The organism is Streptomyces sp. NPDC048415 (assembly GCF_040651675.1).
Lineage (GTDB): Bacteria > Actinomycetota > Actinomycetes > Streptomycetales > Streptomycetaceae > Streptomyces.
Genome location: NZ_JBEZKJ010000003.1, coordinates 57053 through 114723, shown reverse-complemented (window position 1 = coordinate 114723; position 57671 = coordinate 57053). Strand labels below are relative to the sequence as shown.

Below are 57671 nucleotides of genomic sequence, written 5' to 3'. Positions count from 1 at the left end.
GCGCCAACTGCTCCTCGGCGAGCGCGCTCGCCGGCGCCCTGCAGAAGGTGATCGACGCCTACGGCCTCAAGGCGATCGACATGGACATCGAGAACACGGACGAGTTCGAGAACGAGGCCGTCCAGGCGAAGATCCTGACCGCGCTGAAGACCGTCAAGGCCAACAACCCCGGCCTGAAGACGATCGTCACCTTCGGCACCTCGACGACCGGCCCGACCTACTACGGCAACCGTCTCATCGAGCAGGCGCAGTCGCTCAACGCCAACATCGACGTCTTCACGATCATGCCGTTCGACTTCGGCGGCGGCTCCGACATGTACGGCAACACGGTCAACGCGGCCGACGGGCTGAAGACCAAGCTGAAGTCGACCTTCGGCTGGGACGACGCCACGGCCTACTCCCACATCGGCATCTCCGGCATGAACGGTCTGTCCGACCAGCAGGAGAACACCACCCCGGCGATCTGGACCCAGATCCGCGACTGGGCGAACTCCCACCACATCGCCCGGCTCGCCTTCTGGTCGGTCAACCGTGACCGGCCCTGCCCGGGCGGCGGCGTGGTGAGCAACTGCTCCGGCATCAGCCAGAACAACTGGCAGTTCACCTCCATCACAGCCGGCTTCACGGGCTGAGTACGGCGGCGGGACAGTGCGGTGGGTCGTCCGGGACGTCCGGGCGGCCCATCGCGTTACGCTCCCCGCGAGACCGGCGTCAGCAGAAAGGCCCGCGGTGACCACCACACGCTCCGAGGACGGCACCCCGCCGCGCGCCCGCCTGGCCGGCTGGCCCACCCCGCTCGAACCCGCTCCCCGGCTGGCCCGCGCCCTCGGCCTGGACGCCGACGACCTGTGGGTGAAGCGCGACGACCTCACCGGTCTGGGCGGTGGCGGCAACAAGATCCGCAAGCTGGAGTGGACGTGCGGCGCGGCGCTGGCCGAGGGCGCGACCGTTCTGGTGACCACCGGCGCGCCGCAGAGCAACCACGCGCGGCTGACCGCCGCGGCGGGCGCCCGGCTCGGGCTCCGCGTCGTCCTCGTGCTCGCGGGGACCCCCGGCTCGTCGGCCTCCGGCAACCTCGCGCTCGACGGGCTCTTCGGCGCCACCGTCGTCTGGGCGGACGACCGCGAGAAGCTCGGCTCCCGGGCTCAGGAGGTGGCCGAGGAGGTGCGGGCGCGGGGCGAGGTCCCGGCGCTGATCCCCTTCGGCGGGTCCAGCGCGCTCGGCGCCCGCGGCTATGTCGAGTGCGCGCGGGAACTCCTCGAACAGTCACCGGACCTGGGGACCGTCGTCGTCGCGCTCGGCTCGGGCGGCACGATGGCCGGGCTCGTCGCGCACCTCGGCGCCGCGCGCGTCCTGGGCGTGCACGTCGGCGCCGTCCCCGACCCGGCCCGCACCGTGGCCGACCTGACGTCCGAACTGTCCGGCACCGCGTGCGCGCCACAGTCGCTGCGGCTGCGTCTCGACCAGGTCGGCGACGGATATGGCACGCTCACTGAGCCGGTGATGAGCGCCCTGACCCTGGCCGCGCGCACCGAGGGCATCGTGCTCGACCCGGTCTACACCGGGCGCGCGATGGCGGGGCTGGTCGCGGCCGTCGAGGGCGGCGACATCACACGGGGGCAGCGCACCGTCTTTGTGCACACCGGCGGTCTGCCCGGACTCTTCGGCCATCCCGCGACGCTCGGGCGGGCGGAGGCCGAGCTCCTCAGGCCTCCGGCTACCCCTACGTAAGAGCCAACTCCCTGAGCTTGGGCGGCAGTTCGACCCTCGGGTCGGCGCGGCGGGCGCGCTGGACCGCCGACTTGAATGGTGTCGCTCCAGTCGCCGTCCAGGGCCCGCCGCGACGACGGACCGCCCCTGCCGTCAGGGGAACGGCGAACTCCAGAAGTCCCGCAGGAGACCGTGCCGAGGTCACGGCGGGCGCCGAACCCGCCGTGACCTGGCCTCTTATCGCTTCCTCAATTCTTGGTGGGAAGCGCGGTCACCTCTTCTTCACGGCCAGGCGCAGCGTCTGCACCTCGAAGGGCCGCAGCGCGAGAGGCACCGCGTCTGCGTCCGTGTCCGCCTCCGCCAGGGGGCGTTCCAGGAGGTCGGTCAGCTGAGCCCCGGCGAGCGGGAAGGCGGTACGCAGGGTGCCGGTGGCGCGGCCGCCCCGGGACTCGTAGAGGCGTACGACGACATCGCCGGAGGTGTCGTCGGCGAGCTTGACGGCCTCGATGGTCACGCCCTCGCCGTCGACGCAGACGACGGGTTCGGCCGGGCCGTGCGCGTCGGCCACCCTCAGGGGCAGGTTGAGGGCGTAGCCCTCCGCGACCGCGTCCTCGATGCTCGCCCCCGGCAGGAGGGAGTACGTGAAGCGGTGCCTGCCCTGGTCGGCCTCCGGGTCGGGCACGCGCGGGGCCCGTACCAGGGAGAGCCCGATGGTCGTCGTCGTACCTCCGTCCTCGCGGACCGTGCGGGAGACGTCGTGGCCGTACGTCGAGTCGTTGATGACCGCGACGCCGTAGCCCGGTTCGCCGATGTGCACCCAGCGGTGGCCGTACACCTCGAAGCGGGCCGCCTCCCAGCTGGTGTTGGTGTGGGTGGGGCGCTGGACGTGGCCGAACTGGATCTCGGCGGAGGAGTGCGGGGCCCTGACGTCCACCGGGAAGGCGGCCTTGAGGATCTTCTCTGCCTCGTGCCAGTCGATCTCCGTCTCGATGTCGATACGGGGGCTGCCGGCGCGGACGGTGATCGTTTGCGTGATGCGCGAGCCCTTTCCGAAGGCTCGCTCCACCCGGATCGCTCCGAGCAGCGGGTCCTGCTCGACGACCGTGACCGACTCGGCGTCGAGCAGGTCCGTGTAGCGGTTCTTGTAGTGCTTGTCGATGTCCCAGGCGTCCCAGTAGTTGGGCAGGTCGCTGTGCAGGCGGAGCAAGTTGCCCTTGTCGGCGAGGACTTCGCGGTCGGCTGTGAGGTCGCGGACGGAGGTGAGGGTGCCGTCTTCGGCCAACTCGACCCGCACAAGGCCGTTTTGGAGGACCCGGCCGGTGACCGTCACGGGGCGAGGGGGCTCGGCGACCGCGAGCGGAGCGCTTCCGCCCGCCGGCACTTCCACGTACACCGGGACACCCGCCGAGGTACGGACCACCTCGGCTCGGTCGTAGGGACTCGTGTTGAAAGCGCGGGATCCGCCGCTGCCCAGAGCGGACACCGCGGCTGCGGTGATCTCCTCCAGCTCCTCCGCCACCCGCGCGTACTCGGCCTCCGCCTCCCGGTGCACCCACGCGATCGACGAGCCCGGCAGGATGTCGTGGAACTGGTGGAGCAGGACCGTCTTCCACAGGCGGTCGAGCTTCTCGTACGGGTAGGTGTAGCCGCCCGGCGCGTTCAGGGCGGCCGTCGTGGCCCACAACTCGGCCTCACGGAGCCGGTGTTCGCTGCGGCGGTTGCCCTGCTTGGTGCGGGCCTGGGAGGTGTAGGTGGCGCGGTGCAGCTCGAGGTAGAGCTCGCCGACCCAGACAGGGGCGTCCGGATACTCCTCGCGGGCGGCGGCGAAGAAGGCGTCGGGGTGTTCGACGACGACCTTCGCCGAGCCTTCCAAGTCGGCGAGGCGGCGGGCCCGTTCCATGATCTCGCGGGTGGGACCGCCACCGCCGTCGCCCCAGCCGAAGGGTGCCAGTGAGCGCGTTCCCCGGCCCTTGTCGGCGTAGTTGCGCACGGCACGGGCCATCTCGACGCCGCTGAAGCGGGCGTTGTAGGTGTCGACGGGCGGGAAGTGGGTGAAGATGCGGGTGCCGTCGATGCCCTCCCACCAGAAGGTGTGGTGGGGCAGTTTGTTGGTCTGGTTCCAGGAGAGCTTCTGGGTCAGGAACCAATCGTTGCCGGCGAGCTTGGCGAGCTGCGGGTAGGCCGCGTTGTAGCCGAAGGAGTCCGGCAGCCATACGCCCTTGGTCTCGATGCCGAAGTGCTCGATGAAGAACCGCTTGCCGTGGACGAGCTGGCGGGCGAGCGCCTCACCGCCGGGCAGGTTGCCGTCGGCCTCGACCCACATGCCGCCGACCGGCGCCCACTGGCCCTTCTTCACCGACTGCTGGATACGCGCCCAGACCTGCGGGTAGTTGTCGCGCACCCACTCGTACTGCTGGGCCTGCGAGCAGGCGAAGATGAACTCCTCGTACTCGTCGGCGAGCGCGGTGACGTTGGAGAAGGTGCGGGAGGTCTTGCGCTTGGTCTCGCGGATCGGCCACAGCCAGGCGGAGTCGATGTGGGCGTGGCCGACGCCGGAGAGGGTGTGGGCGCTGGCGTGCGCGGGCTTGGACAGCACCGGCTTCAGCGCGGCTCGCACGTCCGCCGCCGAACCGGAGATGTCGTCCAGGTCCAGCTGGTCGAGCGCCCGGTCCAGCGCGTGCATGATCTCGTGGCGCCGGGGATCGTGCTCCGCCAGCTCCACCATCAGTTCGCGCAGCACCTCGATGTCCAGAGCGAGGTGCCACACCTCCTCGTCCAGGACGGCGATGTCGGCGCGGCGGAAGGTGTAGAGCGGCGTGTCACCGGCCGTCAGTACATCACCCAGCGGCGTCGGGCGCGCGAAGTCATGGGCGAGGATGTCCGGGTTGGAGGCCGCCTCGACCAGGTAGTCGATGTGCTCGCCGCCGGTCGCCGGGTTGCCGATCGGCACGTACTGATTGAGCGGATTGACCGCCTTCAGCGGCGTGCCGTCCGCGCGGTGGACGAGTGCCTCGGCCTGGTTGCCGGGCCAGTCGCCGGTGAAGCCGAGATCGATGACGGCCTCGACGCGCTTGCCCGCCCACTCGGCCGGGACCTGTCCGCGCATCCTGAACCAGGTGGTCCCCCACGGCGGACCCCACGGGGTGTCCATGGCGAACGGCTCGTACGAGGCGGCCGCGGCCTCCTCGAACGCGACCGGTTCACCGGGCGCCTGCCAGGCCTCGACGTCGAAGGGCACGGACGCGGCGTAAATCGCCGGCTTGATGCGCTGGCGGTGGACGCGCTCGACGCGCTCCTCGATGCGGCGGCGTTCGTCATGCATGGCCGTACGTCTCCTCGATCGGTCTCTACTTCAGGTAACCAAGGCCGGGGTGTACGGCCGTGTAGCCGTCGACCAGTCGGCGGGCCACGTCTACGGAGTCCACGAGCGGGTGCAGGGCGAAGGCCTTCACCGCGGTCGCGTGGGAGCCCGACTCGGCCGCGGACAGGACTTCCCGTTCCACCGCCTTGACCGCGCACACCAGTCCGGTGGCGTGGTCCGGCAGTGGATCGACGGCGACGGGATGCGCGCCGTTGGCGTCGACCAGACAGGGCACCTCGATGACGGCCTCCGCGTCGAGCACGCTCAGCGTGCCGCGGTTGCGGACGTTGAGGATCAGAGTGGTGCGCTCGTCGCGGGCGATGGCCCGCATCAGCGCGAGCGCGACCTTCTCGTAGCCGCCGGAGAGGTCGTCCGCGTCGCGTTCGCCCGCGCCGGCCGCGTCCCGGTTCTCCGCCATGTACGTGGCCTCGCGCTCGGCGCGGGTACGGTCCCAGGCGGTCAGGGCCTCGGCGTCCGGGCGCTTCATCTCCTCGTAGAACCGCGCCTGTTGGTCGCGCAGGAAGGCGCCGCGGGTCTTCTCGGCCTCCTGGTAGGCGCGGACGGCTTCCCGGTTGAAGTAGTAGTAGTGCAGGTACTCGTTCGGGACGGCGCCCAGGGACTGGAGCCACTCCGGGCCGAAGAGCTTGCCCTCCTCGAAGGAGCCGAGCAGCTCGGGGTCGGCGAGCAGGCGGGGGAGTTCGTCGCGGCCCGCGACGCGCAGGCCGCGCACCCAGCCGAGGTGGTTGAGGCCGACGTAGTCGATCCACGCCTCGCGCGGGTTCGCGCCGAGCACCTTGGCGATACGGCGGCCGAGGCCGACCGGTGAGTCACAGATGCCGATCACGCGGTCGCCGAGATGGCGGGACATGGCCTCGGTGACCAGACCCGCGGGGTTGGTGAAGTTGATGACCCAGGCGTCGGGGGCGAGGCGGGCCACGCGCTGGGCGATGTCGACGGCGACGGGGACCGTGCGCAGGCCGTAGGCGATACCGCCGGCGCCGACGGTCTCCTGGCCCAGCACGCCTTCCTCGAGTGCCACGCGCTCGTCGTTCGCGCGTCCCTGCAGGCCGCCGACGCGGATCGCGGAGAAGACGAAGTCGGCGCCGCGCAGCGCCTCGTCGAGGTCGGTGGTGACGGTCACCTCGGGCGCGTCGGGGACGCCCGCCGCCTGCTCGGCCAGCACGCGGGCCACGGCGGAGAGCCGTCCGGCGTCCAGGTCGTGCAGCACCACCCGGGTGACGCGGCCCTCGGCGCGGTCCCCGAGGAGCGCCCCGTACACAAGCGGTACGCGGAATCCGCCGCCGCCCAGAATGGTCAGCCTCACGCCGTCTCCACCTTTCCTGTCACGACCACCTGCACGCCCGCCTCGTCCAGCGCGGAACGCGTCACCGCGTCCACCGGCGCGTCGGTCACCACCACGTCCAGCTCCTCGGGACCGCAGACCCTCGCCATGCCCGTCCCCGGGAACTTGGCCCGGTCGGCGAGCAGGACCACCCGCTCCCCGGCCTTGATCATGGCGCGCTTGACCGGCACCTCGACCACCGTCGTGTCCATCACCTGCCCGCCGGGCCGGACGCCGCTGGTGCCGAGGAAGAGCCAGTCGGCGTGCAGCTGGCGCAGATTGTCCTCGGTGAGGAAGCCGACGAGGGAGCGGTACTCGCGGCGGACCATGCCGCCGAGCAGCACCAGCTCGATGTCCTCGTCGTCCACCAGCTCCTCGTAGACGACGAGATTGCTGGTGATCACGGTGATCCGGCGGCCGTGCAGCTGTCTGGCCAGCCGGTAGGCGGTGGTGCCGATGTCCAGCAGCACGGACTGGCCGTCCTGGATCATCGACGCGGCCTGCGCGGCTATGGCGTCCTTCTCGGGCACGCGGACCTCGGCGACCTCGGCGAAGGGCTGGTCGCCCTCGTCCACGACGGCGCCGCCGTGCACCCGCGTCAGCAGGCCCTCCTCCTCGAGTTTCAGCAGGTCACGGCGGACCGTGGCCGGGCTCACGCCCAGTTGTTCGGAGAGATCGGTCACGGCCGCGGGCCCGCCGGAGCGCAGGGCCCGCAGGATGAGTTGATGTCGTCGCTCTGCCAGCACGCCATGAACACTACTCGTCATTCTCAATCATTTCTATGCTCAGTTCTGCTCGACCCTTGCCAAATTCCTCCGAGGCGCGCACGATCCTGTGCACCGCTTGCAGACTTTTGACGAGAGGAAGAGCCCGTGGGCGACGAACGGCCCGATGTCCTGCTGACCGGGCTGCTCTTCTACGACCTCGTCCTGACCGGACTGGGCAAGCCGCCGACGCCGGGCCAGGAGATCTGTACCGAGGGCATGGGCGTGAGCCCCGGCGGCATCGCCAACCTGGCCGTCGCGGCCTCCCGCTACGGTCTGCGCACCTCCCTGGCCACGGTGTTCGGCGACGACGCCTACGGCTCGTACTGCCGCAGCGTCCTTGCCGGCCAGGAGGGCATCGACCTCTCGCTCTCCCGTACCGCGAACGGCTGGCACACCCCCGTCACCGTCTCGCTGGCGTACGGTCAGGACCGCGCCCTGGTCACCCACGGCCAAGAACCCCCTACTCGCAGGACGTTCTGATGGGCGACCCGCCCGCCGCACGAACCGCCCTCGTACACATCGAGGCCGAACCGCGCGCCTGGCTCGCCAAAGCCGCCGCGAACGGCACCCAGATCTACGCCGACGTCGGCTGGGACCCCACCCAGCAGTGGTCCACCGACCTCCTGGACCAGCTCTCCCTGTGCCACGCCTTCCTCCCCAACGAGACCGAGGCGATGGCGTACACGCGCACCGACAGCGCGCTCGCCGCGCTCGGGACGCTCTGCGAACTGGTGCCGGTCGCGGTCGTCACGCGCGGCGGCGACGGCGCGGTCGCCGTGGACCAGACGACCGGCGAGTACGCCGATGTGCCCGCCCTGGACATCGATGTCCTGGACGCGACGGGCGCCGGGGACGTCTTCGGCGCGAGCTTCGTCGCGGCCTCGCTCGGCGGCTGGCCGCTTCAGGAGCGGCTGCGCTTCGCGGTCCTGGCCGCCGGGCTCTCCGTACAGCGGCACGGCGGCGCCCTCGCTGCACCCGGCTGGTACGGCGTCCACCGGTGGTGGCACTCCCTCGAGGATCCCGAACTGCGCGGCGCGTACGGCTTCCTGGCCGACCGCCTTCCGGCGGACCCCGGCCCGCCCGTCCGCTACGCACCCGTCACCCCCCAATGATCCGCACCCCGAACTCAAAGATCCGAAAGGCGGTGGGAGCTGTGCGGCTCTCACGAAGAGGCCTGCTACGCGCGGGCCTGGCCGGTTCGGCCGCCACGGCGCTCGGCGGCCTGGCGACCGGCTGTGCCGTTCCGACCGGTTCCACCGGCCGGAACATGGTCCTGTGGTACTGGAGCGGCGGGCTGAGCCCGAAGGTCGCCCAGGACGCCAGGGCCCGCTACGACAACGCGGTGAACCTCCAGGCCATTCAGATCGGCGGCTACTACCGCTCGAAGCTGATGACCACGATGACCGGACGCGCCCACATCCCGGACATCGCCGGGCTCAAGGGCGAGGACATGGCCTCGTACCTGCCGAACTCCGACCAGTTCGTGGACCTGCGCACACTCGGCGCCGACAAGCTCAAGGACCAGTACTGCCCTGGAAGTGGGACGAGGGCATCGCCGAGGACGGCTCGATGGTGGGCTTCCCCATCGACTGCGGGCCGGTCGCGCACTACTACCAGCCGGCCGTCTTCGAGAAGGCCGGACTGCCGCACGAGCCGGGCGACGTCTCCAAGGAGCTGGACACCTGGGAGAAGTTCATCGCGGCCGGTGAGCAGCTCAAGAAGCGCCTCCCCGGCGCGTTCATCCTGACCGACGCCCTCAGCATCTACGGCATCTCGGTCAACCAGTCGACCAAGCGGTTCGTCGACAAGGACCGGCACTTCATCGGGGACCAGGAGCATGTGCGCACCGCCTGGGACCGCGCGGTCGAGGCCACCCGTCGCGGACTGGTCTCGAAGATCGTCAACGGGACGCCCGACAACATATCGGCCACCGAGCGGGGCCTGCTGCCCAGCCAGCTGAACGCCTCCTGGGCGGCCGGCGACATCAAGCTCAACACGCCGAAGACCAAGGGCAAGTGGCGGGTGGCGAGCTGTCCGGGCGGCCCTTCCAACATCGGCGGCTCGTTCCTGGCGATCACCAAGGCGTGCCGGGAGCCGGAGAAGGCCTTCGAGATGATCACCTGGATGCTCGACGCGGGCAACCAGGCCCAGGGCTTCGTCGACTCGGTGCTCTTCCCGTCGACCCCCGCGACGTGAGGGTGGGCGCACGGCTCGACGGCGAACTGCGGGTGGACTGCCGGGTGCGGCACACGGCGGGCGCCCTGCCTCCCGGTTGGTACGTCACCGGAGAGCTGGACGGCCAACTCCTCGTCCACGACACGGAGTTCGACCGCTTCAACGAGGAGGACGGCCGCGTCTCCGACTTCCTCGGCGAGGCACGGCTGGGCACCGTCGTACGCGATGTCCGCCCCTGGACGGCAGAGACGCCCGACCTGTACGACCTGACCGTACGACTGCACCGCGCCGACGGCTCGGTTGCCGACGCCTCGCACCACCGCGTCGGCTTCCGCGAGGTCGAGATCCGCGGCCGGGACCTGCTCCTCAACGGTGAGCGGATCTACATCCGGGGCGTCAACCGACACGACTTCCATCCGCTGACGGGACGGACCGTGTCGTACGCGGAGATGCGGGCGGACCTGGAGCTGCTGAAGCGGTTCGGGTTCAACGCCATTCGCACCGCGCACTACCCCAATGACCCCGGGCTGCTCGATCTCGCCGACGAGCTCGGCTTCTACGTCGTCGACGAGGCGAACATCGAGGCGCACGACCACGCTCACGAGATCGCCGACGATCCGCGTTACACGGCCGCCTTCGTGGACCGGGTCTCGCGGATGGTGCTACGGGACATGAATCATCCGTCGGTCGTCATCTGGTCTCTGGGCAACGAGTCCGACTACGGCGCGAACCACGACGCGGCGGCGGGATGGGTCCGCCGCCACGACCCGACCCGGCCCCTCCAGTACGAGGGCGCGGCCAAGCTCGACTGGGCCGATCAGACCGTCGCCTCCGACATCGCCTGCCCCATGTACGCGCCCATCGAGGACTGTGTCGCGCACGCCCTTTCCGGCACGCAGACCAAACCGCTCATCCAGTGCGAGTACTCACACGCCATGGGCAACAGCAACGGCACGCTCGCCGACCACTGGGCCGCCATCGAGTCAGCCCCGGGGCTGCAGGACGGTTTCATCTGGGAGTTCTGGGACCACGGCATTCTGCAACGCGTGAACGACGGAAGACCGGCCGGGCGCGGTGGCGCCGGGCTGTATGACAACGGTGTCGCGGCGCCGGGCCACCGCTGGGCGTACGGCGGGGACTTCGGCGAGACGATCCACGACGGCGCGTTCATCGCCGACGGGATCGTCTTCCCCGACCGCACGCCGAAGCCGGTGATGTACGAGCACCGGGAGATCGCGGCGCCGGTACGGCTGTCCTACGCGGCGGCGAGCTCGGGGTCGCCAACCGCCAGCACTTCCGCGGCCTGGAGTGGCTGGCCGCCGAGTGGGCGCTGTCCCTCGCGGACGGCGGCACTCTGACGGCTCCGGCCGAGCTGCCCGACGTACGACCGGGCCAGTCGGCCTCCCTGCCGCTCCCCTTCGACCTGCCCGAGGACGGCGGCGAGGCATGGCTGACGCTGCGCGTGACGACGGCCGACGACGAGGCGTGGGCGCCGCGCGGCACGGAGGTGTGCGTGCCGCAGGTCCAGCTGCGGTCCGCTTCCGTGGCTCCGATGACCGCGGACGGCCCGCCCGTAGAGGTCGACGAGGAGGGGCTCCTCGTCCACCCCCTGCTCACCGCCTCACCGGTGCTCTCACTGTGGCGCGCCCCGACCGACAACGACGAACTGGGCGGCATGGCGGAGCGCTGGCGGGCCTGGGGGCTCGACACGCTCGTACGCAAGGTCGTCGGGGTGCGGCGGGAGGACGGACGCGTCACTGTGCTGGCCGAGTACGACACCTGGGCGGGCGTCGTGCGCCACCAGCAGGTTGTCACGCGCGTCGCGGGCGGGGTGCGGGTCGAGGAGTCGGCCGAGCTGCCGGACGGGCTCGACGATGTGGCGCGGGTGGGATGTGCATTCGAGACCGTCCCCGGGCTGGATGTCCTGGAGTGGTACGGGCAGGGCCCCTGGGAGTCGTATCCGGACCGCGGCAGCGGCGCGCCCGTGGGGCACCACTCCGTCGCCGTCGACGAGTTGTTCACCCCGTATCTGCGCCCGCAGGAAAGTGGCGGACGCCACGCCGTACGGCACTTCACGCTGTCGGCGCCCGACGCGACGGGCCTCTCGGTCGCGCTGGACGAACCGCGCCAGGTGTCCGTGACCCGGTACCGGGCCGAGGACCTGGCCGCCGCCACCCACCATGACGAGCTGGTGCCGCGGCCCGGCTGTGTCGTGCACATCGACGCCGCGCACCGGGGCCTGGGCACCGCGTCCTGCGGCCCCGACACCTCACCCGAGTACCTCATCGCGCCGGGCACCCACCACTGGTACCGGACCCTGCGCGTGCTCTGACCTCACTCGCACCCCACCTCTTTGACGGAGCAGACGTGTGTACTTCGCATGCCCAGACGGAGGCCGAGCAGGCCGGTGCCGGCAGACGCACCTTCCTACGGGCCACGGCGCTGATCGGCGCGGCGGCCACCACCACGGTGGCGCTCCCCGGGACGGCCCGGGCGGCCACGCGTGAGGCGGTGAACACCGACACCCAGCAGCCGGGCGGCGACTTCTGGCCCGGCCGGTTCAGCCGTACACACGTGGGCGTGACCGGCTACGGCTACCGCGCGCTGATGGCGGGACTGCGCGCGGGCCGGGTCTGGCTCGACCACGGGCATCTGCTGGACGGACTCGGCGTCCGCCTGAAGCGGGACTGCGACCACGGTGGGGGCGTCACCATGGGCGGCCGGATACGCGTCCGCAAGGGCGAGAACCTCTCCCTGTCCGTCACCGTGACGACCGCCTCGCACCCCAACCCGCATGGGATTCTTGCCGAGTTGGCGCATGTCGACGTGATCCGCGGGGCGGTGACCGGCCCGGCGGCCGACCGCGACGACTGGCGGGCGCCCGACACCAAGGTCGTGCGCACTGTGGACGTGACGGGCCGGAAGGGGACGTACATCCTGCGCATCCCCCTGGCAGCCGGCGACGAGTCCTTCTACGTCCGGCTGCGCGGCAGCGACGGCAACCGCAGTGGCACCGGGTATCTCGGCGCCTCGGTCGACCCGCACGGGCCGATCCCCCACGTGCCCGGAAACGGTGACCCGTGGGTCGATACATGGTTCTATGCGAACCCGGTTTTCGTCGATGTGGAAGGTGCCCGATGAGACGTCAGTTCCTCGCTGCGGCCTGTCTGTTAGCAGCATTCGCGGGCGGCATGGGTACGTCGACCGCCGTCGCCGGTGAGCCGCGCTGGACCGAGACCGGCACGGCGTACGTCGACTCGCTGAGCGGCGGCGAGGGGCTGGCGAGCCGGGCGGACGGTTCGCTGCTGTATCGCGGACTCGGCACCATCCCGCTCGGTCCGCGCATCGAGGGCTGGAACCATGTGGGCGACCCGGACATCGCCCAGGGCTACGTGTTCGACGCCTATCAGGGCTCGGACTCGGCGACATCGAAGATGTTCGCCGTCACCACGCCGGCCGGTAAGCGCTACGAGTACGTCCACCGGCTCGACCCGGGCGAGAAGCTGAACAACTCCTTCGCCACCGTCTCACCCGACGGCCAGTGGCTGGTGTCGGGCGAGTGGGGCGACCAGAACCGGCTCCAGGTCTTCCCCGCGCCCCTGCTCAACCCGTCCACGCCGCCGAAGGGCGGGGCGCTGAACGAGGCCTGGCAGATCACGCTCGACACGCCGGTGCGCGATATCCAGAGCTGCGACTTCGTGACCGCGACCCGGCTGGCATGCGTCTCGGACGACGGCTCCCGCACCCTGTTTCCCGAGGACCGGCCGGTGCTCCAGGTGGACTTGGAGCATCAGTTGGACGGCCGGCCGGTCACGGGTCACGTCACGAGCCTCTTCGCCGTGCCGCAGCGCAGCCTGTGCACGGCCGGGACGTACGAGGCCGAGGGCGTGGACTACGACGTCGTACGCGGGACGCTGCGCGTGGAGGTCATCCAGCCCGGCGCGTGCGTCCTCGCGACGACGGTCTACTCGTATCAGCAGAGGTAATTCAGCAGAAGTGAATCAGCAGAGACAAAAGGGTCAGGCGTAGAACCGCGACAGGCTCTGCAGGACGGCGGCGGGCTTCCCGCCGCCGTCGATCTCTATCGTGCCGTCGACGGCGATCTGGACCCCGCCCGGCACGTCCTCGACCGAGGCGAGCTTCGCGACCAGCCGGATCCGCGAGCCGACCTTCACCGGCGAGGGGAAACGCACCTTGTTGAGGCCGTAGTTGACCTTCGTCGACACGCCGTCGACCTCCAGCAGCTCGGTGAAGAGCGGGACGAAGAGGGAGAGCGTGAGATAGCCGTGCGCGATGGGTGCGCCGAAGGGGCCCTGGGCCGCCTTCTCCGGGTCGACGTGGATCCACTGGTGGTCGCCGGTCGCGTCGGCGAAGGTGTTGATCCGCTCCTGGGTGACCTCGATCCACTCGCTGGTGCCGAGGTCACTGCCGGCGAGCTTCTTGAGTTCGTCGAGGCCGTTGACGGTGATGCTCATGGGGTTCCTTACTGGTTGCCGTAGCGCGTACGGACACGGGACTTGAGGAGCTTGCCGGAGGCGGTGCGCGGCAACTCGTCCGCGACCACGACCGACTTGGGGATCTTGTACTTGGCGAGGCGCCCGGCGAGCGACGCGAGGACGGCGTCGGGGTCGAGGTCGGCTCCCTCGCGGGCGACGACGACTGCGCGCGGCACCTCGCCCCACTTGTCGTCGGCGACGCCGATGACGGCGCATTCGACGATGTCGGGATGGGCGAGGAGGAGGTCCTCGATCTCGGCGGGGTAGATGTTCTCGCCGCCCGAGATGATCATGTCCTTGATGCGGTCGACGATGAAGACATAGCCGTCCTCGTCGATCTTCGCGGCGTCACCGCTGCGAAACCAGCCGTCGGCGAAGACGGCGGCCGTCTCGTCGGGCAGCCCCCAGTAGCCGGGCATGACATGCGGTCCGCGGACGACCACCTCGCCGGTCTCCCCGATGTCGACCGGCGTGAAGTCGGGCCGTACGACCCGTACATCGCTGAAGAAGTGCGGCACTCCCGCCGAACCCGCCTTGCCGACCGCGTGTTCCGCGTCGAGGAAGAGGGTGCCGGGCGCGGCCTCCGTCATGCCGTAGCCCTGCAGGAAGGTGAGCCCGCGCTCCTGGTAGGCGGCGATGAGCGGGGTCGGCACGGGTGAGCCGCCGCAGGTGAGGATGCGCAGCGAGGACAGGTCGGCGTCGGCCCAGCGGGGATGGCGGGCCACCTGGTCGAACATCGTCGGCACGCCGAACATGAAGGTGATCCGGTGCTGTTCGACGAGGTCGAAGGTGGCCGCCGGGTCGAAGGACTCGACCAGGACGCAGGTGCCGCCCTTGAGGAGCACCGGCAAAGTGAGCATGTTCAGACCCGCGGTGTGGAACAACGGGGCGCAGACCAGGGCGCGTTCGTCGGCGATCAGGTCGTGGTCGACGAGGACGTTGACCGCGTTCCAGGTCAGGTTGCCGTGGGTGAGCATCGCGCCCTTGGGGCGGCCCGTGGTGCCCGAGGTGTACATGATGATGCAGGTGTCGTCGGCGGTGACGGGCTGGTCGACCGGTTCGTCGGAGGCCCCGGCGATCAACTCCTCGTAGCGGGCGCCGACTTCGACGAACGTACGTACATCGGTACTGCCCGGCAGACCCGCGACGAGCCCCGCCAGCGTCGGTGCGTACACCAGCGCCCTGGCTCCCGAGTCGCCCAGTTGGTAGGCGATCTCGGGCCCGGCGAGGCGCGGGTTGAGCGGCACGAAGACCGCGCCCAGGGCGCCCGCCGCGAAGAGGGTTTCGAGGTAGGCCGGGTGGTTGGGGCCGAGATAGGCGATCCGGTCGCCGCGGCGCAGGCCCAGCGCGCGCAGGGCCTGCGCGAGGCGGGTCGTACGGGTGTACAGCTCGGCGTAGCTGACGCTGCTGTCGCCGTGGATCAGGGCGGTGCGGTGCGGGGTCTTGCGGGCCCGGCGTGCGGGCCATGAGCCCAGTCCCTCGTTGCGCATCTGAGGCCCCTTACGGCGTGAGCCCGAGCAGACGGGCGGCGTTCTCCTTGAGGATCTTCGGCTTGACCTCGTCCTTGATCGGCAGCTTCTCGAAGTCGGCGAGCCAGCGGTCCGGGGTGAGGACGGGATAGTCGGAGCCGAAGAGGACCTTGTCCTTCAGCAGCGTGTTGGCGTACTGCACGAGCTGCGGCGGGAAGTACTTCGGTGACCAGCCGGACAGGTCGATGTGGACGCCCGGCTTGTGGGTGGCGACCGCGAGCGCCTCGTCCTGCCAGGGGAAGGACGGATGCGCCAGGATGATCTTCAGATGCGGGAAGTCAGCGGCGACGTCGTCCACGTGCAGCGGGTTGGAGTACTTGAGCCGGATTCCGCCCCCGCCGGGCACACCTGCGCCGATCCCCGTCTGCCCGGTGTGGAAGAGGGCGATGGTGCCGGTCTCCTCGATCACCTCGTACAGGTCGTACGCCACCGACCGGTCGTTGGGGAAGAAGGCCTGGATGCTGGGGTGGAACTTGAAGCCCTTCACCCCGTACTCCTCGACCAGACGGCGGGCCTGCCTGACCCCGGCCTTGCCGCGGAAGGGGTCGATGGAGGCGAACGGGATCAGGACGTCCGGGTTGGCGGCGGCCGCCTCGGCGACCTCCTCGTTCGGGACGGGCGCGGTGCCGGTGGCGGATTCGGCGTCCACCGTGAAGATCACGGCGGCCATCTTCCGCTCGCGGTAGTAGGCGGCCGTCTCCTCCAGAGTCGGCTTCCGCTTGCCCTCGACCTTGAAGTAGGCGCTGGAGGCGTCGTGCAGATCGTCGTCGAGCGAGGAGTGGCCCTTGGAGGACACCTCTGCGTGGGTGTGGACGTCGATCGCGACGAGTTCGCTGATGTCCATCACGCCTCCGGGAGCTTCGGCGCGGGGATCCCGACGGTCTGCGGTTCGGCGCCGAGGGAGGTGGCCCAGACGTCGCAGAGCGCGTCCGGGGTCCAGCCGCCGTCCGCGTACGCCGCCTTGATCTCCTGCGGATGCGACCAGAGTGCCACCTTGTCGCCGCCGATGCCGATGGCCTGACCGGTGACCCCGCGGGCCGCGTCGGAGGCGAGGAACGGGACGAGGGCGGCGCAGTCCTCGGGGGTGCCGAAGCCCTCGCCCTTGCGGAGGAAGTCCGGGAGCGGCTCGCCGTCGCGCATGGCCTCGATGTAGGGGGCGAACGCCGGGATGGTCTCGGTCATGGCGGTCGCCGCGACCGGCACGATCGCGTTGACGGTGATGCCGGCGCGGCCCAGCTCCATCGACCAGGTACGGGCCATGGCGGCGATGCCCGCTTTCGCGGCGGCGTAGTTCGTCTGACCGAAGTTGCCGCGCTGTCCGGCCGGCGAGCCGACCAGGATCAGGCTGCCGCCCTCGCCCTGCTCGCGCATGCGTACGGCGGCGGCGCGGGCGCAGGTGAAGGTGCCCTTGAGGTGCGTGGTGATCACCGCGTCGAAATCGTCGTCGGTCATCTTCCACAGGACCTTGTCCCGCAGGATGCCCGCGTTGGTGACCAGGATGTCGAGCCGTCCGAACTCCTCCACGGCGCGATTGACCAGGCGATCCGCGGCCTCGCTTGTGCCGACGGGGACCACCTCGGCCACGGCGGCGCCGCCCGCCTCGGTGATCGCCTTGACGGCTTGCTCGGCGACGGCCTCGTCCACGTCGTTGACGACCACGCGGGCTCCGGCGGCGGCGAGAGCGTACGCGTAGGCCAGGCCGAGGCCACGGCCCGAGCCGGTGACTACGGCGACCTTGCCGGTGAGATCGATGCTGGGCACGACGGGGTCCCTTCGAGAAACGGATCACCTGCGGAGGGCAGGAACCAACGAGATCGAAGCTAAGGACAATCATTGTTGCCGTCAATAGTTGTTGCTGACCCGTCTGTGCGGCATGCTGTGCGGAACACGTACGTATCGCCCCCCGCCGGGGCCCGGCCCAGGGAGCCCGTCATCGCAGGCCAGCAGCGCGCCACAGATCATGCCGAGGGCCCTGCCCCCATCGACGCCCGGGAGCCTTGGATGCGCGCACTGCACGCGGACACCGGCTATCTGCTGTACCGCCTGGGGCTGCGCTCGGGGCAGCTGTTCAACGCCTTTCTCCAGGAATCGGGGCTACGGCTGCGCCACTACGCCCTGCTGCGCTTCCTGGCCACCACCGAGGGCGCGCTCCAGCGGGAGCTGAGCTCACGGCTCGGCTACGACCCGAGCGCGATCGTCGGACTCGTCGACGACCTCGAGAAGCTCGGTTTCGCCGAGCGCCGCCCTTCGCCGGACGATCGCCGCAGCCGGATCGTCGTGCTCACCCAGGACGGCCGGGCCTTCCTGCGCGACACCGACGAGGCGGGCCTGCGCGTCACCAACGATCTGCTCGGGCCCCTGGCCCCCGCCGAGCGGGACGCCCTGCACACGCTCCTGCAACGGGTCGCGGACACCGAACTGAACTCATGACCGCCCTGTCCGCGCCCGACCGCCTCCTCGCCGTGCTCGCCGCCTTCGACCACGAGCACACGGCGCTGTGCCTGACCGACATCAGCAGCCGCGCCGGACTCACCCTCACCACCGCGCACCGGCTGGTGGGCGCGCTCACCGAGTGGGGCGCCCTGGAGCGGGACGAGGGCGGCGTCTACCACGTGGGCCTGCGCCTCTGGGAGATCGCGGCACTCGCCCCGCGCGGCCTCGCGCTCCGGCAGATCGCCCTGCCGTACCTGGAAGACCTGTACGAAGCGACGCACGAGAACGTGCAGCTGGCCGTCCGCGACGGCTGCGAGGTCGTCTACATCGAGTGGATCTCCGGACGCACGGCGGTCGGCGTCCGCATCCAGGTGGGCGCCCGCTGGCCACTGCACGCGACGGGTGTGGGGCTCGCGCTCCTCGCGCACAGCGACGCGGCATTCCAAGGCGCCTACTGCGAGCGCCCGTTGGCCGCCTTCACGCCCTACACCCTCACCGATCCGGTCCGCCTGCGCCGCGTCCTCGCCGAAGTACGACGCGCGGGCGTGGCGGTGAGCAGTCGTCAGGTCACCGACGATGCCCTGTCGGTGGCCGCCCCGGTGCGCGGCGCGGACGGGACGGTCGTCGCGGCCGTGTCGGTGGTGGTACCCCAAGTCGACGCCCAGGTAGCGGTGTTGGTCCCGGCGGTGCGGCTGGCGGCGCGCGGGATATCCCGAGCGCTGGGGTGGCAGCCGCACACCCCGGTCCAGCCACGGTCTTAGAGCACCGGGCACACCCCTCCCATCGGTGAGGACTCCGTCGCACAGCAGGACCAGAACCCGGCCCACTCAACCGGGCAGCGCGGCGAGCAGCCGTCGGTCCCGGGGGCCCGAAGGGACTCCAGCGTGGTACACCCGGAAACCGAGGTCGCCGACCACCAGGAACTGGTCCCTGGCGGCCTCAGCGCGAGGGTGGCACCGCAGGACCCGGCCCACTCAACCAGGCAGCGCGGCGAGCAGCCGTCGGTCCCGGGGGACGCGGGACTCCATCGCGCTACACCCGGAAACCGAGATCGCCGACCACCAGGAACTGGTCCCTGGCGGCCTCAGCGCGAGGGTGGCACCGCAGAACCCGGCCCACTCAACCAGGCAGCGCGGCGAGCAGCCGTCGGCCCCGGGGGACGCGGGACTCCATCGCGCTACACCCGGAAACCGAAGTCGCCGACCACCAGGAACTGGTCCTGGCGGCCCCAGCGCGAGAGTGGCACCGCAGAACCCGGCCCGCTCAACCGGGCAGCGCGGCGAGCAGCCGTCGGTCCCGGGGGGACGCGCCGCGGTCGAGGCGGGCGTCCAGCAGGCGCCGGGCCGCGTCGCAACGGCCCGCCGCGACAAGGGCGTACAGCAGGGTCTCCTCGACGACCTCGCGCTGGGCCGCGCTGCCGCCGACCCTGCGGAGCACGGGCAGGAGGCGGTCGAGGCCGCGGGCGGCTTCGTGGAACCGTTCCTCGACGACGGCGGCGAAGGCCTCGCACAGCGGGACGATGACCTCGCGCTGTACGGGGTCGGCCCCGGCGGCGTGGTCACGCAGACGGCGCAGCGCCGCGAGGTCCCCGGCGGCGGCGAGGGCGACCGCCGCATGCAGGGCGGTGAACGCGGTCGCGGGTCGCTCCACGACGTCGCGCGCCACCGTGTCCAGGACGTCCGCTGCGGGCATCGGCCCCCGCCAGCTGTCGCTCAGCCGGGCCCGCCACAGCAGCGACCCCGAGTCGACCAGGGCCCGCACCCCGCTCACCCGCCCCGGCGCGAGCTGCGCGAACCACCGCCTGCGTACGGCGGCGGGGTCGTCCAGCGCCAGCTCGTGCAAGGCGATGTGCCACGAGAAGTGCGCCCGGTGCACGGCGCCCCGGCCCTGCCCGGACACCCAGGCGTCGAGCCAGTCACGGCCCGCCCGGTGCGCGCCGGACTCGTAGTGGACGTGGGCGAGCGCGTGCACGGCGTGCCCGGCGGCGGGTTCGGCGGCCAGGGCGCGGTGGGCCAGTTCGGCGGCCTCGTGGAAGCGGCCCTGTCCCTGGCGAAGGAAGGCTAGGAGCGAGGTGTGGAACCAGTGCCCGTCGTACGCGGGCGAGGTGCGCTCGACCAGGCGCAGCGCGTAGGCGTCGTCGAGGTCGTTGATGCCGGAGAAGGCGATGGTGGGCACGGCGGTGGCGAGCGCGAGCGCGTCGGCGGGATGCGCGGCGAGGTGCCCGAGCAGCGCGCCGGCACCCCCGTCCGCCGCATCGCCCTGGACGCGGCGGGTGACGACGTCCACGAAGGACCGCTCCCGCTCGTCGGCCCGTTCCCGCGCCGAGCGCTGCGCGTCCGCCAGCGCCCTCGGCACGTCGACGCCGGCGCCGCACTCATGACCGAGCAGGGCGAGCGCGGCGTGCCCGAGCGCGAAGCCGGGATCGAGAGCGACGGCGCGCCCGAAGGCGTCCTCGGCACCGGCCCTGACCTTGAGGACCCGGTCGAGTCCGGTGCGGTAGGCGGCGGCCGCTTCGGCGTGGGTGGACAGGGCGAGCCCGTGCGCGTCGACGGGACCGCGGCGCGCGGTACGTCGCCTCCGCGACAGGGGCGCGAGCAACTCCTGGGCCAGCGCCGCGGCTTGGACGCGGATCTCCGGGACGGCGGTGGTCTCCCACAGCTCGCCGCGGCGCGGGGCGCCGAGCGTGAACAGCGGGCGTTCGGCACGGCCTTCGGCGTCGAGGAGACGGCCTTCGCGGGTCGCGACGCCGAGGCCCAGGGGGCCGGGAACGGCCGCACCGGAGTCGAACAGCGAACGCCACAAGGGGTCTTCGGGTCGTGGGCCGGGCCCCGTGCAGTCGATCACCCAACCCGCTTGGATTTCAAGGCGATTGGAGAGGGTGACCAGCACCTGGCCGTCCTCCCGCACGGCGGCGTTCGTGACCGCGCCGGCGTGCACGCGCAGTCGCCGGGACGTGCGAGCGCGGGCCACCGACTCGGCCGTCAGGGGCGCCATCCGATGGCGGTGGGTGTTCCACAGGGCGCCCTCGCGCTCCAGGAACGCGGCCCGCTCCTCGGGAGTGAGGCTGCGCCACAGCCGCGCGGTGTGAGGCCGCAGGCTGTCGAGCGCGGGGCGCCAGTCACCGCGGGTGCGGACGGCGCGGCCGATGTGCCGGTAGACGGCCCTGCGCAGCGCGGAGAGCGACGGCGCGTCCAGCCCTTCGGGGGCGGCCATCGCCTCGGCGGGGCTGAGCGCGTGCGGTTGCGGCAGCAGGCCGTTGCGGGAGGCGGCGTGCACGGTGCGCCCGGGCCGGTCGAGGCTCAGGGCCAGGTCCACCGCCGTGAGGCCCGTGCCGACCAGCAGCACGTCGGCGGTGTCGGCGAGCGGTCCGTCGAGGGCGCCGGGCGCCCAAGGGGACGGTATGAAGCGCTCGGACGTACGCAGTCCGGGCGGGGCCCAGTCGCCGCGCGTGGCCGCGGGCCCGGTGGCGAGCACCGCGCTGTCGGCCCTCAGGCGTCCCCCGTCGGCGAGTTGGAACTCCACTCCGCCTTCGGGGGTGCCCGTACAGCTCTGCGCCCGGGTCCGCAGCCGGCCTACGGCGACAGTGCCGTGGGCGCGGATGATCGCCTGGGCCAGCGCGTCGGCCAGGTAGGCGCCGTACCGGTAGCGGGTGGCGAAGTCGGCACCTCTGACGTCGGCTTCGCCGTGCCGGCACAGCCAGCGGGTGAAGTGTCCGGGGTCGTCGGGGTAGCAGCTCATGCCGCTCGCGGGCACGTTCAGGCGGTGCCGGGGGTCGGGGGTGGCGTACGCGCTGCCGCGCCCGGCCTCCGGGGCGGGGTCGACCAGGACGAGGTCGAAGGGCACCCGGCGGCGCGCCGCCGTCTCACACAGCTGCACGGCCGTCAGCGTGCCGGCGGCGCCGGCTCCGACGATGGCCACGGTGTGCCGCTTGCGGGCTGGAATCACAGATACCTCCGGCGGGGTCAGCCGCGGGCTCGGTAAGCGGAACTCCTTCTTCACTACGGCGACCGGTGAGGTGGAAAACGGCTGCCGGTGCGGGGATCTCACCGGAAACTCAGGGCGCCGGTCGGCTGCTCATACTCTGCTCACCCTCACAGGGCACCGGACAACCGTGGTTCCGGCCGTCTCTCAGAGTGTCTTCACAGGAATCTCAGGTGGGGCTCCTCTGATTCAAAGATTCAACCCAGGGAAGCGGCGCAGGATCACCGAGCAGTGGTGGTGATCTATGAAAGGCGTGCCGTGGGCGTCCCTCAGATATCCAACCGGTCCGACCGGCCCGCGTGGTCCCGGCGCGGACTTCTCGCCCTGCTCGGTGCCGCCGTACCGGCCGTCGCCCTGACGGGGTGCGGCGCCTCGGCCGACGCATCGGAGGGAGCGGGCGCGACGGCGACGGCCGCCGGGAGCACAAAGGCCAAGGCCAAGACGCCGACCTTCACAGTGACGCCCGCCGACGGCACGAAGAAGGCCGACTTCACGAGCCCGGTCGAGGTCGCCGTGGCGAACGGCACCCTGTCGAGCGTCAAGGTCACCGGCAACGACAATTCCACCCTGGCCGGTTCCCTCAACGACGCCCGTACGAAATGGACTTCCGCCAAGAATCCGTATTCGGGCACCGCATACACGGTCACAGCGAAGGCATCGGGGGCCGACGAGCACACCTCGACCTTCGTCACCAAGTCCCCCGGCGAGACCTTCGTGGGCTATTTCACGCCCGAGGCGAATGCGACCTCCGGCGTCGGCATGCCTGTGTCGATCAACTTCACCAAGGCGGTGCGGGATCGGGCCGCCGTCGAGAAGGCGATCACGGTGACGGCGGAGCCCGCGGTCGAGGTGGCGGGCCACTGGTTCAGTGACACCCGGCTCGACTTCCGGCCCGAGGAGTACTGGGCCGCGGGCACGAAGATCACGCTGAGCCTGCGCCTCAAGGACGTCGAGGGTACGGACGGCGTCTACGGCACGCAGTCCAAGGACGTCACCTTCCACATCGGCCGCCTCCAGATCAGCACGGTCGACCTGGCGAAGAGGACGATGACCGTCGAACGGGAGGGTGCGACCCTGGCCACCTATCCGGTCAGCGGCGGCGACGCCGACCACACCACCTGGTCCGGGATCATGGTGATCAGCGAGCGGTTCAAGCAGACCCGGATGGAGTCCTCGACCGTCGGCCTCGGCGACGAGTACGACATCAAGGACGTCCCGCACGCCCAGCGCCTGACCACCTCCGGCACCTTCATCCACGGCAACTACTGGGCCTCGACGTCGGTCTTCGGCAGCAGCAACACCAGTCATGGCTGCGTCGGTCTGCACGACGCCAAGGGCGCGAGCGACAGCTCGGTGCCGGGTTACAAGTTCTACGAGAGCTCGATGCTCGGGGACGTGGTGATCGTCAAGAACTCGGGCGAGAAGACGGTGGACCCGGCCAATGGGCTCAACGGCTGGAACCTGTCCTGGGCGGACTGGAAGGCGGGGAGCGCCCTCTAGCGACACCTCCTGAGGGTCCTCGCGAGAGTCCCCTCTTCACATCGTGAACTCCCTTCCGCCCAAGGGAGTTTCTTTGGTTTACCTCTTGACGACCGGAGTGACAGAGAGCACATTGTCCGCGCAGCTGCTGTGAGAGCGCTCTCAAGAAACGATGGGAGCGCTCTCACGGCCACCCGCGCACCCCACTCCGTACCGAAGAGGCACCCATGAGTGAAACTTCCGGCACACCTGTCAGACGCGACTCCCTCAGGCGCGTACTCATCGCCGTGTTCAGCACGCTCAGCCTGGCCGCGGCCGCCGCCACAGCCGCCACCCTCCCCGCGAACGCCTCCGCCCCCACTCCCCCGTCCGGCTGGTCCCAGGTCTTCCTCGACGACTTCAACGGGGCCGCCGGATCCGGTGTCTCCACCAGCAACTGGCAGTACGACACCGGCACCAGCTATCCGGGCGGCGCCGCCAACTGGGGCACCGGCGAGGTCGAGACGATGACCTCCAGCACCAACAACGTCGCCCTCGACGGTAACGGCAACCTGCTGATCACCCCGCGCCGCGACTCCGCCGGCCACTGGACCTCGGGCCGCATCGAGACCAACCGCACCGACTTCCAGCCCCCGGCCGGCGGCAAACTGCGCGTCGAGGCGCGGATCCAGATGCCGAACGTGACCGGCGCCGCCGCCAAGGGCTACTGGCCCGCCTTCTGGACGCTCGGCGCCCCCTACCGCGGCAACTACCAGAACTGGCCGAGCGTCGGCGAGCTGGACATCATGGAGAACGTCCAGGGTCTCAACACCGACTGGGCCACCGTGCACTGCGGCACCAACCCGGGCGGGCCCTGCAACGAGACATCGGGCATCGGCGGCAACACGCCTTGCGCCGGCACGACCTGTCAGGCCGGTTTCCACACGTACGCGATGGAGTGGGACAAGTCGACGAGCCCCGAGGAGATCCGCTTCTACCTCGACGGCGTCAACTTCCACACGGTGAAGGCGAATCAGGTCGACGCGACGACCTGGGCGAACGCCACGAACCACGGCTACTTCGTCATCCTGAACGTGGCGATGGGCGGCGGCTTCCCGGACGCCTTCGGCGGCGGTCCGGACAGTGGCACGGAGCCGGGGCACCCGCTGGTCGTCGACTACGTACAGGTCCTTCAGTCGAATGGTGGGAGCGGTACCACTCCTCCCCCGTCGGGCAACCGTGACGCGTACAGCGCGATCCAGGCCGAGTCGTACGACAGCCAGGCGGGCGTCGGGACCGAGACCACCACCGACACGGGCGGCGGCCAGAACATCAGCGCCCTCGCGAACGGCGACTACGCGCTCTACAAGGGCGTCAACTTCGGTTCCACGGCGGCCAAGCAGTTCTACGGCCGGGTGGCGAGCGGCGCGGCGGGCGGTGTCAGCGGGCTGGTCGAGGTGCGCCTCGACAGCCGTACGAGCGCGCCGATCGGCAGCTTCTCGGTGGCGGGCACCGGTGGCTGGCAGTCCTGGCGGACGGTACCCGCGAACATCAGCTCCGTCACCGGCACCCACGACGTCTATCTGACCTTCACCAGCGGCCAGCCGGCGGACTTCGTGAACGTCAACTGGTTCAACTTCGGTCACTGACTGGGAAATTGACGGGTGATCGCACACGCCCCGGCCAGGTCCAGGGCGCCACGCCCCAAGGTCAGGCGGCTGGTGACGGCTGTCCTGACCGCCCTCCTCACGGTGCCGGCGCTCGGCCTGGCCGGGGGCGGTGCCCGCGAAGGCCGCCGCCGACCGCACCGAGAGCGTCACCTCGACCGGCGGCGGGGGCGGCGCCAGCAGTTTCCCGATCGCGTTCCAGAACAACGCCCGTGGCGCGTTCGGTGGCAACCCCATCCAGGTCGACCGGTTCGGCTTTCCGGTGACTGCGGCTGACGCAGACGTCCAGCGGCCACGACACCGCGCGAGGCGTCACGCTGACCCGCGCCTCGCCGGTGCAGATCCTGGGCAACGAGAACCCGCCGACCGGGCAGACGCTCGGCATCGGCGCGTGATCTCCAGGTAGTGAACGGAAGGGGGCGGGCCTGGAGGCCCGCCCCCTTTCAGCGCAGTTCCGCCCGGAACGCCACCGGAGTCGTGCCGGTGTGCTGGTGGAAGTACTTGGAGAAGTTGGCGGAGTCGGGGAAGCCCACGGCGGCGCCGACGCGGCCGATGGGCATCTCCGTGTGGGCGAGGAGGCGCTTGGCCTCCAGGATCACCCGCTTGTCGATGAAACCCTTGGGGGTCTCGCCGGTGGCCGCGCGCACCGCGCGGACCAGGGTGCGGCGGGAGTAGCCGAGCGCGTCGGCGTACGCGCTGACGCTGTGGTTGCTGGCGAAGCCCTTCTCGACCGCGTCCCGGAATCTGGTGAACGTGGTGTCGGTCGGCTGCCGAGCCGCCTCGGCGGAGCTCGCCGCGAGATGCGCGAGACGCAGCAGGAACGCGGTCAGGGAGTGCCGCAGCACCGAGGTGTGCAGGCTGAGCGGCAACGTGGCCGTGTCGACGTACTCGCGTTCCAGCTGGGTCAGTGAGTGTTCCAGGGCGGTCAGCTGGTCCGTGTCGGGGCGCAGCAGCGGGGGCAGGTCGTAGCGGTAGAGGCCGGTCGCCTCGACGGTGGCCCGGGGGAGGAAGCCGGGCTGCATGGTCAGGACGGTGCCGCCGTAGCGGTCGGTGCCCGAGAAGCGGTGCACCTGGCCGGGGCGGATCCACAGGATGTCACCGGCCAGGGCCTCGTACTCGGCGAAGTCGATCATGTGTCGGACGGGGCCCGCGTGAAAGAGCATCACGACGTGGAAGTCGATGCGGTGCACGCGCTCCAGGGGGGCGTCCGCGTGCCAGACGCGGCCGGTTCCCATCGGGCCGACCTGCATGCCGACACCGGAGAGGCTCAGGTCGACGGGAAAGGGAAAGGTTCTGATCCCGTCGCCTTCTTGGGCGGCTCGGGTGGTTCTGTCTGCCATGTCCCTCTCGCGGCGGCTCGGCCCTGCTGTCGATGTCCCACTTTCACCGAAGGCTGACACGCGGGCACCTTCCCCAGCAAAAGTCAGACTTTTAGTTTTGAAGGCGCGCCACCAGTGATGGCCCGTCTCGTGAGGACTTCTTGAAGATGAGCACGCACAGCCCCGACAGTTTTGAGTGGACCGACCTGGACCAGCGTGCCGTCGACACGGCCCGCCTGCTCGCGGCCGACGCCGTCCAGCAGGTCGGAAACGGTCACCCGGGCACCGCGATGAGCCTGGCCCCGGCGGCGTACACCCTCTTTCAGAAGGTGATGCGACACGACCCCGCCGACCCGGAGTGGACCGGCCGGGACCGCTTCGTCCTCTCCCCCGGCCACACCTCGCTGACCCTTTACACCCAGCTCTTCCTGTCTGGCTACGAGCTCGAACTGGACGATCTGAAGGCGTTCCGTACGCACGGGTCGAAGACGCCGGGGCACCCCGAGTACGGGCACACGGCGGGTGTGGAGACGACGACCGGGCCGCTCGGCCAGGGTGTCGCCAACGCGGTGGGCATGGCGATGGCCGCCCGCTACGAGCGCGGTCTGTTCGACCCCGAGGCCCCCGAGGGCGAGTCACCCTTCGACCACACCATCTGGGCGATCGTCTCGGACGGCGACCTGGAGGAGGGCATCTCCGCCGAGGCCTCCTCCCTCGCGGGCCACCAGAAGCTCGGCAACCTGGTCTTCGTCTATGACGACAACCACATCTCCATCGAGGGCGACACGGCGACGGCGTTCTCCGAGGACGTCCTGAAGCGGTACGAGGCGTACGGCTGGCACGTGCAGCGGATCGAGCCCGCCCTGGGCGGCGACATCGACGTCCACGCGCTGTACACGGCGTTGAAGACGGCGCAGGCCGAGACCGGGCGCCCCTCGATCATCGCGATGCGCACGATCATCGCCTGGCCCGCGCCGAACGCGCAGAACACCGAGGCCTCGCACGGCTCCGCGCTCGGCGCCGAGGAGATCGCCGCGACCGAGCGCCTTCTCGGATTCGACCCCGCGCGCTCCTTCGAGGTCTCGGACGAGGTGCTCGCCCACGCCCGCCAGGCACTCGACCGCGGCGCCGAGGCCCACGCCGCCTGGGACAAGCGGATCGCCGAGTGGCGCACCGCCGCCCCCGAGCGGGCGAAGCTCTTCGACCGGGTCGTCGCCGGTCAGCTGCCCGAGGGCTGGGAGGCCGCGCTGCCGGTCTTCGAGGAGGGCACGTCGGTCGCCACCCGTGCCGCCTCAGGCAAGGTCCTCCAGGCGCTCGGTGCCGTGCTCCCCGAACTGTGGGGCGGCTCCGCGGACCTCGCGGGCTCGAACAACACGACCATCGACAAGACCTCCTCCTTCCTGCCGAAGGGCAACCCGCTGCCCGAGGCCGACCCGTACGGCCGCACCGTCCACTTCGGCATCCGCGAGCACTCCATGGCCGCGGAGATGAACGGCATCGCGCTGCACGGCAACACCCGCATCTACGGCGGCACCTTCCTGGTGTTCTCCGACTACATGCGCAACGCCGTACGCCTGTCCGCCCTGATGCAGCTCCCGGTGACGTACGTGTGGACGCACGACTCCATCGGCCTCGGCGAGGACGGCCCGACGCACCAGCCGGTCGAACACCTGGCCTCGCTGCGGGCCATCCCGGGCCTGAACATCGTCCGCCCGGCCGACGCCAACGAGACCGCGATCGCCTGGGCCGAGATCCTCAAGCGGCACGCCACCAACCCGGCCCCGCACGGACTGGCGCTCACCCGACAGGGCGTACCGACGTACCCGGCCAACTCCGATGCCGCGCGCGGCGGTTACGTCCTGAGCGACTCCTCCACCGAGACCCCCGACGTGATCCTCATCGCCACCGGCTCCGAGGTCCAGCTCGCCGTCGCCGCGCGCGAGCGGCTGGAGGCCGGCGGTGTGGGTACGCGGGTGGTGTCGATGCCGTCCGTCGAGTGGTTCGAGGAGCAGTCCGCCGAGTACCGGGAGCGAGTGCTTCCGCCGTCCGTGAAGGCCCGCGTGGCGGTCGAGGCGGGCATCGGCCTGACCTGGTACCGGTACGTCGGTGACGCAGGACGCATTGTTTCGCTCGAGCACTTCGGCGCCTCCGCCGACGCCAAGACCCTGTTCGCCGAGTTCGGCTTCACCGCCGACAACGTCGCCGCCGCCGCGCGGGAATCTCTTACCGCAGTCCGCGGTTGATCCGTTCGCACAAAGGAAGATGATCACTGTGACCGAAACAACCGCGACCGCGGTACCCCTCAAGCGCCTCTCCGACGAAGGCGTCTCCATCTGGCTGGACGATCTCTCCCGCAAGCGGATCGCGTCCGGCAATCTCGCCGGACTCGTCGCGACCAAGCACGTGGTGGGCGTTACCACCAACCCCTCCATCTTCCAGGCCGCCATCGGCTCCGGAGCGGGCTACGAGGAGCAGCTGGCCGACCTCGCCGTGCGCGGTGTGACGGTCGACGAGGCCGTCCGGATGATGACGACGGCGGACGTGCGCGCCGCCGCCGACATCCTGCGCCCGGTGTACGACGCGACCGGTGGCCGTGACGGCCGGGTCTCCATCGAGGTCGACCCGCGCCTCGCCCACCGCTCCGAGGCGACCATCGCCGAGGCCAAGCAGCTCGCCTGGCTCGTCGACCGCCCGAACGTGATGATCAAGATCCCCGCGACGAAGGCCGGCCTTCCGGCGATCACCGAGGTCATCGGCCTCGGCATCAGCGTCAACGTCACGCTGATCTTCTCGCTGGAGCGCTACCGCGAGGTGATGGACGCCTATCTGGCCGGCCTGGAGAAGGCGCGGGCCGCGGGCATCGACCTCGCCGGCATCCACTCCGTCGCGTCCTTCTTCGTCTCCCGCGTCGACAGCGAGATCGACAAGCGGCTGGCGAAGGTCGGCACGGACGAGGCGCTCGCGCTCCAGGGCAAGGCGGCGCTCGCCAACGCCCGGCTCGCCTACGAGGCGTACGAGGACGTCTTCGGGGGCGCCCGCTGGACCGCCCTCGCCCCGGCAGGCGCCCACAAGCAGCGTCCCCTGTGGGCCTCGACGGGCGTCAAGAACCCCGCGTACAAGGACACGCTGTACGTCGACGAGCTGGTCGCGCCGGGCACGGTGAACACCATGCCGCAGGCGACCCTCGACGCCACCGCCGACCACGGCGACATCCACGGCGACTCGGTGACCGGCGGCTACGCTCAGGCCCGCGCCGAACTGGCGGCCGTGGAGGCGCTCGGGATCTCCTACGACGAGGTCGTGAAGCAGCTGGAGGACGAGGGCGTCTCGAAGTTCGAGGCGGCCTGGGAGGATCTGCTGGACGCGGTGGCGACCTCGCTGCGTGGCAAGGGAGCTGAGGGGGAATGAGTGAAGCGCTTCCCGACAGCGCCGCGCAGGATGCGGCCGCCGCGCCGGAAGGATCTGGTGACACGGCCGTGGAACCGGCCGGCGTGAGCGCCGTCGAACGCGCCATCACCGCGGCTCTCGACTGGCACAATCCCCTCCGCGACCCCCGCGACCGCCGCCTCCCCCGTATCGCGGGCCCCTCCGGTCTCGTCATCTTCGGCGTCACCGGCGACCTGGCCCGCAAGAAGCTGATGCCTGCCGTCTACGACCTCGCCAATCGGGGTCTGCTGCCGCCGGGCTTCTCGCTCCTCGGGTTCGCCCGCCGCGAGTGGGAGGACCAGGACTTCGCGCAGGTGGTGCACGACTCGGTGCGCGAGCACTCCCGTACGGAGTTCCGCGAGGAGGTCTGGCAGCAGCTCGCCGAGGGCATGCGGTTCATTCCGGGCGACTTCGACGACGACGATGCCTTCGAGCAACTGCGTGGGGCCGTCGAGGAGTTGGACTCCTCCCGGGGGACCAGTGGCAACTACGCCTTCTATCTCTCCGTACCCCCGAAGTTCTTCCCGAAGGTCGTCCAGCAGCTCAAGAAGCACGGGCTCGCGGATGGGCCGGAGGGTTCCTGGCGGCGCGCGGTCATCGAAAAGCCGTTCGGCCACGACCTGGCCAGCGCGCGCGAGCTGAACAAGATCGTGCACGAGGTGTTCGACCCGGACCAGGTCTTCCGCATCGACCACTACCTCGGCAAGGAGACCGTCCAGAACATCCTGGCCCTCCGCTTCGCCAACCAGATGTACGAACCCATCTGGAACCGGTCGTACGTCGACCACGTCCAGATCACCATGGCCGAGGACATCGGCATCGGCGGCCGGGCCGGCTACTACGACGGCATCGGCTCCGCCCGGGATGTGATCCAGAATCACCTCCTCCAGCTGATGGCCCTGACCGCCATGGAGGAGCCGGCCGCCTTCGACGCCGAGTCGCTGCTCACCGAGAAGCTCAAGGTCCTCAGGGCCGTAAGGCTGCCGGAGAACCTGGGCGAGCACACCGTGCGCGGACAGTACGCGGCAGGCTGGCAGGGCGGCGAGAAGGTGCGGGGCTACCTGCAGGAGGACGGCATCGACCCCGAGTCGACGACCGACACGTATGCCGCCGTCAAGCTGGGGGTCGACAACCGGCGTTGGGCGGGCGTCCCCTTCTATCTGCGCACGGGCAAGCGCCTGGGCCGACGGGTGACGGAGATCGCGGTGGTCTTCCAGCGCGCACCCCACTCCCCCTTCGACTCGACCGCCACCGAGGAGCTCGGCGCGAACGCGATCGTCGTCCGCGTCCAGCCCGACGAGGGCATGACGGTGCGCTTCGGATCCAAGGTGCCGGGTACGTCGATGGAGATCCGGGACGTCACCATGGACTTCGCGTACGGCGAGTCGTTCACCGAGTCCAGCCCGGAAGCGTACGAACGGCTGATCCTGGATGTCCTGCTCGGCGACGCCAATCTCTTCCCCCGCCACCTTGAGGTGGAAGAGTCCTGGAAGATCCTCGACCCGATCGAGGGGTACTGGGACACGCACGGCAAGCCCGCGCAGTACCCCTCGGGCAGTTGGGGCCCGAAGGAAGCCGACGAGATGCTCGCACGAGACGGACGGAGCTGGCGCAGGCCATGAAGATCGACCTGACCGACACCACGGCAAGCAAGATCAACAAGGCGCTCGTGCAGGGGCGCCGAGCCATCGGCACTCCCGCCGTGGGCATGGTCCTGACGATGGTCATCGTCACCGACGAGGAGAACGCCTACGACTCGATCAAGGCGGCCGAGGAGGCCTCCCTCGAGCACCCCTCGCGCACCCTGGTCGTCATCAAGCGGGTCGCCCGCACCCCGCGCGACCGCACCAACTCCCGCCTGGACGCGGAGGTGCGTGTCGGTTCGGACGCGGGCACCGGTGAGACGGTCGTGCTGCGGACGTACGGCGAGGTCTCCGACCACGCCGACTCCGTGGTCCTGCCGCTGCTGCTGCCCGACGCCCCGGTCGTGGTGTGGTGGCCGGTGGACGCGCCCGACGTCCCCGTCAAGGACCCGCTGGGCGCCCTCGCGCAGCGCCGGATCACCGACATGTACGCCGTCGAGGCGCCGCTCGTCGCGCTGGAGGCCCGCGCCGCCGCGTACGCGCCGGGCGACACCGACCTGGCCTGGACCCGGCTGACGCCGTGGCGCTCGATGCTCGCCGCCGCGCTCGACCAGGCCCGTACGAAGGTGATCTCGGGGGCCGTCGAGAGCGAGGCCGACAACCCCAGCGCCGAACTGCTGGCCCGCTGGCTGGAAGCCCGCCTCCAGGTCACGGTCGAGCGCGTCGTCACCGCGGGGCCCGTCGTGACCGCCGTACGGCTCGGCACCGAGAACGGCGAGATCGTCATCGACCGCCCCGAGGGCCCGCTGGCCACTCTGTCGCTGCCCGGACAGCCCTCCCGCACCCTCGCGCTGAAGGTGCGTTCCACCTCCGAGCTGATCGCCGAGGAGCTGCGCCGCCTCGACGCGGACGAGATGTACGCCATCGCTCTGCGGGGCGAGGGCACCAAGGAGATCCCCAGTCATGTCTGACTCCCCCCAGCTCACGCGGCGTCCGGAGTGGGTGGCCTTGGAGGACCACCGAGCGGGCGGGCTGCTGCACCCGCGGCTGCGTGAGCTGTTCGCCGCCGACCCCGCCCGTGCGGAGCGTTACGTCGTACGGGTCGGCGATCTGCTCATCGACTACTCCAAGCATCTGATCAACGACGAGACCCTCGCGCTGCTCCAGGAGCTGGCCACCGCCACCGACGTGTTCGGGCTGCGCGACGCCATGTTCCGCGGCGAGAAGATCAACGTCACCGAGGACCGCCCGGTGCTGCACACCGCACTGCGCGCCCCGCGCGACGCCGTGATCGAGGTGGACGGCGAGAACGTCGTGCCCGCCGTGCACGCGGTGCTGGACAAGATGGCCGACTTCGCCGAGCGGGTCCGCTCGGGTGAATGGACCGGCCACACCGGCAAGCGCATGCGCAACATCGTCAACATCGGCATCGGCGGCTCGGACCTCGGTCCGGCGATGGCGTACGAGGCGCTGCGGGCCTTCACGGACAGCGCGCTGACGGTCCGCTTCGTCTCGAACGTCGACGGGGCCGATCTGCACGAGGCCACGCGCGACCTCGACCCGGCCGAGACGCTGTTCATCATCGCGTCCAAGACCTTCACCACGATCGAGACGATCACCAACGCCACGTCGGCGCGCTCGTGGCTCCTGAAGGGGCTGGACGATGGGGGCGCCTCCCGCTCGAGCGAATTGGAGAGTGGGGGAGAGAAGGCGGTCGCGAAGCACTTCGTCGCCCTTTCGACGAACGCCGAGAAGGTGTCGGACTTCGGCATCGACACGGCCAACATGTTCGAGTTCTGGGACTGGGTCGGCGGGCGCTACTCGTTCGACTCGGCGATCGGGCTCTCCCTGATGATCGCCATCGGCGCGGACCGGTTCCGCGAGATGCTCGACGGGTTCAGGGTCGTCGACGAGCACTTCCGCACCGCCCCGGCCGAGGCCAACGCGCCTTTGCTCCTTGGGCTGCTGGGCATCTGGTACGGCAACTTCCACGACGCCCAGTCGCACGCCGTGCTGCCGTACTCGCACTACCTGTCCAAGTTCACCGCCTACTTGCAGCAGCTGGACATGGAGTCCAACGGCAAGTCGGTGGATCGCGACGGGCGCCCGGTGGAGTGGCAGACCGGCCCCGTCGTCTGGGGCACCCCGGGCACCAACGGGCAGCACGCCTACTACCAACTCGTCCATCAGGGCACGAAGTTGATCCCGGCCGACTTCATCGGCTTCGTCAACCCGGTCGACGAGCTCAGTGACGAACTCGCGGCTCAGCACGACCTGTTGATGGCGAACTTCTTCGCGCAGACGCAGGCCCTCGCCTTCGGCAAGACGCCGGACGAGGTGCGCGCCGAGGGGGTGGCCGAGGAGCTGGTGCCGCACAAGACGTTCAAGGGCGACCACCCGACGACCACGATCCTCGCGAGCGAGCTGACGCCCTCGGTCCTCGGCCAGCTGATCGCGCTGTACGAGCACAAGGTGTTCGTCCAGGGGGCGATCTGGAACATCGACTCCTTCGACCAGTGGGGCGTCGAACTCGGCAAGGTCCTCGCCAAGCGCGTGGAGCCCGCCCTCACCCAAGGCGCGGACGTGCCCGGTCTCGACTCCTCCACCGCCGCCCTCGTGGCCGCCTACCGCACTCTCAGGAAGAAGTGAAGCTGATATGACAGCAATGCAGTTGGGCCTCATCGGCCTCGGCAAGATGGGCGGCAACATGCGCGAGCGGATACGCCGCGCAGGGCACACCGTCATCGGCTACGACCGCAATCCCGACCTCGCCGACGTGCACAGCCTTCCCGAACTCGTGGCCAAGCTCGAGGCCCCGCGCGTGGTCTGGGTGATGGTGCCCGCGGGCGCCCCCACCCAGTCCGTCATCGACGAGCTCGGCGACCTCCTGGAGCCCGGCGACACCGTCGTCGACGGCGGCAACTCCCGCTGGAGTGACGACGAGAAGCACGCCGTGGAGCTGGGCATCAAGGGCATCGGCTTCGTCGACTGCGGCGTTTCCGGCGGCGTATGGGGACTGCAGAACGGCTACGCGCTCATGGTCGGCGGCGACGCCGAGCACATAGCCAAGGCGCAGCCGGTCTTCGACGCGCTCAAGCCCGAGGGCGACTTCGGCTTCGTGCACGCCGGCAAGGTCGGCGCGGGCCACTTCTCGAAGATGGTCCACAACGGCATCGAGTACGCCATGATGCAGGCCTACGCCGAGGGCTGGGAGCTCCTGGAGAAAGTCGACTCCGTCACGGACGTGCGCGAGGTCTTCCGCTCCTGGCAGGAGGGCACCGTCATCCGCTCCTGGCTGCTGGACCTCGCCGTGGGCGCGCTGGACGACGACGAGCACCTGGACAAGCTGCGCGGCTACGCGGAGGACTCCGGCGAGGGCCGCTGGACCGTCGAGGCGGCCATCGACAACGCGGTTCCGCTCCCCGCGATCACCGCGTCGCTCTTCGCGCGCTTCGCCTCGCGACAGGACGACTCGCCGCAGATGAAGATGATCGCCGCGCTGCGCAACCAGTTCGGCGGCCACGCCGTCGAGTCGGCGAAGTAGGGCGGCCGTGGGCGACCTCCTGCTGGTCCGCCACGGCGAAACCGAGTGGAGCGTGTCCGGACAGCACACCAGCTGGACGGACCTGCCGCTCACCCAGCGAGGCGAGGAACAGGCCAAGTCCCTCGCCCCGCTCCTCGCCGGACGCACCTTCGCTCGCGTACTCACCAGCCCCCTCGGCCGCGCGATACGCACCGCCGAACTCGCCGGTCTCTACGGCGCCGTGCCCGATCCCGAGCTGCACGAGTGGGACTACGGCGGCTACGAGGGCATCACCACCGTCGAGATCCACCGCACACGGCCCGACTGGTACCTGTGGGACGACGGTGTACCACCGGGGCCGGGCGGCCACCCGGGCGAGTCACCGGCCGAGGTAGGACTGCGTGCCGACCGGGTGCTCTCCCGTATCGAACCCGCGCTCGCCCAAGGCGATGTGGTCCTGGTGGCCCACGCCCATTTCCTGCGCGTCCTCACCGCCCGCCGGCTGGGTCTCCCCGCCGCCGACGGACGCCTGTTCCAGCTCGCGACCGGCACGGTGAGCCGGCTCTCCACCGAGCATGGCCGTCCCGTGATCGCCGAGTGGAATGCGGCCGGAACTTTGCCGCCGGTCCGCTAGTTTCCACGGTGCTGCCGACACCACAACATATGGAGTTCTCATGGCCCTGTGGGACCGCGTCAAGGAGTCCGCGTCAACGATGCAGACCCAACTCGTGGCGAAGAAGAACGACCTGAAGAGCGGAGCCTTCCGCGACGCGAGCATGGCGATGTGCGCCCTCGTCGCGGCGGCGGACGGATCCGTCGATCCTTCCGAGCGGCAGCGCGTCGCCCAGCTCATCGCCACGAACGAGGTGTTGCAGAACTTCGACGCCGACGACCTGCGCCGTCGCTTCGACGACAACCTGAACAAGCTGACCGCCGACTTCGCCTTCGGCAAGGTCAGCATTCTCCAGGAGATCGCCAAGGCGAAGAAGAAGCCCGCCGAGGCGCGCGCCGTCATCCAGATCGGCATCGTCATCGGCGGCGCCGACGGCGACTTCGACAAGACGGAGCAGGCGGTCGTGCGGGAGGCGTGCTTCGCGCTCGACCTGCCGCCGCACGAGTTCGACCTGTAACGGGGGGAGCTTCGCCGCCTCGTGCGGCCCCGGGCCCAAGCGGGGTGGGTCCGGGGCCGCACGGGATCCCCGCTCACACCCCGCGCGACGGCCGCTTGCGCCACTTCACGAACTCCTTCTCCGGGTCCCCCGTGTAGGACCAGGGCGTCCGGGTTGCCCGGCGCCCGATCATCCGGAACAGCGAGGCGGCGATGTCGGCCGTACCGGCGTAGCAGGCGGCGTGCGTCAGATAGTTGAGGTCGCGCACCTCCGCGGGGGCCACCGGGCCGTCCGGGCGTGCCGTGATCCAGCGCTGCCAGGTGCGCCGTACGTCGCTGGCGGCGGCGTCGTGGCTCCAGTGCTGGCCGAGTCCGACGACGGCGTCGCGCTGGCCCTTGGCCCCGTCGAGGATGTAGCGGTACTCCTCCACGCGGGCGAACTGCGCCAGGACGGGCAGCGCGCAGCCGGGCGGGGCCACTCCGGCCGCGTCCCGGGCGAAGTCGTACATGAGGCCGTGGGTGCCGTGCCAGCGTGACGAGTAGTAGTGCAGGATCTGGAGATGGCCCTCCATGCTGTACGGGTCGCGGGCGTGCAACTCGTCCCACCAGCGGCCCAGTTCCCGGCGGCGCACGCCGGTGGGGTAGAGCCGGGCGACCGAGATGAGGGAGATCCAGGGGGTGGGGTCCTCGGGGTGTGCCTCGGCGGCCTCGATGCAGGCCAGCACCGCCCGGTCGACGCGATCGCGGTCGATGGGCACGCCCCGGCCCGCGGCGATGGCCAGGTTGAAGGCCCGGGCCACGTCGGTCGCGGCCCTCAGCACCAAGGCGTCGCCGCTGCGCGGTTCGGCGGCCAGCCAGGACTCGACCGTCGAGTTGCCCGCGCAGGCCGGCGCGAGCAGCCGGATGCGGTGGCTGCGTACGGACCAGTCGGCGCCGGTGTCCCGCAGGAGTTCCCGCAGTCCCTGCCAGCGGCCGATGACGATGTCCTGGCGGGCGGAGGTGAGGGGTGCGTCCCCGCAGTCGGGGTCGAAGTCGGGGGTGAAGCGGTCGCCCGCCATCGGGTCCCTCTCAGAAGTCGGTGGGGAGACCCTCGTGGCGGCGTGAGCGCTCGGTGCTCGCCGCGGTGCCGTAGCCGTCGGGGACGTACTCGGTCTCGACGACCTGGGTGGCGTCCAGCTTGGCGGGCCGGTAGTAGTCGCTGCCACGCTTCCAGTACCAGAGCATGGGGATCAGGCCGACGGCGATGCCGCCGATGCCGATCGCGATCGACGCGCCGCTGAGATCGCCCAGCGACTCGACGAAGATCCAGAACATGAACAGGGCGCCGAGGAACGGCCAGAGCCCGCCGAAGAGGAAGTTGGCCGCGGACTTCAGCAGCATCTTGCGGTAGGCGACGACCACCGCGATGCCGGCCAGTCCGTAGTAGACGGCGATCTGCAGGCCGATCGCGGCAATGGCGTCGGAGAGGATGTCGCCGACCGAGCCGAGGGCGTTCGACGTCACGAACATCACCAGGGCCACCGCCCCGACCACGACGATCGCGACCCACGGGGTGTTCCACGTGCGGTGCACCCGGCCCAGCGCGGTCGGCATCGTACGGTCGCGGCCCATCGCGAACAGCGAGCGGGTGACCTGGATGAGCGTGGTCTCCAAGGTGGCGATGGTGGACAGCATCACGGCCACGATCAGCAGCTTGCCGCCCCAGCCGGGCCAGATCTCCTCGCCCAGCACGCCCAGGACATTGGCGCCGTTGTCCTGGATCTGCCGGTCGGTGAGGATGACGTTCACCGCGATGGTGAACACCTCGAAGAGCAGGAAGACGATACCGACGCCGATCAGGCCCGCGAGTCCCGTCGTACGACGGCTGTCCCGCGTCTCCTCGCTGAGGTTGCTGGTGACGTCCCAGCCCCAGTAGTAGAACGCGGCGATGAGCGCGCCGGACGCGAAGCCGCTCACCCCGTCGAAGTGGCTGAAGCCGAGCCAGGACCAGTCGAACGGGCGGGCGTTGCCGCTGTGCAGGAAGGCGCCGACGGCGAAGACGGCCAGGATGGCCAGCTCGACACCGGACATGATCAGCTGCGCCCGGACGGTGAGCCGGGCGCCGCCGAGCACGACGAGAAGCATGACCAGGAACCAGGCCGCGCCGACCGCGGTGGAGAGCGCGGTGCTGTCGGCCAGGCCCTCGTCGAAGAGGGCGAGCGTCATCGAGCCCGCGGGCAGCGAACCGGCGACCATGAAGATGGTCGCCGAAATCACCAGGGCCCAGCCGCTGAGGAAGCCGAGGAAGGGGTGGAGCGTGCGGCCGACCCAGGAGTAGCTGGCGCCCGCGTTGACGTCGATCCGGCCGAGGTAGCTGAAGGCCAGCGCGATGCCCAGCATGGGTATCGCGCAGTACAGCAGCGCCGCCGGGCTGGCCAGGCCGACCGCGCCGACGAGGACTGCGGTGGTGGCGGCCAGCGAGTACGCGGGGGCGCTGCCCGCGACCGCCATCACGACCGTGTCGAACGTACCGAGGGCGTTGGCCTGAAGCCCTCTGCCCCTGTTGTTGCTCATGCTCGCGCTGCTTTCCGTCCTGCACGACGCACGGGCGAACACGCCCGACGCCGCCATGGATAAGTGGGGGGTGTGAAGGTCGATGCCGTACAACCACCGTCATCGGGCAGAGGGTCGCTCCGCAGGTGCTGTGATGATAGCGGCGGTGCTTGATCCTTCAATGTCGACCGGTGGGTAATTTCGGCGCACTGAGGCCGCTCGCTGGGGACTTCCTCTGTGCCACTGGGCCGGTACGCCCGTGCCGCGGGGCCTTTCCCCGCGAGGTCCATTGACATGAACCTGCACGAACGGCCACCCTTCATGCTTGAACATGCACGAACAGACGCTATTTCAAGCACCTGCAAACACAACGCCGTTGGTTTGAGTGGAGATGCGTACCGTGCGAAGACTCCGACACCGTTCCTGGGCCATGGCGGGGCTCGCCACCGCGCTGGCCGTCACCGTGCTGAGCGCCCCGGCGCGGCCCGCGCTCGCGGCGACCCCGGCGAGCGCCGTTCTCGACGACACCCACCAGAGCGTCAGCTGGCAGAGTCCCGTCTACGCCAAGGGCACGTCGGGTGGTACCGAGAGCTGTCCGTCCGCCACAGACGACCCGGACAACAAGGTCTGCGACCGCTTCGACGTGAACGTCTCGGTGCCCACCGGGTATTGGGCCGACAACCCCGAGGGCGGCGTACCGGTCTCGATCGAGTGGCAGCACCCCACCGACGACTTCGACCTGTACGTCTACGACGACGCGGGCAAGCAGGTCGCCTCCAGCGCGGGCACCGCCGACCCCGAGGCCACGCTGATCCCGAACGCGTCGGGTACCTACCACGTGCTGGTCGTGCCGTACGACGTGCACGACAACGCGTACACCGGCAAGGCCTATCTGCCGCGGACCACCGACGCGGGCGACCTCACGTCCTTCGGCGGGAGCGACGGCAGCTACACCATCGCGGCCGGACAGCTCACGGCGAAGGCCGACTTCCTGGCGGGCGGCCAACTGCGCCTCCAGGCCGACCCGTCCGGTTCGCTCAACGACCCGGCGGGCACGGCCATCGTCCGTGAGCAACCCGCCCTCCAAAAGCACACCACGTCCTTCGACGCGGGCACGTACTACGGCATCCGCTCCCCCGACGCGGTCCTGCGGGTCTACAAGAAGCCGCTGCGCTTCGGCCTGTACAAGACCGACAATCGCACGCCCGTCTGGCAGGAGGACAAGCCGCTGCGCTGGTCCACCGGCGGAATGCGGCAGAGCCTGGCGCGCGGCGCGGACGAGCAGTTCTTCGGCGGCGGCGAGCAGAACGGCAGCTTCTCGCACCGCGATCGGACGATGTACGTGGCCAACAGCTTCGACTGGAACGAGGGCGGCTACAACAACTCCCAGCCCTTCTACCTCTCCAGCGCGGGCTACGGCGTCTTCCGCAACACCTTCGCGCCCGGTGTCTACGACTTCGGCTCACCGGTACGGACCGGGCAGCAGGAACGACGGCTGGACGCCTACTACTTCCTCGGTGACGCGAAGACGGTCATCGAAAAGTACACCGCACTGGTGGGCAAGCCCTTCATGCCGCCGGTGTACGGGCTCGAACCGGGCGACTCCGACTGCTACCTGCACAACGCCAACCGGGGCGAACGGCACACCCTCGACGCACTGAAGATCGCCGACGGCTATACCTCGCACGACATGCCGCTCGGCTGGATGCTCGTCAACGACGGCTACGGCTGCGGTTACGAGAACCTCCCCGAGACGGCCAAGGGCCTGCAGGACCACCACGCCCAGCTCGGGCTGTGGACCCAGGACGGCATCGACAAGCTCGCCGACCAGGTGAGGGCGGGCCAGCGGGTGGCCAAGCTGGACGTGGCCTGGGTGGGCAACGGCTACAAGTTCACGCTCGACGCGTGCGACAAGGCCAAGGCCGGGATCGAGGAGAACAGCGACGCCCGGGGCTTCGTCTGGCTCCCGGTCTCCTGGGCGGGCGCCCAGCGCTGTGGTGTCCTGTGGAGCGGCGACCAGAAGCTGTCGTGGGACTACATCCGCTGGCAGATTCCGACCTACGCCGGGGCGACCATGTCCGGCATCGCGTACAACACCGGTGACGTGGGCTCCATCTACCGCCATGACGCCAAGATGTACGCCCGAGATCTCCAGTGGAAGGCGTTCCTCCCGGCGATGATGACGATGGACGGCTGGGCCTCCGACATCAGCACCGGAAAGCCCGCCGACCAGCAGCCCTGGCTGGACGGTGAGCCGTACACCTCCATCAACCGCAAGTACCTCCAGCTGAAGGAGCGCCTGCTCCCCTACATGTACACCCTGTCCGCCGAGGCGACGAAGACGGGCGTGGGCGCGGTCCGTCCGCTGTGGCTGGAGTACCCGGACGACCCGAACACCCTCGGTGCGGACGCCACGTACGAGTTTCTCGCGGGCTCCGACTTCCTGGTCGCCCCGGTCTACCAGGACTCCGAGACCCGCGACGGCATCTATCTCCCCAAGGGCACCTGGACCGACTACTGGACGGGCCGCACCTATCAGGGCCCGACCACGGTCAACGGCTACCACGCCCCGCTCGACACCCTCCCCCTCTTCGTGAGGAGCGGCGCGATCGTCCCCATGTGGCCCAAGGGCACGATGAGTTGGCAGACCCGCGACCGGCACGAGCTGGACTGGGACCTGTACCCGAAGGGGAACACCGCCTACACGCTGTACGAGGACGACGGGGTGACCCGGCACTTCGCCGGGGGTGCGTCGGCGACCCAGCGGGTGACGGTGCGTGCGAGCGCGGGCACCACCGATGTCAACGTCGGTGCGAGCCGGGGCAGTTACCAGGACAAGCCGGACTCGCGCTCGTACCGCTTCACCGTGCACGGAGAGTCGGCGCCCCGCCAGGTGCTCCTGGACGGACGCCCGCTGGCCCGTACCTCCTGGTCGTACGACACGGACACCGGCGCGACGACGGTCGAGACGCCGCGCCTCACGCTGGACCGCGCGTTCTCCGTACGGCTCACTCGGTAGCCCCGCGCGTCAACGCCCCGGTCGCACCGCGTGCTGCGCGGCGAGGCGCACCGGGGCGTTCTGCGCGCCGTATCCCCGGTATCCGCCGTCGCGCTGAACGAGTTCGAAGAAGACGCGGCCGACGGTCTGCGTGTAGCAGTGCCGGAACTCGCCGTCCGGATCGCGGTCGTAGAGGATGCCGAGTTCGCGGTACGTCTCCAGCTCGCCGTCGGTGAACTCGAACCGTGCGGCCAGGTCGTCGTAGTAGTTCGCGGGCATCGGCAGCAGACGGCCGCCCGACTCGCGGAAGCGGCGGGCGGCACCGGCCACGTCGTCCGTGGCGAGGGCGATGTGCTGGGCGCGGGCGCCGTCGTCGGTGGGAGCCGGGCCCACGCTCAGGGCGATGCGGACGCTGCCGTCGGCGTTGGTGACGGCGCGGCTGCGGTGCAGACCGTACGGGTCGGCGACATCGACGCTCTGCTGCGCGCTCAGCCCGAGCACGCTGCGATGGAAGAGGGCGGCCTCGTCGAACTGGTGCCAGGGCTGAGTGAGCGCCAGGTGGTCAATGCGGGTCACCGAGCGCGCGTCCGGCCGGTGTTCTGTGGGCTGGAAGTCGCCCGTCCAGCTGGGCAGTTCGGGGCGGTCGGTGGCGCAGAAGAACAGTTCGGTGCCGTCGGGGGCGGCGACCGCGTCGAGGGGCGCGTCCTCGAGGGCGCGGCGGCGCGGCAGGACGGGGGCGAGCAGGGCCTCGGCGCGCCGGGCCGCGGCGGCGGGGTCCGGTGACTCCAGGCCGATGGCGGCGAGCGCGGTGCCGGCGCGCCGGGCGGCCGGTCCCGTGTTGACCAGGACACGGGCCTCGCCCTGCTGCCAGAGGTCCACCGGCTTGCTGCGGTGCCGGGCCGCGCGGGTGAAACCGAGGGCGCCGAGGAGCGCGGCGACGGGTGCCACGTCGGGGGTGACGAGTTCGGCGAAGGCGACGCCGGTCGGCACCACGGGGGCGGGCGGTGTGGCGAGCGCGGGCGCCTCCGGGGGAACCGGCCCGTTCGCCTTCGGGAGGACGGGGCCGGTCGCTTCCTGCAGGACGAGGAGGGAGCGCCGGGCGTCGACGGCGGTCGGTCCGGCCTCGGCCTGTCGGAAGACGTCGTTGAAGACCTCGAGGGAGAGAGGTCCCTCGTATCCGGCGCGCAGCACATGCCCGAGGAGACCGGCGATATCGAAGCCGCCCTGCCCCGGGAAGCAGCGGTAGTGGCGGCTCCACTGGAGCACGTCCATCGCCATCAGCGGGGCGTCGGCCAGCTGCAGGAAGAAGATCTTGTCGCCGGGGATGTCCTCGATGCCCCGGGGATCGGAGCCCCGGGCGAGGATGTGGAAGCTGTCCAAACAGGTGCCGAGGGCGGGGTGGTCGGCGGCCTCGACGATGCGCCAGGCATGGTCGTACGTGCTCACCTGACGGCCCCAGGCCAGCGCCTCGTACGCCACCCGGATGCCGAAGTCCTGGGCCAGCTCGGACAGTTGGCGCAATTGCTCGGCGGCGAGCGCGTCGTCGTCGACGGTGAGTGGCGAGACGCTGGAGCAGACCAGCACGGTGTCGGCGCCGAGGCGCCGCATCAGCTGGAACTTGTGGCGCGCCCGGCGCAGATTGCGGGCGAACGCGTCCTCGGGCACGGCCTCGATGTCGCGCATCGGCTGGTAGAGGTCGATGGTCAGTCCGAGGTCGGCGGTGCGGGCGCGGATCTCCTCGGGGGTGAGGGGGCTCGCGAGCAGGTCGTTCTCGAAGATCTCGACGCCGTCGAAGCCCGCCCGGGCGGCGGCCGTGAGCTTCTCGGTCAGGGATCCGCTGAGCGAGACGGTGGCGATGGACGTACGCACGAGGTGCTCCTTCGACGCTCTTCGGGGCTGGTTCAGTTCCGGACGGGCTCGGCGCCCGCGAGTTCGGCGATGTCCGTGAGCATCCGCGCACGGTCGGGTTCCCGCCCGGTGAAGAGCCGGAACGCGTCGGCGGCCTGGAAGACGGCCATGCCGCCGCCGTCGAGGGTCGCGCAGCCGAGCGCGCGGGCGGTGCGCAGCAGCTCGGTCTCCAGCGGCCGGTAGACGACCTCGGCAACCCAGAGCCCGGGGTGCAGCAGCTCGGCCGGGAACGGCAGCCCCGGGTGGGCGGCCATACCGGTGGGGGTGGCGTGCACGATGCCGTCGGCGCGGGCGAGGAGCGCCGGGAGCGCGTCCGGCGTCGCGGCGGTCGCGCGACCGTCGCCGAAGTGCCGGTTCAGCGCGGCGGCGAGATCGGCGGTGCGGTCGGGCATCGCGTCGACGACGGTGACATGCCCGGCGCCCAGGGTGAGCACGGCGTGGGCGACGGCCGCGCCCGCACCGCCCGCGCCGAGCTGCACGACCCGCTCCAGGGAGACGTCGGGCAGGCCGCGCGCGAAGGAGGCGGCGAACCCGGTGACATCCGTGTTGTGCCCGATCGCGCGGCCGTCCTCGAAGACGACGGTGTTGACCGCGCCGAGCGCCTCGGCCACCGGGGCGAGCGCGTCGAGGTGGCCGATGACCAGTTGCTTGCAGGGGTGCGTGATGTTCAGCCCGTCGAAGCCGACGTCCCGTGCGGCGCGTACGAGATCGCCCACCGCCTCCGGGCCGACGCCGAGGGCGTCGATGTCGATCAGCCGGTACAGATAGCGCAGGCCCTGGCGGTCGGCCTCCCGTTCGTGCAGCGCGGGGCTGAGCGAGGGACCGATGCCGGATCCGACGAGGCCGACGAGATACGAGTTCTGGGACACGGCGGGCCTCCGGGGCCGAGGGGCCGACGGCCGGTCGGGGAGCGACCGGGGGCCGACTGACGAACGCTTGACAGCTATCTAATGTACGAACTGGTTCGTTAGTCATATCAAGTCGTCCGTCCGATGGGAAGAGCCGTCCGGGAAGAGCCGCCACCGAGACGCCGTGCCGACGGCCCTGCTTCTACAATCGCGGGCACCGACCCCTCGCCCGAAGGAACCCGATGACCAGCGTCGAAGAACCGGCACGACCGAACGGGCGCATTCGTGACGCCGCCCGCACCAAGGCCGAGATTCTCGACGTGGCGACCCAGGAGTTCTCACGCGCCGGTTTCGCCGGCGCCCGGGTCGACGAGATCGCCGCCCGCACCCGGACCACCAAGCGGATGATCTACTACTACTTCGGCGGCAAGGAACAGCTGTTCACGGCCGTACTGGAGCGCGCGTACTCGGTGATCCGGCAGGCCGAACAGGAGCTGGACGTCGAGCATCTGGACCCGGTCGCGGCCATCCGCCGGCTCGCCGAGCTGACCTTCGACCACCATGAGGCGCACCCCGACTTCATCCGCCTGGTCAGCATCGAGAACATCCACGAGGCGGAGCACATCGCGGCGTCCGAGGAGCTGGGGACGATCGGCTCGCCCGCGCTCGACGTGATCCGCCGGATCCTGGCGACCGGCCAGGAGTCGGGTCTGTTCACGGCCGACGTCGACGCGGTGGACCTGCACGCCATGATCAGCGCGTTCTGCTTCTTCCGGGTCGCCAACCGGCACACCTTCGGCGCCCTGTTCGGCCGTGACCTGGTCGCCCCCGAGCAGCGGGCGCACTACCGCACCATGCTCGGCGACATGGTCATCGCCTATCTGACCGCGGACCGCGCGACGGACTGAGAAGCTCCTTGCCGGGGACCGGCCCGCGGACGCGAACGAGGTAGCCCGCGGACCTGAGCGGGGAAGATCCTTCGGCATGACCCCTTGACACCGGGGAAACGTGGGCGCAACATCCGTAGCCATCCGCTAGTAACTATCCAGTGGGTTAATTAACCGGGCGTAGAGTCGTCAGTAAGGACGCGCACCCGGCACGGCCGACCCGCCACCCCAGGGCCCCGGCACCTCTCCCCTCCCGCACTCCCGTCCCCGGAGTTCCCCCGAAGGAGCACGCCGTGTCAGTCCCCTCCACTCCGCTCGACGCGCCACCCGGCCAGCCCCGGAAGGCCGCCATGGCCGCATGGATCGGCAGCGCCCTGGAGTACTACGACTTCTTCATCTACGGCAGCGCCGCCGCCCTGATCTTCCCGAAGGTCTTCTTCGACGAGTCGGACCCGGCCACCGCGACCCTCCTGTCGCTCGCCACGTTCGGCGTCGCCTACGCCGCCCGCCCCGTCGGCGCGTTCTTCCTCGGGCACTTCGGCGACCGGGTCGGCCGCAAGAAGATCATGGTCTTCACGCTGCTCCTGATGGGCCTGTCGACGTTCCTCATCGGCTGTCTGCCGACCCGCGCGCAGGTCGGCGGCCTCGCCCCGGTCCTGCTGGTCCTGTGCCGCGTCCTGCAGGGCATCTCCGCGGCCGGCGAGCAGGCGAGCGCCAACTCGATGACGCTGGAACACGCGCCGCCCCACCGCCGGGGCTTCTTCACCAGCTTCACGCTGAGCGGTACTCAGGGCGGCCAGCTCCTCGCGACTCTTGTCTTCCTGCCGGTGGCCGCGCTGCCCGAGGACCAGTTGCTCTCCTGGGGCTGGCGCGTCCCGTTCTGGGCGAGCGTCGCGGTCGCCGTGGTCGGCTACGTCATCCGCCGCACGCTCCAGGAGACCCCTGCCTTCACCCAGCAGGCGGCGACCGAGGGGGTCGCCAAGCTGCCCCTCGCCGTGCTGTTCCGCGACCACTGGGCGGACGTCCTGCGGGTCGTGGCGGGCGCCCTCATCGCCTCCGTCAGCACCATCTTCACGGTGTGGGCGCTGGCGTACGGCACCAGCGACTCGATCGGGCTGTCCCGCTCGCAGATGCTGTGGGTGGGCGCACTGGCCAACCTCGTCGCGCTCGGCGCCATCCCCGCCTGGGCCACGCTCTCCGACCGCATCGGCCGCCGCCCGGTCTTTCTGATCGGCGCCGCGGGCAGTGCCGTCCTGATGTTCGCCTACCTGTGGGCCATCTCGACGGGGTCCTATCCCCTGGTCCTGCTCTTCGGCATCCTCGCCTTCGGTGTCGTCTACAGCGCAGCGAACGGTGTCTGGCCGTCCTTCTACGGCGAGATGTTCTCCACCCGCGTCCGGCTCTCCGGTATGGCGATCGGCACCCAGATCGGCTTCGCCGTCGCCGGGTTCGCCGTCACCTTCGCCGCGCAGATCGCGGGTCCCGGCGGCGGCGACTGGTCGTCCGTGGCGCTGTTCACCGCGGCCCTGTGCGTCCCGCCGGTCCTCGCCGCGCTCACCGCGCGTGAGACGCACACGGTGCCGACCGAGCGGCTGGGCGAGCGTGCCGCGGGGGAAGCCGCGCAGCGTGAGGCCGTGACGGCCTGACGCTCCCCCTCACGCTCCCAAGTCCCCGACGACACTGGGCTGTTCGGGGACTTGGACATGTTCACCCCCGCTGTACGGGGCGGCGGTCCTTTTCGCCCGCCTTGCCCCAAGAGTCACTGTTGACAGGTGACCTTTTCAGCAAGAGCATCGGCCGGAACGAGCAGATGAGAACGGTGCGGCTGTACGGCGACACGCGACTCTCCGGTCTTCCCGGCACCCGGCCCCGCGCCGCCCGAGAACCGCTCCGCGCACCCCGGCCGGGTTCAGGGGCGGCCGGTGTGCGCGGAGCACTCGTTGACTATCGCTGCCCGATCACCTGGGCGGGGCCCGGCCGTGAGCTGGGCCGACGGGCGCGGGGAGCGCGGGGAGCGCGACGGGCGCGGGGAGCCCGACGGGCGCGGGGAGCCCGACGGGCGCGAAGCCAGGGTCTGGCCGTGCGCACCGGGGCGGCGCTCCACCACGTACGCGTCAGTCCTGGGGACGACCGGCGTTGAGGCACCGCTCGCGCAACGTCCGCGGATGCGCGAGCTGATACGCGACCCGCTCCCTGTCGAGGGCTGCGACCGCCTCGTCGATCAGCGGCGGCGCCTCGGCCAACTCCCCTCCGGACCAGGCGAGGTTCGCGAGGCGGCATGGGTCTCCTTCTTCCGTACCGGCCGTGGTGATCGCGTCCCGCGCCCACGGTTTTCCGCACCGTCGCGTGGACGCAAAGGCGTGAAATGGCGGGCGCCTAGGGCGTGGCCGCTCGCGCGCCGTCCAGCAGGGGAGCGAGCTCGCGGGCCACGGCCGTCAGGGCGCGTACGTCCCTTTCGGTCCGCGCGACCAGGAGTGCCCCCTCCAGGACGCTGATCATGAGGGTCGCGAGCGGTTCGGCGCGCTCGGCCGGTACGCCCATGTCCGTGAGGGCCTCGGCCACCGCCCGGTTCCAGCGGGCGAACGCGGCGGCGGAAGCGGCCCTGGTGGACTCGGTGGACTCGGCGCAGTCCACGGTCGCCGCCGCGACGGGGCAGCCCGAGGTGAATCCGGCCGCCGTGAACTCGTCGGTCCACTGCCGCACCATCGCCGCGAACAGACCGCTGGGCGTCGGCTCGGACATCGCGGCGAGGAAGCGGGCGATCCGCTGGCCGGCGTAGCGACCGGCCCAGTCCACCGCCTCGTTGACCAACTGCTCCTTGCCGCCGGGGAAGTAGTGCTGGAGGGAGCCGCGCGGAGCCTTCGCGTGCTCGGCGACCTCCCGCATGCCGGTCGCGGTGACGCCGTCGCGCCGGATGAGCTGCGCGGCGCTGAAGACCATCCGCTCGCGCGGCCCCCGCTCGGAACCCGCCATCATCGACCTCCCGCCACGACTGACGTACGCACCCTACCCACTATGACAGCGTCATACAGATGGCTACTATGACGGCGGTCATAGGCGGCAACGGCGGTGGTCCCCCGGGCACGCGACCCCCGGGCGGGCACACCGGCCAGAGACGGCGGTGCGTCGTGTACGTGGGTTTCATCGGCCTCGGAGTCATGGGCGGCCCCATGGCACTCAACCTGGCCCGTGCCGGAATCCCGCTCGTCGTCTGGAACCGGACCGCCGCCCGGGCCGATCCGCTGCGTGCCGCCGGCGCCGAGGTGGCGCTGTGTCCCGCCGAGGTCTTCGAACGGTCCGGCGTGGTCTTCCTGATGCTGGCCGGCGGTCCCGCGATCGACGCGGCGCTGGCACGTGGCACCACCGACTTCGCCGGATACGCGGCCGGGCGCACCGTCGTCCACATGGGAACGACGTCCCCGGAGTACTCGCGCGCGCTGGAGGCCGACGTGCGCGCGGCGGGCGGGCGGTACGCCGAAGTCCCCGTCTCCGGTTCGCGCGTCCCGGCGGAGGCCGGACGGCTGGTGGCGATGCTCGCCGGGGATCCCGCGGCACTCGAGGACGTACGGCCGCTGCTCGGACCGATGTGTCACGAGACGTTCGACTGCGGACCGGTGCCGAACGCCCTGCTGATGAAGCTCTCGGTGAATCTGTTCCTGATCACCCTGGTCACCGGCCTGACGGAAGCCTTCCACTTCGCCGACCGGCAGGGCCTGGACCGCAAGTTGTTCCTGGACGTGCTCGACGCCGGCCCGATGGCCAGCGCCGTCTCCCGGATGAAGGCCCCGAAACTGCTGGACGGCGACTTCGCCGTGCAGGCCGCGGCACAAGACGTCCTGATGAACAACGAGTTGATCGCCGAAGCCGCCCGCAGCGCCGGCCTCGCGTCCCCCCTGCTGGACGTCTGTCACGCCCTCTTCAAGGAGACCGTGACGCTGGGACACGGCGGGACGGACATGGTGGCCGTACTGCGCGCGATCGAGGCGCGCACCGAGTCAGCTCCGGGGAATGCCGTAGACACGCTCCACGTGGAGCCGTAGGACGAGGCGGCGGTCGCGGACCATGGCGGCGCGGTAGTCGTCCCAGTCGGGATGCTCACCGACGACGTCCCGGTAGGCCCGGATGAGTTCCTCGACGGTCTCGTCGTGCGGGTCCCGGGCGACGGGCGTCAGCTCGGCCGTCCCCTCGGCGACCGTGTAGGCCCACCGATCCTCGCTGGTCACGTGGTACGAGGCCCGGGGATCCCGACGCAGATTGCGGGTCTTGGCGCGGTCGTCGGTGAGCGACACCCGGACGATCCGCTCGTCGGGGTAGTAGGCGTGTCTGACGTTCGACAGCTGGGGCCGCCCGTCCTTCTTGAGAGTGACGAGTACTCCGCCCTTGTACTCGGAGAGCAGCTTGAACAGTGCGTCCTGCGTCGCGTCCTGAGTCATGCCTGGATCAACTTCCGGAAAGACACTCCCATTCCCGGAGTAGACACTGTCTACGAGCGCTGGTAGACAGTGTCTATGAACGAATCGGAAACGGGGTTGCGGGCGCGGCTGATCGCGGCCGGTGTCCATCTGGTGAGCACGGAAGGAGCGCAGGCCCTGACCCTGCGGGAGATCGCGCGGCGCGCTGGTGTCTCCCACGGAGCCCCGCGCCGGTACTTCCCCACCCACCTCGAACTGCTGTCGGCCATCGCGCGCCGGGGCTTCGCCGACCTGGGCACCCGGGCCACGACCGCCATCGGGGCCGGCACGGCACGCCCTCGAGATCAGCTCAGGGCGCTGGCGCGGGTTTACCTGGATTTCGCGCTGACCGAGCGCGGCATGTATGAGCTGATGTTCCGTCATGATCTGCTGGAGAGCCGTCAGTTCGGGCTTCGCGAAACGAGCTTGCCGCTCTTCGGCCTGCTGGTGGATCTGGTCGGCCGGGCCTGCCCCGAGCCCGACGCCTCACTCACCGCGGGCGCCTTGTGGGCGAACCTGCACGGGATCGCCCAGCTGTGGGGCTGGGGAAGCCTCCAACTCGCCACGGGCGCCGACGACTTCGTACCTCTGTTGGATGCCGCGCTGGACGCGCACCTCGGGCCGGAGAAGCGGTGAACTCACTCGGCTCCGCGGCCCGTCGCCCGCTCACGCTCGCGAGCAGCGTCATCGGTGCCGTGATCGTCGCACTGGACGGCACCGTGCTCACCGTCGCGCAGCCCACGCTGCAACGCGATCTGCACGCCTCGTTCGCCCGGGTCCAGTGGACCAGCACCGGCTATCTCATCGCGGTGTCCGGCCTGTTGGTGTTCGCGGGGCGCCTCGGGGACCGGTACGGCCACCAACAGATCTTCGCCCTCGGCATCCTCGGCTTCGGCGCGACGTCCGCGGGGATCGGTCTGGCACCCGGCATCGGCTGGGTGATCGGGCTGCGTGTCACGCAGGGCGTCTTCGGGGCGCTGCTGCAACCGGCCACGCTCGGAATGCTGCGCGCCGCGTACCCTCCCGACCGGCTCGGGATGCCGATCGCGCTGCGGACGAGCGCCATCGGTCTCTCGGCCGCCGCCGGTCCGCTGGTCGGCGGGGCGCTGGTCACCCATCTGGGATGGCGCGCCGTCTTCTTCCTCAATGTGGTGCCCGCGCTCGTGATGGGGGTGCTCGCACTCGCCGTCCGGGGACCAGCGCAGGAAAGCTCCCCAGCCGGCGGGCTCGACGTGCCGGGCGCCTGTCTGCTCGCGTGTGCCCTGGTCGCGCTGGTGCGCACACTGGTCGGGATACCGGAGGCGGGCTGGACGGCGGCGACCGTGCTGGGGCCGGCCGTGGTCGCGGCGGCGGGAGTCGCGTTCGTACGGCATGAACGCCGCACGGCGAGTCCGCTGGTCCCGTCGGACGTTCTCGGCTCCGCCGTCGTCGGCGCGGCGCTCGGCATTCTGGTGACCGCGTCGGCGTCGATGCTCGGCACGCTGTTCGTCGGCAGCTATTTCCTGCAGGAAACCCTGGGCCTGGACCCTCTGGGGACCGGACTGAGGGCGCTGCCCGCCGCCGTGATGATGGTGGTGGGTGCGCCCGTCGCCGCCGTACTCCTGCGCAGGCTCGGCGCCCGCCGGACGACCGTGGCCGGGACCAGCGTCCTCACCCTCGGTGTCCTGCTGCTGTCCCGGCTCGACAAGGCGTCGGCGGCCCTGTCGATCGGTACCGGTTTCCTGTTCCTCGGCGCCGGCTTCGGGACCGTGATGGTCACCGCGACGGCGGTCGTCGTACGGCACACCTCGGCCCAGTCGGCAGGCGTGGCGGGCGGGCTCCAGCAGACGGCGATGAATGTCGGGCCCACCCTGGGGATCGCGGCGGCGGCCACTCTGATGAGCCTCACGACCGGGGTCACGATGGGCCCCCCGCTGACCGCGCTCGCGGCGCTGTCCGCGACCGGCGTGCTGCTTGCCCTGAGGCTTCCGGGGCAGACGGCCGTCATGACCCCAGAGCACGACCGGCCCCGGGACGCCTCGCCGACCCGTACGAGACGATGAAGACACGAGCCGCAGCCCGGAGGAGAGCCATGGGACATCTGCGACAGGAGACAGAGCCACGCGAGGCCGGCCTCGACGCCAAGGCGCTGGACCGCCTCGACCAGCACTTCGCGCACCTGGTCGACGACGGCCGGCTGCCCGGCTACCTGGTGGCCGTGTCCCGGCACGGCCGCGTCGCACACCTCACCACCTACGGATGGCGCGACCGCGAGGCCCGGCTCCCGGTGGAGACCGACACCTTGTGGCGGATCTACTCCATGACCAAGCCGGTCACGTCGGTCGCCGCGCTGATGCTCATCGAAGAGGGGCGCCTCCACCTCGACGACCCCGTCGCCGAATTCCTCCCGGCCTTCGCCGACCCACGGGTCTATGTCAGCGGATCCGGGCCGGACACCGAGACCCGCCCCGCCGAGCGGCCCATCCTGCTGCGGCACCTGATGACCCACACCGCGGGGCTGACCTTCGGCTTCTACTACTGCCACCCGGTCGACGCGCTCTACCGGGACGCCGGTCTGGAATCGTCGGTGCAGCCGGGCTCGACGCTGGCCGAGACCGTCGACGTGTACGCCGGACTTCCGCTCCAGTTCGAGCCGGGCACCCAGTGGAACTACTCGGTCGCGACCAATGTCCTCGGCCGTGTCATCGAGGTGGTGTCCGGCGAGGACCTCGATGTCTTCCTCGCCGAGCGCGTCTTCCGCCCGCTCGGGATGGAGGACGCCGGATTTCACGTCACCGACGAGCAGGCGGCCCGGCTCGCCGCGCTCTACGGCGAGAACGACGAGGGCCGGATCACCCCGATCGCCGGGCTGCCGCTGCACGGCCGCCCCCGGTTCCTGTCCGGCAGCGGCGGCATGGTGGCCACCGCTCACGACTACCACCGCTTCATGGAGATGCTCCGCCGCCGCGGCGAACTCGACGGAACCCGCCTGCTCCGCCCCGAGACCGTCGACCTGATGGCGACCAACCACCTGCCCGGCGACGCCGACCGCCGCACCTTCGGCAGCCCCGTCCACCAGGAACCCGGCAACGCGGGCCTGGGCTTCGGCCTCGGCGTCTCCGTCGTGGTCGACCCGGACATCACCCAATCCCCTGCCGTCCAGGGCGCCTTCGGCTGGAGCGGTGTGGCCACCACGACCTTCTGGGTCGACCCGCACCGCGATCTGACCGTGCAGTTCCTGAGCCAGCTTCGCCCTACGACGTCCCACTCGGTCTTCCCCGACCTCAAACGGCTGGTGCACGAGGCGGTGCTGGACTGAGCGCCGCGCACTCCGGCATCAGACGAGGTTGGCCTCCGGCCGCGGCGCGTCGGCGGCGAAGCGGTCGGCGCTCAGCGGTCCGACGTCGACGAAGGGGGCGCGGCCCAGGTACAGGTCGCGGACGACCTCGCCGACCGCCGGGCCCTGCAGGAAACCGTGGCCCGAGAAGCCGGTCGCGTACAGGAGGCGCGAGCACGAACTCGCCTCGCCGATCAGCGCGTTGTGGTCCGGCGTGATCTCGTACAGGCCGGCCCAGCCACCCGTCCTGCGCAGGTCGGTCAGGGCTGGGGCGCGCCGCTCCATCGCCGCGTACAGGCGCGGGATCCAGCGGTCGTGCGTCTCGGTGGAGAAGCCGGGCACTTCGTCGGGGTCGGACATGCCGAGGAGGAGCCCGGGGCCCTCGGTGTGGAAGTAGAGGCTGCTGCTGAAGTCGATGGTCATGGGGAGGTGGGGCGGCAGACCGGAGACGGGTTCGGTGACCGCGATCTGGCGGCGCAGCGGTTCCACCGGGAGGTCCACGCCGACCATCGCGCCGACGGCCCGGGACCAGGGACCCGCCGCGCAGACGACGGTGTCGGTGGCGATCCGGCCCCGGCCGGTGACCACGCCGGTGATCTCGTCCCCCCGTGTTTCGATGCCGGTGACCTCGCAGTGCCGCAGCACCCTCGCGCCGTGCCGGCGGGCTGCGGCCGCGTAGCCGTGGACCACGGATTCGGGTGTGCAGTGCCCGTCGTCGGGTGAGAAGGCTGCGGCGAGCAGCCCGTCGGTGGTGATCAGCGGGGACAGGCGGCGTGCCTCGGCCGGGTCGATGAGGCGGCTGGGCACTCCGTGCGCGTTCTGCAGCCGCACCCCGGCCTCGAACGCCGTGACCTCCTCGGGCGTGGAGAGGAGGAACAGGTAGCCGACCCGGTGCAGCCCGATGTCCTGGCCGAGTTCGTCGCCGAAACGGGCGAAGGCCTCCAGACTCCGCGCGCCGAGCTGGATGTTCAGCTCGTCGGAGAACTGCGCCCGAACCCCGCCCGCGGCCCGCGAGGTGGACCCGGAGGCGAGTTCGTCGCGCTCCACGAGCACCACGTCGCGCACCCCCGCACGGGCCAGGTGATAGGCGATGCTGGTGCCCATGACACCGCCGCCGATGACGACCACGCCCGCCGTCCTCATGAACGCGGCTCCCGCGCCCTGGCCGCGTCGATGACGGCCCAGGCCGCGGCGGCGTCCTGGATGCCGAGCCCGACGCTGTTGTAGAAGACGATGTCCTCGGGGCGCGTACGAGCCGTGTTGCGGCCGGTGAGAACGCCGCCGAGCGGGATCAGGTCCGCCCGGGCGAGCCGCCCTTCCCGCAGCGCGTCGACCACCGGCCCGGCGTGCTCGGCCGCCGTCCCGGGATCGTCGACGACCACCGCGGCGGCCCGTCGGACGACCTCCGCGTCGACCTCGCTGCGGGAGGGCTCGAAGGACCCGACGCTGACGACCGTGCAGCCCGGCGCCAGCCACGCGCCCCGTACGACGGGGGTGGGGCTGAGGGTGCAGGCGGCGACCATCGGCAGCCCGGCCACGGCTTCCTCGGCCGAGTCGACGGCCTTGACGGCGACACCGAGTTCGGCAGCCAGGCGCTGCGCCGCGTGGGCGCGCCGCCCCGGGTTGGGGCTCCACAGCCGTACGGCCCGCAGCTGCCGCACCCGGGCCACCGCCCGCGCGTGGGCGAGGGCCTGTGTGCCGGAGCCGAGCAGCCCGAGCTCGGCGCTGTCGGCGGCGGCCAGCGCGTCGAAGGCGACCGCGCTCGCCGCGGCGGTGCGCAGGGTCGTCACGGCGGTGCCGTCCATGACCGCGACGAGCTGCCCGGTGACCGGGTCGAGCGCGTTGATCACGGCGTGGACGGTCGGCAGTCCGGCCGCCGCGTTGCCCGGATTGACGCTGCCGACCTTGGCGACGGCTCCGGTGCGCGCCGACAGCCGCGCCAGGTACGCGAAGACGACGCTGTCGTCGAAGCGGCTGGGATGCATGATCTTCCCGGGCAGCTCGGCCGTGCCGTCACCGAGCGCGGTGAAGGCCGCGCGCTGCGAGGCGATCGCCGCGTCGGTCTCCAGCAGCCGCGTCACCTGCTCACGCGAGAGGAACAGCGGGCCGAGCTCGTCATGGGCGTCTTCCGTCATTCCTCAGTGATAACCGCCTTCGCCGATCCGCAAAAGATCGCCTTCGTCCACTCGTCGCCGTCCAGGTGCGGCAGATAGTGGTCGAGGCGCTCCCGCTTGGTCAGCAGATAGCTGAGGTTCTCCTCGCACGGCGGTATCAGCAGCGGCACCTGCTCGGCGACCTTGATGCCGTGGCGCAGCAGCGACTCCCGCTTGCGCGGGTTGTTCGACAGCAGGCGTACGGACCGTACGCCGAGGTCGTGCAGGATCTCGGCCGCCACCTGGTAGTCGCGGGCGTCCACCGGCAGGCCGAGGGCGAGGTTCGCCTCGACGGTGTCCAGGCCCTCCGCCTGCAGCTTCATGGCGCGCAGCTTGGCGAGCAGGCCGATCCCCCGGCCCTCGTGGCCGCGGAGGTAGACGAGGACGCCGCGCCCCTCGGCGACGATGGCGCGCAGCGCGGCGGTGAGCTGGGGGCCGCACTCGCAGTGCGTGGACCCGAAGGCGTCCCCGGTCAGGCACTCCGAATGCAGCCGGGTGAGCACGTCTCCGTCCCCGAGGGTGTCCAAGTCCCCATACACCAGGGCCATTTGTTCCTCGCCCCGATCGTGGTCGAGGTAGCCGACGGCGTGGAAATCGCCGTACACGGTGGGCAAGGGGGCAATCACGGCTCGTTCGACACCTGTGAGGTGGGCATTCTCGCCGAGTACGCCAACGCTATCTGTCATGATCTGGTTCCTAAGCAGAGTCGAAAGGGCCGTGAAAACATGAGTAGTTCGGGAACGCGCTCGACGGTATCCGGTCTGTTGCCGTCGGACACCACGGACGATGTACGAGAGCGGGGGGCCGGTGTCGCCCGTCAGATCGCCGTCCTTCCCGTCGGCAGCCTGGAACAGCACGGCGCCTTCCTGCCGCTGACGACCGACACGCTCGTCGCGTGCGCCATCGCGCGGGAGGTGGCCGCCGCCTATCCGGTCCATCTCCTTCCTCCGGTGACGATCTCCTGCTCGCACGAGCACGCGGCCTGGCCGGGGACCGTCAGCATCTCGTCCGTCACGCTCCACGCGGTGGTACGGGACATCGCCGACTCGCTGCGCCGCTCGGGCGTCGACACCCTGGTGCTGGTCAACGGACACGGCGGAAATTACGTACTGGGCAATGTCGTTCAGGAATCCGTCGGCAGCGGCAGCCGTATGGCGCTTTTCCCGGCCCCGGAGGACTGGGAAGCGGCGCGGGAACGGGCCGGTGTACAGACCTCGTTGCTCAGCGATATGCACGCGGGAGAAATCGAGACCTCCATTCTTCTGCACGTCCATCCGGAATGCGTCAAAGACGGTTACGAGACCTCCGATTTCCTCGCCGACGACCGGCGGCATCTGCTGACCCTCGGTATGTCGGCCTACACCGAGTCCGGTGTCATCGGCCGTCCCTCGTTGGCTTCGGCCGAGAAAGGAAAGGAACTCCTCGCCGGGCTGACCGATGCCTTCGGAGCGTATTTCTCGCTTCTGACGTCCAAGACGCTGCCTTCGGACGTGGACGGGCCTTCGGTGGTCGTTGATCGTCGGCATTGATCGCGCCCTCCCGCGCTCTCGTCCCGGGGGCGCCCGAGCGCCGCGCACCACCGGGCGACCAGGACAACGGCGCCGGGCAGGCTCGCCGCGAAGCTGAGCACTCCATAGACCACGGCGACGGTCAGGCCCATGCTCGCGCCGAGCCCGGCGGCGCCGAACGCCCAGGCGGTCACGCCCTCCCTGGGGCCCCAGCCGCCGATGTTCAGCGGCAGCCCCATGGCGAGCAGGGCCAGCAGGGCCAGCGGCAGCAACCGGGCGGCGGACGCGGTGCATCCGGCGACCCGGGCGGCAAGCAGGAACATGGCCAGATGGCCGGCGAGCACCATCACCGACGAGAGCAGCACGCCGGGCCAGCTGCCGCGGGCGAGCAGCGCGCCGCGGGCCTCGGCGAGCGCGGTGCGGACGGCTCCGTAGCGCGGGGCGCGGCCGGGCGTACGGCCCCTGCGCACGGCGCCGGCCGTCACCACCGTGCACACCGCCACGATGGCCAGGACCACCGCGCCCTGCCTGCTCTGCGCCAGCACCGGCGACGGCTGGGTGACCAGCACCGCCGCCCCGACGGCCACCAACACCGCCTGCCCGGCGGTGCGTTCGAGCACCACCGCGCGGACTCCGCGGCCGATGTCACCGGCGCTCTGCCCGTGCCGTACGGCCCGGTGCACATCGCCGAGAACGCCGCCGGGCAGCGCCGCGTTCAGGAACAGCGCACGGTAGTAATCCGCGACGGCCGACCCCAACGGCAGCCGAATCCGCAGGCCGCGCGCCACCAGAGACCAACGCCACGCGCTGAACACCGTGGTGAGCAGCCCGAGCCCGAGCCCCGCCAGCAGAGCCGTGGCGTCGACCCGCCGCAGTCCGTCCAGGAACACACCGGTTCCGAGCCGCCAGAGCAGCACCCCGAGGATGGCGACACCGGCGACCGTGCCGACATGGGTGCGGATCCGGGCCGCCGTGCTCCGGGGGCGGCCCGAAGCTGTCGTCCCACCGGGGGCGGGAACGGGGGCCGCCCCACTCCTCGCGCCGGCAGAAGCGGCAGTCGCGAAGTTCAGCACGGTATCCGCAGCCGCCTCACCCCGTACGGAATCCCCGCCCCGCACCCGCAGGGCAGCCGCGCCGGCGTGGGCACCCTTCCCGCGCGGCCGCGGCCCGCCCGCACGCGCGCCGTTCTTCC

Annotated in this window: 40 protein-coding genes and 6 pseudogenes (1 of these 46 cut by a window edge); 27 read left to right on the top strand and 19 right to left on the bottom strand. The window is 70.7% G+C overall.

The features are described 5' to 3' along the window. Together AB0D27_RS03620 and AB0D27_RS03615 are read left to right on the top strand one after the other, a co-directional pair. Window positions 1–632 carry the final stretch of a carbohydrate binding domain-containing protein gene (locus AB0D27_RS03620; RefSeq protein WP_362501591.1) on the top strand. 1057 nt of this gene lie to the left of the window's left edge, so the window shows 632 of its 1689 coding nt (coding positions 1058–1689); the start codon falls outside the window, past its left edge; its stop codon occupies window positions 630–632. 97 nt (window positions 633–729) lie between these two features. Then, window positions 730–1731, top strand: coding sequence for a D-cysteine desulfhydrase family protein (locus tag AB0D27_RS03615; protein WP_362501589.1), 1002 nt, complete (start codon window positions 730–732; stop codon window positions 1729–1731). Between the two features lie 250 nt (window positions 1732–1981). Here AB0D27_RS03615 and AB0D27_RS03610 read toward each other — a convergent pair whose 3' ends face one another. From AB0D27_RS03610 to AB0D27_RS03600, 3 genes are read right to left on the bottom strand one after another with little or no spacing between them, the layout of a single operon-like run. After that, complete coding sequence (locus tag AB0D27_RS03610) at window positions 1982–5032, bottom strand: glycoside hydrolase family 38 C-terminal domain-containing protein (protein WP_362501587.1); 3051 nt, start codon at window positions 5030–5032, stop codon at window positions 1982–1984. Between the two features lie 25 nt (window positions 5033–5057). Beyond that, window positions 5058–6395, bottom strand: a complete 1338-nt coding sequence (locus AB0D27_RS03605; protein ID WP_362501585.1) for a 6-phospho-beta-glucosidase — start codon at window positions 6393–6395, stop codon at window positions 5058–5060. After that, window positions 6392–7159, bottom strand: a complete 768-nt coding sequence (locus tag AB0D27_RS03600) for a DeoR/GlpR family DNA-binding transcription regulator (RefSeq protein WP_362501583.1) — start codon at window positions 7157–7159, stop codon at window positions 6392–6394. Before AB0D27_RS03600 ends, AB0D27_RS03605 begins: the two co-directional genes overlap by 4 nt. A gap of 126 nt (window positions 7160–7285) precedes the next feature. Here AB0D27_RS03600 and AB0D27_RS03595 point away from each other — a divergent pair. The 5 genes and pseudogenes from AB0D27_RS03595 (at window position 7286) to AB0D27_RS03575 (ending at window position 13341) form a co-directional block, all read left to right on the top strand. Next, a pseudogene (locus AB0D27_RS03595) lies at window positions 7286–8292 on the top strand (carbohydrate kinase family protein). Window positions 8293–8333: 41 nt separating this feature from the next. Next, a pseudogene (locus tag AB0D27_RS03590) lies at window positions 8334–9373 on the top strand (substrate-binding domain-containing protein); the annotation flags it as partial. Continuing rightward, window positions 9370–11687: pseudogene (locus AB0D27_RS03585) on the top strand (glycoside hydrolase family 2 TIM barrel-domain containing protein); the annotation flags it as partial. The pseudogenes AB0D27_RS03590 and AB0D27_RS03585, both read left to right, overlap by 4 nt. Window positions 11688–11866: 179 nt before the next feature. Beyond that, a pseudogene (locus AB0D27_RS03580) lies at window positions 11867–12496 on the top strand (histidinol-phosphatase); the annotation flags it as partial. Continuing rightward, window positions 12493–13341 (top strand): hypothetical protein, encoded by an 849-nt coding sequence (locus AB0D27_RS03575; protein WP_362501581.1) that lies wholly within the window; start codon window positions 12493–12495, stop codon window positions 13339–13341. The pseudogene AB0D27_RS03580 and the gene AB0D27_RS03575, both read left to right, overlap by 4 nt. Window positions 13342–13374: 33 nt before the next feature. On the opposite strand, the gene AB0D27_RS03570 is transcribed toward AB0D27_RS03575, so the two are convergent. Genes AB0D27_RS03570 through AB0D27_RS03555 form a run of 4 tightly spaced genes read right to left on the bottom strand, consistent with a single transcriptional unit; the run spans window position 13375 to window position 17141 of the window. Beyond that, the gene (locus AB0D27_RS03570; RefSeq protein WP_362501579.1) at window positions 13375–13830 is read right to left on the bottom strand and encodes a MaoC family dehydratase; all 456 of its coding nucleotides are present in this window, start codon (window positions 13828–13830) and stop codon (window positions 13375–13377) included. Between the two features lie 8 nt (window positions 13831–13838). Continuing rightward, on the bottom strand, window positions 13839–15341 hold the full coding sequence (locus tag AB0D27_RS03565; protein WP_362501577.1) for a long-chain fatty acid--CoA ligase: 1503 nt from the start codon (window positions 15339–15341) through the stop codon (window positions 13839–13841). A 10-nt stretch (window positions 15342–15351) separates the two neighbouring features. After that, window positions 15352–16224, bottom strand: coding sequence for an amidohydrolase family protein (locus tag AB0D27_RS03560; RefSeq protein ID WP_362501575.1), 873 nt, complete (start codon window positions 16222–16224; stop codon window positions 15352–15354). Beyond that, the gene (locus AB0D27_RS03555; protein ID WP_362501573.1) at window positions 16224–17141 is read right to left on the bottom strand and encodes an SDR family oxidoreductase; all 918 of its coding nucleotides are present in this window, start codon (window positions 17139–17141) and stop codon (window positions 16224–16226) included. The genes AB0D27_RS03560 and AB0D27_RS03555 overlap by 1 nt, the downstream gene beginning before the upstream one ends. 240 nt (window positions 17142–17381) lie before the next feature. On the opposite strand from AB0D27_RS03555, the gene AB0D27_RS03550 reads away from it, so the two are divergent. Both AB0D27_RS03550 and AB0D27_RS03545 read left to right on the top strand, forming a co-directional pair. After that, window positions 17382–17810 carry a MarR family transcriptional regulator gene (locus tag AB0D27_RS03550; RefSeq protein WP_362501571.1) on the top strand — a complete coding sequence of 143 codons (429 nt, stop codon included), beginning with the start codon at window positions 17382–17384 and terminating at the stop codon, window positions 17808–17810. Further along, entirely contained in the window at window positions 17807–18574 is a 768-nt protein-coding gene (locus tag AB0D27_RS03545) for an IclR family transcriptional regulator (protein ID WP_362501569.1), read from the top strand. Before AB0D27_RS03550 ends, AB0D27_RS03545 begins: the two co-directional genes overlap by 4 nt. A gap of 502 nt (window positions 18575–19076) precedes the next feature. On the opposite strand, the gene AB0D27_RS03540 is transcribed toward AB0D27_RS03545, so the two are convergent. After that, complete coding sequence (locus AB0D27_RS03540; protein WP_362501567.1) at window positions 19077–21758, bottom strand: FAD/NAD(P)-binding protein; 2682 nt, start codon at window positions 21756–21758, stop codon at window positions 19077–19079. A 294-nt stretch (window positions 21759–22052) separates the two neighbouring features. Here AB0D27_RS03540 and AB0D27_RS03535 point away from each other — a divergent pair, with 294 nt between their 5' ends. Further along, entirely contained in the window at window positions 22053–23294 is a 1242-nt protein-coding gene (locus tag AB0D27_RS03535) for an Ig-like domain-containing protein (RefSeq protein WP_362501565.1), read from the top strand. Between the two features lie 206 nt (window positions 23295–23500). Then, window positions 23501–24901 (top strand): glycoside hydrolase family 16 protein, encoded by a 1401-nt coding sequence (locus AB0D27_RS03530; RefSeq protein WP_362501563.1) that lies wholly within the window; start codon window positions 23501–23503, stop codon window positions 24899–24901. 461 nt (window positions 24902–25362) lie between these two features. Here AB0D27_RS03530 and AB0D27_RS03525 read toward each other — a convergent pair whose 3' ends face one another. Continuing rightward, a complete protein-coding gene (locus tag AB0D27_RS03525; RefSeq protein ID WP_362501561.1) occupies window positions 25363–26259 on the bottom strand; it encodes an AraC family transcriptional regulator in 897 nt (298 codons plus the stop codon). A gap of 146 nt (window positions 26260–26405) precedes the next feature. Here AB0D27_RS03525 and tkt point away from each other — a divergent pair, with 146 nt between their 5' ends. From tkt to AB0D27_RS03485, 8 genes are read left to right on the top strand one after another with little or no spacing between them, the layout of a single operon-like run. Beyond that, window positions 26406–28481 (top strand): transketolase, encoded by a 2076-nt coding sequence (tkt, locus tag AB0D27_RS03520; RefSeq protein WP_362501559.1) that lies wholly within the window; start codon window positions 26406–26408, stop codon window positions 28479–28481. 19 nt (window positions 28482–28500) lie between these two features. Beyond that, window positions 28501–29646 carry a transaldolase gene (gene tal, locus AB0D27_RS03515; protein WP_362501557.1) on the top strand — a complete coding sequence of 382 codons (1146 nt, stop codon included), beginning with the start codon at window positions 28501–28503 and terminating at the stop codon, window positions 29644–29646. After that, window positions 29643–31286 carry a glucose-6-phosphate dehydrogenase gene (zwf, locus tag AB0D27_RS03510; protein ID WP_362501555.1) on the top strand — a complete coding sequence of 548 codons (1644 nt, stop codon included), beginning with the start codon at window positions 29643–29645 and terminating at the stop codon, window positions 31284–31286. Before tal ends, zwf begins: the two co-directional genes overlap by 4 nt. Further along, window positions 31283–32218 carry a glucose-6-phosphate dehydrogenase assembly protein OpcA gene (opcA, locus tag AB0D27_RS03505; RefSeq protein WP_362501553.1) on the top strand — a complete coding sequence of 312 codons (936 nt, stop codon included), beginning with the start codon at window positions 31283–31285 and terminating at the stop codon, window positions 32216–32218. Before zwf ends, opcA begins: the two co-directional genes overlap by 4 nt. Beyond that, on the top strand, window positions 32211–33896 hold the full coding sequence (gene pgi / locus AB0D27_RS03500) for a glucose-6-phosphate isomerase (RefSeq protein WP_362501551.1): 1686 nt from the start codon (window positions 32211–32213) through the stop codon (window positions 33894–33896). The genes opcA and pgi overlap by 8 nt, the downstream gene beginning before the upstream one ends. 16 nt (window positions 33897–33912) lie before the next feature. Continuing rightward, the gene (gene gnd / locus AB0D27_RS03495) at window positions 33913–34791 is read left to right on the top strand and encodes a phosphogluconate dehydrogenase (NAD(+)-dependent, decarboxylating) (protein WP_362501888.1); all 879 of its coding nucleotides are present in this window, start codon (window positions 33913–33915) and stop codon (window positions 34789–34791) included. Window positions 34792–34798: 7 nt separating this feature from the next. Next, on the top strand, window positions 34799–35404 hold the full coding sequence (locus AB0D27_RS03490) for a histidine phosphatase family protein (RefSeq protein WP_362501549.1): 606 nt from the start codon (window positions 34799–34801) through the stop codon (window positions 35402–35404). A 40-nt stretch (window positions 35405–35444) separates the two neighbouring features. Further along, complete coding sequence (locus AB0D27_RS03485) at window positions 35445–35900, top strand: TerB family tellurite resistance protein (RefSeq protein WP_356281276.1); 456 nt, start codon at window positions 35445–35447, stop codon at window positions 35898–35900. A 73-nt stretch (window positions 35901–35973) separates the two neighbouring features. Here the strand turns inward: AB0D27_RS03485 and AB0D27_RS03480 are convergent, their stop codons facing one another. Together AB0D27_RS03480 and AB0D27_RS03475 are read right to left on the bottom strand one after the other, a co-directional pair. Then, window positions 35974–36936: a hypothetical protein gene (locus AB0D27_RS03480; protein ID WP_362501547.1), complete on the bottom strand. Its 963-nt coding sequence runs from the start codon at window positions 36934–36936 to the stop codon at window positions 35974–35976. A 10-nt stretch (window positions 36937–36946) separates the two neighbouring features. After that, entirely contained in the window at window positions 36947–38431 is a 1485-nt protein-coding gene (locus AB0D27_RS03475) for an APC family permease (RefSeq protein ID WP_362501545.1), read from the bottom strand. Between the two features lie 928 nt (window positions 38432–39359). On the opposite strand from AB0D27_RS03475, the pseudogene AB0D27_RS03470 reads away from it, so the two are divergent. Further along, window positions 39360–41420: pseudogene (locus AB0D27_RS03470) on the top strand (TIM-barrel domain-containing protein); the annotation flags it as partial. An 18-nt stretch (window positions 41421–41438) separates the two neighbouring features. Here AB0D27_RS03470 and AB0D27_RS03465 read toward each other — a convergent pair. Together AB0D27_RS03465 and AB0D27_RS03460 are read right to left on the bottom strand one after the other, a co-directional pair. After that, the gene (locus AB0D27_RS03465; RefSeq protein WP_362501543.1) at window positions 41439–43277 is read right to left on the bottom strand and encodes a TIM barrel protein; all 1839 of its coding nucleotides are present in this window, start codon (window positions 43275–43277) and stop codon (window positions 41439–41441) included. A gap of 32 nt (window positions 43278–43309) precedes the next feature. Further along, window positions 43310–44185, bottom strand: a complete 876-nt coding sequence (locus tag AB0D27_RS03460) for a shikimate dehydrogenase (RefSeq protein WP_362501541.1) — start codon at window positions 44183–44185, stop codon at window positions 43310–43312. Between the two features lie 221 nt (window positions 44186–44406). Between AB0D27_RS03460 and AB0D27_RS03455 the strand changes: the two genes are divergently transcribed. Both AB0D27_RS03455 and AB0D27_RS03450 read left to right on the top strand, forming a co-directional pair. Continuing rightward, window positions 44407–45072 carry a TetR/AcrR family transcriptional regulator gene (locus AB0D27_RS03455; RefSeq protein WP_362501539.1) on the top strand — a complete coding sequence of 222 codons (666 nt, stop codon included), beginning with the start codon at window positions 44407–44409 and terminating at the stop codon, window positions 45070–45072. Between the two features lie 272 nt (window positions 45073–45344). After that, window positions 45345–46697 (top strand): MFS transporter, encoded by a 1353-nt coding sequence (locus tag AB0D27_RS03450; RefSeq protein ID WP_362501537.1) that lies wholly within the window; start codon window positions 45345–45347, stop codon window positions 46695–46697. Window positions 46698–47427: 730 nt separating this feature from the next. Here AB0D27_RS03450 and AB0D27_RS03445 read toward each other — a convergent pair. Beyond that, the gene (locus AB0D27_RS03445) at window positions 47428–48024 is read right to left on the bottom strand and encodes a TetR/AcrR family transcriptional regulator (protein WP_362501886.1); all 597 of its coding nucleotides are present in this window, start codon (window positions 48022–48024) and stop codon (window positions 47428–47430) included. A gap of 155 nt (window positions 48025–48179) precedes the next feature. On the opposite strand from AB0D27_RS03445, the gene AB0D27_RS03440 reads away from it, so the two are divergent. After that, on the top strand, window positions 48180–49091 hold the full coding sequence (locus tag AB0D27_RS03440; protein ID WP_362501884.1) for an NAD(P)-dependent oxidoreductase: 912 nt from the start codon (window positions 48180–48182) through the stop codon (window positions 49089–49091). Here AB0D27_RS03440 and AB0D27_RS03435 read toward each other — a convergent pair. Continuing rightward, on the bottom strand, window positions 49047–49484 hold the full coding sequence (locus tag AB0D27_RS03435) for a PPOX class F420-dependent oxidoreductase (protein ID WP_362501535.1): 438 nt from the start codon (window positions 49482–49484) through the stop codon (window positions 49047–49049). The two genes, AB0D27_RS03440 and AB0D27_RS03435, sit on opposite strands and share 45 nt — an antisense overlap. A gap of 75 nt (window positions 49485–49559) precedes the next feature. Here AB0D27_RS03435 and AB0D27_RS03430 point away from each other — a divergent pair, with 75 nt between their 5' ends. The 3 genes from AB0D27_RS03430 to AB0D27_RS03420 are packed head-to-tail and all read left to right on the top strand — an operon-like array spanning window position 49560 to window position 52800. After that, on the top strand, window positions 49560–50138 hold the full coding sequence (locus tag AB0D27_RS03430; RefSeq protein WP_362501533.1) for a TetR/AcrR family transcriptional regulator: 579 nt from the start codon (window positions 49560–49562) through the stop codon (window positions 50136–50138). Further along, window positions 50135–51544, top strand: coding sequence for an MFS transporter (locus AB0D27_RS03425; RefSeq protein ID WP_362501531.1), 1410 nt, complete (start codon window positions 50135–50137; stop codon window positions 51542–51544). The genes AB0D27_RS03430 and AB0D27_RS03425 overlap by 4 nt, the downstream gene beginning before the upstream one ends. Before the next feature lie 29 nt (window positions 51545–51573). After that, window positions 51574–52800: a serine hydrolase domain-containing protein gene (locus tag AB0D27_RS03420; protein ID WP_362501529.1), complete on the top strand. Its 1227-nt coding sequence runs from the start codon at window positions 51574–51576 to the stop codon at window positions 52798–52800. An 18-nt stretch (window positions 52801–52818) separates the two neighbouring features. Here AB0D27_RS03420 and AB0D27_RS03415 read toward each other — a convergent pair whose 3' ends face one another. Genes AB0D27_RS03415 through ribA form a run of 3 tightly spaced genes read right to left on the bottom strand, consistent with a single transcriptional unit; the run spans window position 52819 to window position 55657 of the window. Then, window positions 52819–53961, bottom strand: a complete 1143-nt coding sequence (locus AB0D27_RS03415) for an FAD-binding oxidoreductase (RefSeq protein WP_362501527.1) — start codon at window positions 53959–53961, stop codon at window positions 52819–52821. Then, a complete protein-coding gene (locus AB0D27_RS03410; protein ID WP_362501525.1) occupies window positions 53958–54953 on the bottom strand; it encodes an ornithine cyclodeaminase family protein in 996 nt (331 codons plus the stop codon). Before AB0D27_RS03410 ends, AB0D27_RS03415 begins: the two co-directional genes overlap by 4 nt. Next, complete coding sequence (gene ribA / locus AB0D27_RS03405) at window positions 54950–55657, bottom strand: GTP cyclohydrolase II (protein ID WP_362501523.1); 708 nt, start codon at window positions 55655–55657, stop codon at window positions 54950–54952. Before ribA ends, AB0D27_RS03410 begins: the two co-directional genes overlap by 4 nt. Window positions 55658–55696: 39 nt before the next feature. On the opposite strand from ribA, the gene AB0D27_RS03400 reads away from it, so the two are divergent. Continuing rightward, window positions 55697–56500, top strand: coding sequence for a creatininase family protein (locus AB0D27_RS03400; RefSeq protein ID WP_362501882.1), 804 nt, complete (start codon window positions 55697–55699; stop codon window positions 56498–56500). 137 nt (window positions 56501–56637) lie between these two features. Here AB0D27_RS03400 and AB0D27_RS03395 read toward each other — a convergent pair. Further along, window positions 56638–57369 (bottom strand): annotated as a pseudogene (locus AB0D27_RS03395) (lysylphosphatidylglycerol synthase domain-containing protein); the annotation flags it as partial. Between the last annotated feature and the right edge of the window lie 302 nt (window positions 57370–57671).

Excerpts from the sequence above, each read along its gene's own strand:
- AB0D27_RS03420 (WP_362501529.1), top strand. The coding sequence starts at position 51,574 with ATGGGACATCTGCGACAGGAGACAGAGCCACGCGAGGCCGGCCTCGAC.
- tkt (WP_362501559.1), top strand. The coding sequence starts at position 26,406 with ATGAGCACGCACAGCCCCGACAGTTTTGAGTGGACCGACCTGGACCAG.
- AB0D27_RS03400 (WP_362501882.1), top strand. The coding sequence starts at position 55,697 with ATGAGTAGTTCGGGAACGCGCTCGACGGTATCCGGTCTGTTGCCGTCG.
- ribA (WP_362501523.1), bottom strand. The coding sequence starts at position 55,657 with ATGACAGATAGCGTTGGCGTACTCGGCGAGAATGCCCACCTCACAGGT.
- AB0D27_RS03560 (WP_362501575.1), bottom strand. The coding sequence starts at position 16,224 with ATGGACATCAGCGAACTCGTCGCGATCGACGTCCACACCCACGCAGAG.
- AB0D27_RS03545 (WP_362501569.1), top strand. The coding sequence starts at position 17,807 with ATGACCGCCCTGTCCGCGCCCGACCGCCTCCTCGCCGTGCTCGCCGCC.
- AB0D27_RS03570 (WP_362501579.1), bottom strand. The coding sequence starts at position 13,830 with ATGAGCATCACCGTCAACGGCCTCGACGAACTCAAGAAGCTCGCCGGC.
- AB0D27_RS03415 (WP_362501527.1), bottom strand. The coding sequence starts at position 53,961 with ATGAGGACGGCGGGCGTGGTCGTCATCGGCGGCGGTGTCATGGGCACC.
- AB0D27_RS03475 (WP_362501545.1), bottom strand. The coding sequence starts at position 38,431 with ATGAGCAACAACAGGGGCAGAGGGCTTCAGGCCAACGCCCTCGGTACG.
- AB0D27_RS03575 (WP_362501581.1), top strand. The coding sequence starts at position 12,493 with ATGAGACGTCAGTTCCTCGCTGCGGCCTGTCTGTTAGCAGCATTCGCG.
- pgi (WP_362501551.1), top strand. The coding sequence starts at position 32,211 with ATGTCTGACTCCCCCCAGCTCACGCGGCGTCCGGAGTGGGTGGCCTTG.
- AB0D27_RS03565 (WP_362501577.1), bottom strand. The coding sequence starts at position 15,341 with ATGCGCAACGAGGGACTGGGCTCATGGCCCGCACGCCGGGCCCGCAAG.
- AB0D27_RS03550 (WP_362501571.1), top strand. The coding sequence starts at position 17,382 with ATGCGCGCACTGCACGCGGACACCGGCTATCTGCTGTACCGCCTGGGG.
- tal (WP_362501557.1), top strand. The coding sequence starts at position 28,501 with ATGATCACTGTGACCGAAACAACCGCGACCGCGGTACCCCTCAAGCGC.
- AB0D27_RS03445 (WP_362501886.1), bottom strand. The coding sequence starts at position 48,024 with ATGGCGGGTTCCGAGCGGGGGCCGCGCGAGCGGATGGTCTTCAGCGCC.
- AB0D27_RS03480 (WP_362501547.1), bottom strand. The coding sequence starts at position 36,936 with ATGGCGGGCGACCGCTTCACCCCCGACTTCGACCCCGACTGCGGGGAC.
- AB0D27_RS03525 (WP_362501561.1), bottom strand. The coding sequence starts at position 26,259 with ATGGCAGACAGAACCACCCGAGCCGCCCAAGAAGGCGACGGGATCAGA.
- AB0D27_RS03430 (WP_362501533.1), top strand. The coding sequence starts at position 49,560 with ATGAACGAATCGGAAACGGGGTTGCGGGCGCGGCTGATCGCGGCCGGT.
- gnd (WP_362501888.1), top strand. The coding sequence starts at position 33,913 with ATGCAGTTGGGCCTCATCGGCCTCGGCAAGATGGGCGGCAACATGCGC.
- AB0D27_RS03410 (WP_362501525.1), bottom strand. The coding sequence starts at position 54,953 with ATGACGGAAGACGCCCATGACGAGCTCGGCCCGCTGTTCCTCTCGCGT.
- AB0D27_RS03455 (WP_362501539.1), top strand. The coding sequence starts at position 44,407 with ATGACCAGCGTCGAAGAACCGGCACGACCGAACGGGCGCATTCGTGAC.
- AB0D27_RS03435 (WP_362501535.1), bottom strand. The coding sequence starts at position 49,484 with ATGACTCAGGACGCGACGCAGGACGCACTGTTCAAGCTGCTCTCCGAG.
- opcA (WP_362501553.1), top strand. The coding sequence starts at position 31,283 with ATGAAGATCGACCTGACCGACACCACGGCAAGCAAGATCAACAAGGCG.
- AB0D27_RS03530 (WP_362501563.1), top strand. The coding sequence starts at position 23,501 with ATGAGTGAAACTTCCGGCACACCTGTCAGACGCGACTCCCTCAGGCGC.
- AB0D27_RS03610 (WP_362501587.1), bottom strand. The coding sequence starts at position 5,032 with ATGCATGACGAACGCCGCCGCATCGAGGAGCGCGTCGAGCGCGTCCAC.
- AB0D27_RS03485 (WP_356281276.1), top strand. The coding sequence starts at position 35,445 with ATGGCCCTGTGGGACCGCGTCAAGGAGTCCGCGTCAACGATGCAGACC.
- zwf (WP_362501555.1), top strand. The coding sequence starts at position 29,643 with ATGAGTGAAGCGCTTCCCGACAGCGCCGCGCAGGATGCGGCCGCCGCG.